Source organism: Ensifer sp. LBL, assembly GCF_050435225.1.
In the GTDB taxonomy this organism is placed as follows: Bacteria; Pseudomonadota; Alphaproteobacteria; order Rhizobiales; family Rhizobiaceae; genus Ensifer.
On sequence record NZ_JBNDJY010000003.1, the window covers coordinates 558999 to 615075 of the forward strand.

At 62.1% G+C, this 56077-nt stretch carries 54 protein-coding genes and 4 tRNA genes (2 of these 58 only partly in view); 29 read left to right on the forward strand and 29 right to left on the reverse strand.

Going from position 1 to position 56077, the window contains the following annotated elements; translation table 11 throughout:
• The 4 genes from OKW20_RS14330 to OKW20_RS14345 all read left to right on the forward strand — a co-directional run.
• Positions 1-273: the 3' portion of a hypothetical protein gene (locus OKW20_RS14330; RefSeq protein ID WP_429173458.1), read on the forward strand. Its footprint begins 276 nt before the window's first position; the window shows 273 of its 549 coding nt (coding positions 277-549); the start codon falls outside the window, past its left edge; it ends in the stop codon at positions 271-273.
• 4 nt (positions 274-277) lie between these two features.
• Positions 278-988, forward strand: coding sequence for an HAD family hydrolase (locus tag OKW20_RS14335; RefSeq protein ID WP_429173107.1), 711 nt, complete (start codon positions 278-280; stop codon positions 986-988).
• 104 nt (positions 989-1092) lie between these two features.
• Complete coding sequence (locus OKW20_RS14340; protein ID WP_043620365.1) at positions 1093-1353, forward strand: hypothetical protein; 261 nt, start codon at positions 1093-1095, stop codon at positions 1351-1353.
• A 71-nt stretch (positions 1354-1424) separates the two neighbouring features.
• Positions 1425-1509, forward strand: a tRNA-Leu gene (locus OKW20_RS14345).
• Between the two features lie 86 nt (positions 1510-1595).
• Here the strand turns inward: OKW20_RS14345 and OKW20_RS14350 are convergent.
• The 3 genes from OKW20_RS14350 to wrbA all read right to left on the reverse strand — a co-directional run bounded on the left by OKW20_RS14350 (position 1596) and on the right by wrbA (position 2967).
• Positions 1596-1814, reverse strand: coding sequence for a hypothetical protein (locus OKW20_RS14350; protein WP_034791089.1), 219 nt, complete (start codon positions 1812-1814; stop codon positions 1596-1598).
• 81 nt (positions 1815-1895) lie between these two features.
• Positions 1896-2138, reverse strand: coding sequence for a DUF2188 domain-containing protein (locus OKW20_RS14355; RefSeq protein ID WP_429173111.1), 243 nt, complete (start codon positions 2136-2138; stop codon positions 1896-1898).
• 229 nt (positions 2139-2367) lie between these two features.
• A complete protein-coding gene (wrbA, locus tag OKW20_RS14360) occupies positions 2368-2967 on the reverse strand; it encodes an NAD(P)H:quinone oxidoreductase (protein WP_205238952.1) in 600 nt (199 codons plus the stop codon).
• Between the two features lie 164 nt (positions 2968-3131).
• Between wrbA and OKW20_RS14365 the strand changes: the two genes are divergently transcribed.
• Positions 3132-3887, forward strand: coding sequence for a competence/damage-inducible protein A (locus tag OKW20_RS14365; RefSeq protein WP_043620358.1), 756 nt, complete (start codon positions 3132-3134; stop codon positions 3885-3887).
• 129 nt (positions 3888-4016) lie between these two features.
• Positions 4017-4514, forward strand: coding sequence for a xanthine phosphoribosyltransferase (gene gpt / locus OKW20_RS14370; RefSeq protein WP_043620356.1), 498 nt, complete (start codon positions 4017-4019; stop codon positions 4512-4514).
• Positions 4515-4583: 69 nt separating this feature from the next.
• On the opposite strand, the gene OKW20_RS14375 is transcribed toward gpt, so the two are convergent.
• A complete protein-coding gene (locus tag OKW20_RS14375) occupies positions 4584-6059 on the reverse strand; it encodes an NAD(P)H-hydrate dehydratase (RefSeq protein ID WP_429173114.1) in 1476 nt (491 codons plus the stop codon).
• Positions 6060-6403: 344 nt separating this feature from the next.
• On the opposite strand from OKW20_RS14375, the gene OKW20_RS14380 reads away from it, so the two are divergent.
• From OKW20_RS14380 to hspQ, 3 genes are all read left to right on the forward strand, one after another.
• Positions 6404-6742 (forward strand): P-II family nitrogen regulator, encoded by a 339-nt coding sequence (locus OKW20_RS14380; RefSeq protein WP_003528058.1) that lies wholly within the window; start codon positions 6404-6406, stop codon positions 6740-6742.
• Positions 6743-6807: 65 nt separating this feature from the next.
• A complete protein-coding gene (gene glnA, locus OKW20_RS14385; RefSeq protein ID WP_034791062.1) occupies positions 6808-8217 on the forward strand; it encodes a type I glutamate--ammonia ligase in 1410 nt (469 codons plus the stop codon).
• A 284-nt stretch (positions 8218-8501) separates the two neighbouring features.
• The gene (hspQ, locus tag OKW20_RS14390) at positions 8502-8831 is read left to right on the forward strand and encodes a heat shock protein HspQ (RefSeq protein ID WP_034791060.1); all 330 of its coding nucleotides are present in this window, start codon (positions 8502-8504) and stop codon (positions 8829-8831) included.
• 79 nt (positions 8832-8910) lie between these two features.
• Here hspQ and OKW20_RS14395 read toward each other — a convergent pair whose 3' ends face one another.
• Positions 8911-9540 (reverse strand): invasion associated locus B family protein, encoded by a 630-nt coding sequence (locus tag OKW20_RS14395; RefSeq protein WP_043620346.1) that lies wholly within the window; start codon positions 9538-9540, stop codon positions 8911-8913.
• A 272-nt stretch (positions 9541-9812) separates the two neighbouring features.
• On the opposite strand from OKW20_RS14395, the gene OKW20_RS14400 reads away from it, so the two are divergent.
• Together OKW20_RS14400 and OKW20_RS14405 are read left to right on the forward strand one after the other, a co-directional pair.
• A complete protein-coding gene (locus tag OKW20_RS14400) occupies positions 9813-11627 on the forward strand; it encodes an extracellular solute-binding protein (RefSeq protein ID WP_429173116.1) in 1815 nt (604 codons plus the stop codon).
• Between the two features lie 90 nt (positions 11628-11717).
• The gene (locus OKW20_RS14405) at positions 11718-12380 is read left to right on the forward strand and encodes a DsbA family oxidoreductase (RefSeq protein WP_429114446.1); all 663 of its coding nucleotides are present in this window, start codon (positions 11718-11720) and stop codon (positions 12378-12380) included.
• A gap of 78 nt (positions 12381-12458) precedes the next feature.
• Here the strand turns inward: OKW20_RS14405 and mfd are convergent, their stop codons facing one another.
• Entirely contained in the window at positions 12459-15962 is a 3504-nt protein-coding gene (mfd, locus tag OKW20_RS14410; protein WP_429173460.1) for a transcription-repair coupling factor, read from the reverse strand.
• A 7-nt stretch (positions 15963-15969) separates the two neighbouring features.
• On the reverse strand, positions 15970-16275 hold the full coding sequence (locus tag OKW20_RS14415) for a succinate dehydrogenase assembly factor 2 (protein WP_429173118.1): 306 nt from the start codon (positions 16273-16275) through the stop codon (positions 15970-15972).
• 154 nt (positions 16276-16429) lie between these two features.
• On the opposite strand from OKW20_RS14415, the gene recG reads away from it, so the two are divergent.
• Positions 16430-18535 carry an ATP-dependent DNA helicase RecG gene (gene recG, locus OKW20_RS14420; RefSeq protein WP_429173121.1) on the forward strand — a complete coding sequence of 702 codons (2106 nt, stop codon included), beginning with the start codon at positions 16430-16432 and terminating at the stop codon, positions 18533-18535.
• Between the two features lie 43 nt (positions 18536-18578).
• Here recG and OKW20_RS14425 read toward each other — a convergent pair whose 3' ends face one another.
• The 4 genes from OKW20_RS14425 to glmU all read right to left on the reverse strand — a co-directional run bounded on the left by OKW20_RS14425 (position 18579) and on the right by glmU (position 23223).
• Positions 18579-19268 (reverse strand): DUF502 domain-containing protein, encoded by a 690-nt coding sequence (locus tag OKW20_RS14425; RefSeq protein WP_429114452.1) that lies wholly within the window; start codon positions 19266-19268, stop codon positions 18579-18581.
• 18 nt (positions 19269-19286) lie between these two features.
• Positions 19287-19784, reverse strand: a complete 498-nt coding sequence (locus OKW20_RS14430) for a GNAT family N-acetyltransferase (RefSeq protein ID WP_043620505.1) — start codon at positions 19782-19784, stop codon at positions 19287-19289.
• Entirely contained in the window at positions 19784-21610 is a 1827-nt protein-coding gene (gene glmS / locus OKW20_RS14435) for a glutamine--fructose-6-phosphate transaminase (isomerizing) (protein WP_429173123.1), read from the reverse strand. Before glmS ends, OKW20_RS14430 begins: the two co-directional genes overlap by 1 nt.
• A gap of 242 nt (positions 21611-21852) precedes the next feature.
• Positions 21853-23223 (reverse strand): bifunctional UDP-N-acetylglucosamine diphosphorylase/glucosamine-1-phosphate N-acetyltransferase GlmU, encoded by a 1371-nt coding sequence (gene glmU, locus OKW20_RS14440; protein WP_429173125.1) that lies wholly within the window; start codon positions 23221-23223, stop codon positions 21853-21855.
• A 242-nt stretch (positions 23224-23465) separates the two neighbouring features.
• Between glmU and OKW20_RS14445 the strand changes: the two genes are divergently transcribed.
• A complete protein-coding gene (locus tag OKW20_RS14445) occupies positions 23466-25226 on the forward strand; it encodes a hypothetical protein (protein WP_429173128.1) in 1761 nt (586 codons plus the stop codon).
• Positions 25227-25239: 13 nt separating this feature from the next.
• Here the strand turns inward: OKW20_RS14445 and OKW20_RS14450 are convergent, their stop codons facing one another.
• Positions 25240-26886: a Na/Pi cotransporter family protein gene (locus OKW20_RS14450; protein WP_043620323.1), complete on the reverse strand. Its 1647-nt coding sequence runs from the start codon at positions 26884-26886 to the stop codon at positions 25240-25242.
• 350 nt (positions 26887-27236) lie between these two features.
• Here OKW20_RS14450 and OKW20_RS14455 point away from each other — a divergent pair, with 350 nt between their 5' ends.
• From OKW20_RS14455 to OKW20_RS14475, 5 genes are read left to right on the forward strand one after another with little or no spacing between them, the layout of a single operon-like run.
• On the forward strand, positions 27237-29126 hold the full coding sequence (locus tag OKW20_RS14455; RefSeq protein ID WP_429173130.1) for a SurA N-terminal domain-containing protein: 1890 nt from the start codon (positions 27237-27239) through the stop codon (positions 29124-29126).
• A 17-nt stretch (positions 29127-29143) separates the two neighbouring features.
• Positions 29144-30157 (forward strand): anthranilate phosphoribosyltransferase, encoded by a 1014-nt coding sequence (trpD, locus tag OKW20_RS14460; protein WP_429173133.1) that lies wholly within the window; start codon positions 29144-29146, stop codon positions 30155-30157.
• 14 nt (positions 30158-30171) lie between these two features.
• Positions 30172-30987: an indole-3-glycerol phosphate synthase TrpC gene (gene trpC / locus OKW20_RS14465; RefSeq protein WP_429173136.1), complete on the forward strand. Its 816-nt coding sequence runs from the start codon at positions 30172-30174 to the stop codon at positions 30985-30987.
• Positions 30987-31475, forward strand: coding sequence for a cyclic pyranopterin monophosphate synthase MoaC (gene moaC, locus OKW20_RS14470; RefSeq protein ID WP_429173139.1), 489 nt, complete (start codon positions 30987-30989; stop codon positions 31473-31475). The genes trpC and moaC overlap by 1 nt, the downstream gene beginning before the upstream one ends.
• 4 nt (positions 31476-31479) lie before the next feature.
• The gene (locus OKW20_RS14475; RefSeq protein ID WP_429173141.1) at positions 31480-32691 is read left to right on the forward strand and encodes a molybdopterin molybdotransferase MoeA; all 1212 of its coding nucleotides are present in this window, start codon (positions 31480-31482) and stop codon (positions 32689-32691) included.
• A gap of 165 nt (positions 32692-32856) precedes the next feature.
• Here the strand turns inward: OKW20_RS14475 and OKW20_RS14480 are convergent, their stop codons facing one another.
• The 8 genes from OKW20_RS14480 to pcsA all read right to left on the reverse strand — a co-directional run bounded on the left by OKW20_RS14480 (position 32857) and on the right by pcsA (position 41768).
• Positions 32857-34149 carry a hemolysin family protein gene (locus OKW20_RS14480; protein ID WP_043620310.1) on the reverse strand — a complete coding sequence of 431 codons (1293 nt, stop codon included), beginning with the start codon at positions 34147-34149 and terminating at the stop codon, positions 32857-32859.
• 166 nt (positions 34150-34315) lie between these two features.
• On the reverse strand, positions 34316-35095 hold the full coding sequence (locus tag OKW20_RS14485) for a FadR/GntR family transcriptional regulator (RefSeq protein WP_052201907.1): 780 nt from the start codon (positions 35093-35095) through the stop codon (positions 34316-34318).
• 219 nt (positions 35096-35314) lie between these two features.
• Positions 35315-36385, reverse strand: a complete 1071-nt coding sequence (locus tag OKW20_RS14490) for a BMP family ABC transporter substrate-binding protein (protein WP_043620503.1) — start codon at positions 36383-36385, stop codon at positions 35315-35317.
• Positions 36386-36434: 49 nt separating this feature from the next.
• Entirely contained in the window at positions 36435-37355 is a 921-nt protein-coding gene (locus OKW20_RS14495; protein WP_043620304.1) for an ABC transporter permease, read from the reverse strand.
• The gene (locus tag OKW20_RS14500) at positions 37355-38449 is read right to left on the reverse strand and encodes an ABC transporter permease (protein ID WP_060517054.1); all 1095 of its coding nucleotides are present in this window, start codon (positions 38447-38449) and stop codon (positions 37355-37357) included. Before OKW20_RS14500 ends, OKW20_RS14495 begins: the two co-directional genes overlap by 1 nt.
• Entirely contained in the window at positions 38439-40013 is a 1575-nt protein-coding gene (locus OKW20_RS14505) for an ABC transporter ATP-binding protein (RefSeq protein WP_429173145.1), read from the reverse strand. Before OKW20_RS14505 ends, OKW20_RS14500 begins: the two co-directional genes overlap by 11 nt.
• 48 nt (positions 40014-40061) lie before the next feature.
• The gene (locus OKW20_RS14510) at positions 40062-41033 is read right to left on the reverse strand and encodes a quinone oxidoreductase family protein (RefSeq protein ID WP_043620295.1); all 972 of its coding nucleotides are present in this window, start codon (positions 41031-41033) and stop codon (positions 40062-40064) included.
• Between the two features lie 9 nt (positions 41034-41042).
• Positions 41043-41768: a phosphatidylcholine synthase gene (gene pcsA / locus OKW20_RS14515; RefSeq protein ID WP_034790952.1), complete on the reverse strand. Its 726-nt coding sequence runs from the start codon at positions 41766-41768 to the stop codon at positions 41043-41045.
• Positions 41769-42041: 273 nt separating this feature from the next.
• Here pcsA and OKW20_RS14520 point away from each other — a divergent pair, with 273 nt between their 5' ends.
• A complete protein-coding gene (locus OKW20_RS14520; protein ID WP_043620292.1) occupies positions 42042-43253 on the forward strand; it encodes a UbiH/UbiF family hydroxylase in 1212 nt (403 codons plus the stop codon).
• Here the strand turns inward: OKW20_RS14520 and OKW20_RS14525 are convergent.
• Both OKW20_RS14525 and OKW20_RS14530 read right to left on the reverse strand, forming a co-directional pair.
• Positions 43221-44183 (reverse strand): AEC family transporter, encoded by a 963-nt coding sequence (locus OKW20_RS14525; protein WP_043620290.1) that lies wholly within the window; start codon positions 44181-44183, stop codon positions 43221-43223. The genes OKW20_RS14520 and OKW20_RS14525 overlap by 33 nt on opposite strands.
• A 116-nt stretch (positions 44184-44299) precedes the next feature.
• Positions 44300-45046, reverse strand: coding sequence for a cytochrome c biogenesis CcdA family protein (locus tag OKW20_RS14530; protein ID WP_043620288.1), 747 nt, complete (start codon positions 45044-45046; stop codon positions 44300-44302).
• 191 nt (positions 45047-45237) lie between these two features.
• Between OKW20_RS14530 and OKW20_RS14535 the strand changes: the two genes are divergently transcribed.
• The 3 genes from OKW20_RS14535 to OKW20_RS14545 all read left to right on the forward strand — a co-directional run bounded on the left by OKW20_RS14535 (position 45238) and on the right by OKW20_RS14545 (position 46210).
• Positions 45238-45313 (forward strand) — tRNA-Lys (locus OKW20_RS14535).
• 224 nt (positions 45314-45537) lie between these two features.
• A complete protein-coding gene (locus OKW20_RS14540; RefSeq protein ID WP_034790944.1) occupies positions 45538-45792 on the forward strand; it encodes a YMGG-like glycine zipper-containing protein in 255 nt (84 codons plus the stop codon).
• A gap of 154 nt (positions 45793-45946) precedes the next feature.
• Positions 45947-46210 (forward strand): hypothetical protein, encoded by a 264-nt coding sequence (locus tag OKW20_RS14545; protein WP_043623603.1) that lies wholly within the window; start codon positions 45947-45949, stop codon positions 46208-46210.
• Positions 46211-46326: 116 nt separating this feature from the next.
• On the opposite strand, the gene OKW20_RS14550 is transcribed toward OKW20_RS14545, so the two are convergent.
• On the reverse strand, positions 46327-46767 hold the full coding sequence (locus OKW20_RS14550) for a DUF2441 domain-containing protein (protein WP_043623606.1): 441 nt from the start codon (positions 46765-46767) through the stop codon (positions 46327-46329).
• A gap of 79 nt (positions 46768-46846) precedes the next feature.
• Positions 46847-47827, reverse strand: a complete 981-nt coding sequence (locus OKW20_RS14555) for a GlxA family transcriptional regulator (RefSeq protein ID WP_429114481.1) — start codon at positions 47825-47827, stop codon at positions 46847-46849.
• Positions 47828-48201: 374 nt separating this feature from the next.
• On the opposite strand from OKW20_RS14555, the gene OKW20_RS14560 reads away from it, so the two are divergent.
• The 3 genes from OKW20_RS14560 (at position 48202) to OKW20_RS14570 (ending at position 50444) form a co-directional block, all read left to right on the forward strand.
• Positions 48202-48705 (forward strand): hypothetical protein, encoded by a 504-nt coding sequence (locus tag OKW20_RS14560; protein WP_429114484.1) that lies wholly within the window; start codon positions 48202-48204, stop codon positions 48703-48705.
• A gap of 66 nt (positions 48706-48771) precedes the next feature.
• The gene (locus OKW20_RS14565; protein ID WP_429173149.1) at positions 48772-49521 is read left to right on the forward strand and encodes an FkbM family methyltransferase; all 750 of its coding nucleotides are present in this window, start codon (positions 48772-48774) and stop codon (positions 49519-49521) included.
• A 74-nt stretch (positions 49522-49595) separates the two neighbouring features.
• Positions 49596-50444, forward strand: coding sequence for a glycosyltransferase family 2 protein (locus OKW20_RS14570; protein ID WP_429173151.1), 849 nt, complete (start codon positions 49596-49598; stop codon positions 50442-50444).
• Positions 50445-50653: 209 nt separating this feature from the next.
• Here OKW20_RS14570 and OKW20_RS14575 read toward each other — a convergent pair.
• Both OKW20_RS14575 and OKW20_RS14580 read right to left on the reverse strand, forming a co-directional pair.
• A tRNA-Arg gene (locus OKW20_RS14575) sits at positions 50654-50730 on the reverse strand.
• 37 nt (positions 50731-50767) lie between these two features.
• Entirely contained in the window at positions 50768-51124 is a 357-nt protein-coding gene (locus tag OKW20_RS14580; RefSeq protein ID WP_429173154.1) for an ETC complex I subunit, read from the reverse strand.
• Positions 51125-51299: 175 nt separating this feature from the next.
• Between OKW20_RS14580 and OKW20_RS14585 the strand changes: the two genes are divergently transcribed.
• The 3 genes from OKW20_RS14585 (at position 51300) to OKW20_RS14595 (ending at position 53909) form a co-directional block, all read left to right on the forward strand.
• Positions 51300-51376 (forward strand) — tRNA-Pro (locus tag OKW20_RS14585).
• 231 nt (positions 51377-51607) lie between these two features.
• Entirely contained in the window at positions 51608-52789 is a 1182-nt protein-coding gene (locus OKW20_RS14590) for a GGDEF domain-containing protein (RefSeq protein ID WP_052202037.1), read from the forward strand.
• A gap of 502 nt (positions 52790-53291) precedes the next feature.
• Entirely contained in the window at positions 53292-53909 is a 618-nt protein-coding gene (locus OKW20_RS14595) for a DUF1062 domain-containing protein (protein WP_429173158.1), read from the forward strand.
• 61 nt (positions 53910-53970) lie between these two features.
• On the opposite strand, the gene OKW20_RS14600 is transcribed toward OKW20_RS14595, so the two are convergent.
• The 3 genes from OKW20_RS14600 to OKW20_RS14610 all read right to left on the reverse strand — a co-directional run bounded on the left by OKW20_RS14600 (position 53971) and on the right by OKW20_RS14610 (position 55851).
• On the reverse strand, positions 53971-54624 hold the full coding sequence (locus OKW20_RS14600) for an outer membrane protein (RefSeq protein ID WP_043623631.1): 654 nt from the start codon (positions 54622-54624) through the stop codon (positions 53971-53973).
• A 163-nt stretch (positions 54625-54787) separates the two neighbouring features.
• Positions 54788-55273 carry a DUF192 domain-containing protein gene (locus OKW20_RS14605; protein WP_429173160.1) on the reverse strand — a complete coding sequence of 162 codons (486 nt, stop codon included), beginning with the start codon at positions 55271-55273 and terminating at the stop codon, positions 54788-54790.
• A complete protein-coding gene (locus OKW20_RS14610; protein WP_043623636.1) occupies positions 55273-55851 on the reverse strand; it encodes a cold-shock protein in 579 nt (192 codons plus the stop codon). Before OKW20_RS14610 ends, OKW20_RS14605 begins: the two co-directional genes overlap by 1 nt.
• 196 nt (positions 55852-56047) lie before the next feature.
• On the opposite strand from OKW20_RS14610, the gene OKW20_RS14615 reads away from it, so the two are divergent.
• Positions 56048-56077, forward strand: the beginning of a protein-coding gene (locus tag OKW20_RS14615; RefSeq protein ID WP_043623639.1) for a VOC family protein. It continues 411 nt past the right edge of the window; 30 of the gene's 441 nt are visible here — the first part of the coding sequence; its start codon is at positions 56048-56050; the stop codon falls past the right edge of the window.

The window sequence follows — 56077 nt, forward strand, 5'->3', positions numbered from 1 at the left end:
TGGAAGGATTCGGTAACGAAGGGCCAACTCGAAAGCCACTTCACCGTCGACTTCGATATTCTCAACCCGAAGGGCGACGTGCTCGCGGGCCAGAAAGCGTTCGGTGATTTCACCTTCACCGGCCACCTCAGAAACCAGGAAATCTATTCGACGCTGACCATCGACGTCTCAGGTGCTCCCGCCGGCGACTATGTGCTGCGCTTCCACTTCAATGACGTCAACAGCGGCAAAAGCGCCAGCGTCGACCAACCCTTCAAGATTGCCGGACCGTAATACCATGCCCCACGCAGTAACGACCGTCGGCTTCGATGCCGACGATACACTCTGGCAGAACGAGCAGTTCTTCCGGCTGACGGAAGCGCGCTTCGCCGAGCTTCTGGGCGCCCACACGGACACCGAACACCTGTCGGAGCGGCTGCTTGCGGCGGAGAAGCGCAACCTCGGCCTCTACGGCTTCGGCATCAAGGGCTTCGTGCTCTCCATGGTCGAAACCGCCGTCGACGTCACCGATGGCAAGGTGCCCTCCTCGGTCATCGCCGAGATCCTCGCCGCCGGGCGCGACATGCTCGTGCACCCGGTTGAGCCGCTGCCGCATGTCAAGGAAACGCTCGAAGCACTTCACGGCCACTTTCGCCTTGTCATGATCACAAAGGGCGATCTCTTCGACCAGGAGCGCAAGCTCGCCGCCTCCGGCCTTGGCGACTATTTCGACGCCGTCGAGATCGTCAGCGACAAGACCGTCGCCACCTACGAGCGCATCTTCAAGCGTCACGGCGACGGGGCGCTGAATAGCATGATGGTCGGCAATTCGCTGAAGTCGGATATCGTGCCTGCACTCGGTGCCGGAAGCTGGGGGGTCTATGTCCCGCACGCGCTCACCTGGTCGTTCGAACACCACGATAAACCAGAGGACCATCCGCGGTTTCGCGAGATTGCGGATCTCGGCGGGTTGGGCTCGGTCCTTGAGCGCTTGACACCGAAGGCTTGACTGTCGTCCGCAAGCGCCAAGTCGATCGCAATTATAAGTTGATGCGTATCGATGATACACGAATCAGCTTATCGTCCACATGGTGGCTTAGATGAGGGGAACCAATGTTGGCGCTTGTTTTCGGTGCAGCGATTGCGATGGTGATGGTGGGCAGGCTCATTGGATGGCTGCTGCGGAAGGTTTCGGCTTTGAGCGTCTTTTCCTCGCGCCTCGCGGGTTTGGCGGTTCTGTTGTTTGTCGCACCCGCCATCTACTCGTTCAATTCGGGCTGGCCGTTTGTCGACTCGTTTATCGTCTACGGCCTTGGGGCAATGATTGCCGCGGGCGTATTCTACTTCATGAAGACGAGAGAACAGCGCGCCTAAGCGCGTTGTCCACCCCGTACCCCCCCGATCACCCTTGACTGTTTGACCTGAGTGTTTGATCTAGGGATCATGCGGGCGTGGCGAAACTGGTAGACGCAAGAGACTTAAAATCTCTCGGCCTTGGCTGTGCGGGTTCGATCCCCGCCGCCCGCACCAGGCAATCGGTTTTTTAAAGATTCAATAGGCGACCCGCACCCGGCTCTCGCTGGAGAGTGAGACGTTGCGCCGGTGAGACTGGCCGCTCAGTTGTTGTAGTAGTAACAATCGCATTCCGCCTGGTAGGCGTCGTCGTGCCATACGCGAACGGCGAGTTTCGTTGCGCATCCCTGGTTTTCCAGCCTGAGGCCGAGAAGCGAGACCGCTGCCGCCTTGGAATTGGGGGCGTCCACCTCGATTGCCGATCCGACCTGGTGGACACCCTGCCGCGGGGTCCAGGTGAAGATCTGAACGCTGTAGTGCATCGAATATCCTCCGTGGGAGAGATGGTGTGCACGCAATACTAAACGCTATGTGTTCGCAATGAGCCGGTCGCCTTGACCGTTTCAGCCGTCTTCGACGGTCGCTTCAGGCCGATCGCCGCCATCCGTGTGTTCGAAGTGCCAGTGGCCCTGTTCGTCCTGGAAGCTGATCTCCTCGTCGTCGCCGCCGACCTGCTGTTCGGCGGCGGCGGCCTTGGCGGCGGCAAGCGCCGTTTCGCGGTTGGGAAAGGGTTCCGAATAGGCGTCGGCGGCCTTGTAGGCCCATCCGCCGTCATGAGGAACGATGGTGTAAGTAATCCGCGCCATGCTTCCCTCCCAATAATCCGAAAGACGCTCCCGTCTTCGGCGGGCCGTTGCCGCACAGCCCCGCATTCCTCCTCGTCAAAGGCATACTCAATGCCGAACGCCGCGGATATTAGCACAAGTGTGGTACGAATTGCCACATTCGCGAATCACCCGGAAAGGCTAGCCGCCAAACAGAAAGGCGGCCCCTTGCGGCGCCGCCTAAACTCTTGAAACAATTGCGTCGAGATGATCAGGCCGAAAGCTTGGCGGCGATCTTGGCGACGTGTGCGCCCTGGAAGCGGGCAGCCTGGAGCTCGACCTCGGACGGCTGGCGCGAGCCGTCGGCATCGGTGATCGTCGAGGCGCCATAGGGCGAGCCGCCCTTGATCTCGTCGAGGCCCATCTGACCCTGGAAGGCATAGGGAAGACCAGCAACGACCATGCCGTGGTGCATCAGCGTCGGGATGAAGCCGAGGATGGTGGATTCCTGACCGCCATGCTGGGTGGCCGAGGACGTGAAGACCGAACCGACCTTGCCGACCAGCTTGCCAGACGCCCACAGGCTGCCGGTCTGATCGATGAAGTTGCGCATCTGCGAGGCAACCGTGCCAAAGCGCGTGCCGGCGCCGAAGATGATCGCGTCGTATTGGGCAAGCTCTTCGACATGGGCGACCGGCGCGGCCTGGTCGAGCTTGAAGTGAGAGGCCTTGGCGACCTCGGCCGGCACCAGCTCCGGAACGCGCTTGACGTCGACTTCGGCACCCGCAGACTTGGCACCTTCGGCCACGGCGTAAGCCATGGTTTCGATATGTCCGTATGCCGAATAATAGAGAACGAGAACCTTGGCCATAATTGCTCCTTTGGATACAAGCGATCCCACTTGATCACTGCTGCGCGGAAGATTTATCAAAATGCAGCCGCATGCCAGGAGCCGTCCGGGAAACAGACTGTTCTCGCAATGTGAACAATAATAATTCACTGTTAAATGACTGACTAAACAAACAGGATCACCCGATGAGCAGCATAAAAGTCGTCACTGCCGCCATGGTCGCCATCGGCGACGAACTTCTGTCGGGGCGTACCAAGGACAAGAACATCGGCCACCTCGCCGACATGATGACCATGGTCGGCATCGACCTCAAGGAAGTGCGGATCGTCGCCGACGACGAGGTGGCGATCGTCGAGGCGATCAATGCAGTGCGCAGCCGCTACGATTACGTCTTTACGTCCGGCGGCATCGGCCCGACTCATGATGACATCACCGCCGACGCCGTGTCGCGCGCCTTCGGCGTCGAATGCATCTACGAGCCGGAGGCGATGGCGCTGCTCGGCGCCATGTACGAGCGCCGCAACATGGAGTTTACCGACGCGCGCAAACGCATGGCGCGCATGCCGCTCGGCGCACGTCATATCCCGAACCCGGTATCGACGGCGCCGGGTTTCGCCATTGGCAACGTGCATGTGATGGCCGGCGTGCCACAGGTCTTCCAGGCTATGCTCGACGCTCTGCTGCCCGGTCTCAACGTCGGTTCGCCCCTCCTCTCGCGCACCGTGCGCTCGCCCTTCGGCGAAGGCGACATCGGCAGCCCGCTGACCGAAGTGCAGAAGAACCATCCGGAAACGAGCATCGGCTCCTACCCGAAATTCGACGGCAAGACCTTCTCGACGGATATCGTCGTGCGCGCCCGCGATCCGGAAGCCCTTGCGGCAGCGGAAGCGGATGTCCAGGCGATGATCCAGGCAATCGCCGACGCGCGGGCAAAGGGATAGCGCGAAGCCCTTGCACTCAAGGCCTCAATGCCGTTATTGCATGTCGGCAAATCAGGATGACGCGTTCCCGCCTGCCCGATCTGCCGGACGCTTCGCCTTACCTTCGTTCAGACAAGCCGGAGCCCACCCATGTCGCTGCCCGATAAAGCCTTTCCCGTTTCCTGGGACCAGTTCCACCGCGATTGCCGCGCGCTTGCGTGGCGGCTCGCCGACAATGGCCAGGAATGGCGCGCCATGGTTTGCATCACGCGCGGCGGCCTGGTTCCGGCGGCGATCATCTGCCGCGAGCTCAACATCCGCATGATCGAAACCGTCTGTGTGGCCTCCTATCACGACTACGATTCTCAAGGACAGATGAAGGTGCTGAAGGGCATCGCCCCCGAAATTGCCGAGGGCGGCGGTGAAGGCGTGCTGATCGTCGACGACCTGACCGACACCGGCAAGACTGCCGCGGAAGTCCGCGCCATGCTACCGAAGGCGCATTTCGCCGCCGTCTACGCCAAGCCGAAGGGCCGGCCGCTGGTCGATACCTTCGTTACCGAGGTCAGCCAGGACACCTGGATCTATTTCCCCTGGGACATGGGCTTCACCTATCAGGAGCCGATCGCCAAGGGCACGCGCGGCTAATAGCCCGTATGTTCCTTCCGGACCCGGTGCCCCTTGTCGGGAGGCGACTTTCGGTCCGTGAGTTTTCGATCAGCTGATCGGCGGTATCGTGCCGATCAGCGTTTCGGCAGTCAAGCCAGGCCCTGCCTTGGCGCCGGCTGCGCCATGGCGCCAGACTGCGGCTGCGGCTGCCTCGAAAGCCGGCATTCCCTTCGCCAGATGCGCGCCGACGATGCCGGCAAGAACGTCCCCCGATCCGGCGGTTGCCAGCCACGGCGGCGCGTTGTTGTTGACGACCGCCCGTCCGTCCGGCGCGGCAACGACGGTGTCGGCGCCCTTGTAGACGATCACCGCGTAACTCGCCCGCGCCGCAGCCTGCGCCTTCTCGATCTTCGAAAGCCCGTCGTCACCGGCAATATCAGGAAAGAGACGGGCGAACTCGCCGTCGTGCGGCGTCATGACCATCTGGCCCCCGCCTTTCGCCAGTGCCGCGAAAAGTTCGCCGGGATTTGCCTGGAACGAGGTGATGCCATCGGCGTCGAGCACCAGGGCGCGATCGCAGAGCGCAAGCGCAAAGTCCCTCGCCTTCTTGCCGATGCCGAAGCCTGGCCCAAGCACGAAGCTTCCCAGGCGCTGGTCCTGCAGCCATTTGGTAAGCTCCCGCTTGCCGTCGATCTCTTTGACCATCACTGCCGTCAGATGCGACGCATTGATGTCGAGTGCTGCGTTGCCGGAGGCGACGGTGACAAGGCCGGCGCCGGCCGCAAGGCCCGCCGCGGCCGACAGGCGCGCCGCGCCCGTCGCCTGGCGGTCACCTGAGAAAACCACCAGATGCCCGCGCTTGAACTTATGCGTCGAGGCTGCCAGGTCGCCGCCCCAGCCCGCCCAAAGGAACGGCGCATTGAGGCGCAGCGAACCTGCACCGGCGCGCAGGATGCGCGCGGGAATGCCGATGTCGAACACCTCGAGCGTGCCGCAGAGGGACCGCCCGGGCAAAAGCCAGTGACCGGGCTTTGGCGCCATGAACGTGACGGTGTGGCGGGCGGCAAAGGCGGCGCCCCGAACCTCGCCCGTGCGGCCGTCGATGCCGCTCGGCAGATCGACCGCAACGACCGGAACGCCACTGGCATTGACCCGTTCGATAAGGTGAATGACGTCGTCCGGGAGGTCGCGAGACAAGCCCGCCCCGAAGAGCGCATCGATGACGACATCGCCGGCCTGCGGTTCGTAGGCAAAAAGTGGTGCGACGGGATCGCTCCAGTTTGCCCGGGCGCGCGCAGCATCGCCTTGAAGCTTGGCGGGATCGCCCAGCACGAACACCGCGACATCCGCCCCGCTTTCGGCAAGGCCGCGGGCGGCAACGTAACCATCGCCACCATTGTTGCCGGGGCCGCAGAGCACGACGAAGCGGTGCGCTTCCGGAAAATACCGCAGGGCCGCAGCGCTCACCGCCAGTCCAGCGTTGCGCATCAGCGTAAAGCTATCGATGCCGGATTGGGCCGCCGCCTGGTCGATTGCCGTCATTTCGGCGGGCGTGATCAACAGGTGCTGAAGGTCGGAGCGCATGCCCCAGACTTATCCATGCCCGCGCGCGTGAAGCAAGGCCTCAGCCTTAACACCATGATTGCCTTAAAATAATGCATTTGCACATAATTGTTGCTCAAATAACAAGCTTCACGTCTGCCATGATGTGGGGACTCTGCAAGAAGCGGGCATCTTTCGATCGGAAATCATAAAAAATAGGCAGATCGCACCCCGCGTAAGGCATGGAAATCCTGTAATCGGCGCGCCGGCAGCAGATTTTTTGTCGTTCTGACAGATTTTCGCAGAAAAACTGGCATGCAACGTGCATATTCAGGGCGAGCGGGCATGATCCTGCTATCAAGGGAGAAGCGGAGAGACATTTTCTCATGAAAAAGATCGAAGCGATCATTAAGCCCTTCAAGCTCGACGAAGTGAAGGAAGCCCTTCAGGAAGTCGGCCTGCAGGGTATCACCGTCACGGAAGCCAAGGGCTTCGGGCGGCAGAAGGGTCACACGGAGCTGTATCGCGGCGCCGAATACGTGGTGGACTTCCTGCCGAAGGTAAAGGTCGAAGTGGTGCTGGCGGATGAAAACGCGGAGGCCGTCATCGAGGCGATCCGCAACGCCGCGCAAACCGGCCGCATTGGTGACGGAAAGATTTTCGTTTCCAATGTGGAAGAAGTCATCCGTATTCGCACGGGCGAAACCGGCCTCGACGCCATCTGACATCACGGGCCGTTCGGCCCGGTTCTTTTCAAATCCTCGTCATCTCACACAGGGAATAACGGCAAATGACGACTGCAAGCGATATTCTGAAGCAAATCAAGGACAACGACGTCAAGTTCGTCGACCTGCGCTTTACCGATCCCAAGGGTAAGCTGCAGCACGTAACGATGGATGTGGTCTGCGTCGACGAAGACATGTTCGCCGATGGCGTCATGTTCGACGGCTCCTCGATTGGCGGCTGGAAGGCCATCAACGAGTCCGACATGGTGCTGATGCCCGATCCGGAAACAGCGCATATGGACCCGTTCTTCGCGCAGTCGACGATGGTCATCATCTGCGACATTCTCGATCCGGTTTCGGGCGAATCCTACAACCGCGATCCGCGCGGTACGGCCAAGAAGGCCGAAGCCTACCTCAAGGCATCCGGCATCGGCGACACCGTGTTCGTTGGCCCGGAAGCAGAATTCTTCGTCTTCGACGACGTCAAGTACAAGGCCGACCCCTACAACACCGGCTTCAAACTCGACTCCTCGGAACTGCCGTCCAACGACGACACCGACTACGAGACCGGCAACCTCGGCCACCGTCCGCGTGTCAAGGGCGGCTATTTCCCGGTTCCGCCGATCGACAGCTGCCAGGACATGCGCTCCGAAATGCTGACGGTCCTGTCCGAGATGGGCGTGACGGTTGAGAAGCACCACCACGAAGTGGCGGCCGCCCAGCACGAGCTCGGCGTCAAGTTCGACGCGCTGGTTCGCAATGCCGACAAGATGCAGATCTACAAGTACGTCGTGCACCAGGTCGCCAATGCCTATGGCAAGACGGCAACCTTCATGCCGAAGCCGATCTTCGGCGACAACGGTTCGGGCATGCACGTGCACCTGTCGATCTGGAAGGACGGCAAGCCGACTTTTGCCGGCGACGAATATGCCGGCCTGTCGGAAAGCTGCCTCTACTTCATCGGCGGCATCATCAAGCATGCCAAGTCGCTGAACGCCTTCACCAACCCGTCGACGAACTCCTACAAGCGCCTCGTCCCGGGCTATGAGGCTCCGGTTCTGCTCGCCTACTCGGCGCGCAACCGCTCCGCTTCGTGCCGCATTCCGTTCGGCACCAACCCGAAGGCCAAGCGCGTCGAAGTCCGCTTCCCGGATCCGACCGCCAACCCCTACCTCGCCTTCGCAGCCATGCTGATGGCCGGCCTCGACGGCATCAAGAACAAGCTGCACCCGGGCAAGGCGATGGACAAGGATCTCTATGATCTGCCGCCGAAGGAACTGAAGAAGATCCCGACCGTCTGCGGCTCGCTGCGCGAAGCGCTGGAAAGCCTCGACAAGGACCGCAAGTACCTGACGGCTGGCGGCGTGTTCGACGACGACCAGATCGATTCCTTCATCGAACTGAAGATGCAGGAAGTCATGCGCTTCGAAATGACCCCGCATCCGGTCGAGTACGACATGTACTACTCGGTCTAAGACCGTGCGACCGGCGGCATCGACCACCGGTTCAAGCCGTGCTTTGGGCCGGCGGCTCCCTAGATGGAGCCGCCGGCCTTTTCGTTGGAGCGCACGGATTGCAAGCGCTCCCGCGCAGGGAGCGGCACGAAACCGTCGAATTGTGTGATATTATGTTGCCAACAACTTTTGCGCGTCCGCAGGACACGCATGGCGAGATCGATCAACGGAGGGCAGAAGGGAAGTCCCTATTGATGTTTTGGGTTCGCCAACCCAGATAATCTCCTGAAAGGATGTGTTGCGTCATGAAACAGAGAAACGCCAAATTCGAGATCGGACAGGTGGTTCGCCATCGGGTTTTCCCGTTCCGCGGCGTCATTTTCGACGTCGACCCGGAATACGCCAACACCGAGGAGTGGTGGAACGCCATTCCGCAGGAGATCCGCCCAAGCAAGGATCAGCCCTTCTATCACCTGTTCGCCGAGAACGACGACAGCGAGTATGTCGCCTACGTCTCCGAGCAGAACCTGGAATTCGACGACAGCGACCGGCCGATGCGCCACGCGCAAGTCGATGCCCTGTTCGACAAGGATGGCGTCGGTCACTACAGGCCCAAGGCGACGTTCCGCCACTGAGGCCGCTTCGCTCTCGAACAAATGAAAACGCCCGGACCGCGAGGTCCGGGCGTTCCTTTATGCGTTTGCGGAGGACCGCTTAGTTCTGCTTGGCAGCCTTCTGGGCTTCTTCAAGCTTCTTGCGTGCGTCCTCGGCCTTCTTCTGCATTTCTTCCTGCAGCAGGCGCTGACGCTCTTCGAGCTGCGACTGCTCGATCGGCTCGCCGTCGTAGACACCGGTGAAGCCCGTGAGGGCCATCTTGATCGGGTTCGGAGCGCGCTGGAAGTTGACCGAGGTGAAGACGACCTCATTGCCCTTCTTCAGGCTGGCGATCAGCTGGTCGGAAAGCGGCGCTTCGGCAACGCACTTGTCGGGCATGCAGATGGCGTAGTCGAGCTTGACCGGCTTGCCACCGTCGATCTGCATCTGAACGCCGGTCGGGATGAGGCGCGCCGACGGTACCGAAACCTGCATGATCTTGCGGTTGACCTTGCCGGAAACGGTGATGAGGCCGACAGCGGTCACGAGCTGGCCGTTGTTGGCGGTCAGCAGGTTCTGAACGATGCAGACATCGTTGTCTTCCTGCTTGGTGCAAACCTTGAACCAGCCCTGCGGCGGCTTGCCGCCAGCCTGCTGTGCAGACGCAACGCTCGGAACGCCCGCAGCAGCTACAGTGAGCGCCAGCGCTGCCATGCCCGAACGTTTTGCAATATTCGACTTGAACATCATTGTGATTCCGTCTCCTGAAATCCGGTAACGGAACAGTTGTTCCGCAGGTGAGTATCGTCAGCCGCCGTTGTCCTGTTGGCCAAATAAGGCAAATGCATGACCCCGTTTCCGGAAACACCTGTTACATTGGCTCGCTTCGATTATCCAGTGTTTCCTGTCATTTTTTGACTTCATACTGGGCGGAATTTGGACCGCGGATCGGTTGGATTCATCCGTCGGCATTGGTAACGTTCGGGGAATCGGCCTGTTGATACCCCTCACGGGAGGTGACCTTGCGTGCAATTCTTTCTGGTCTGGCGCTGATCCTGACCACCACTTCATTCGGCACTGCTGCGGCAGCCGCTCCTGTGCATGCGATTGCCATGCACGGAGAGCCGGCGCTGCCTGCCGATTTCAAGAACTTTCCCTACGTCAATCCGGACGTAAAAAAGGGTGGAAAGATCTCCTACGGCGTCGTCGGCAGCTTCGACAGCCTGAATCCCTTCATCCTGAAGAGCATGCGCACGACCGCGCGCGGCATGTGGGATCCGGAATACGGCAACCTCGTCTACGAATCGCTGATGCAGCGCTCACGCGACGAGGCCTTCACCATGTACGGCCTGCTCGCCGAAACCGTGGAGTGGGATGACGACCGGACCTTCATCCAGTTCAATCTCAACCCGAAGGCCCGCTGGGCCGACGGGCAGCCGGTGACCGCCGAGGACGTGATCTTCACCTTCGAGCTGCTGCGCGACAAGGGACGTGTCCCCTTCAGCAACCGCATGGCCAAGGTGGCGAAACTCGAGAAAGTCGGCGAGCGCAGCGTGCGCTTCACCTTCACCGAGGATGCCGACCGTGAGCTGCCGCTGCTGCTCGGCCTGTCGCCAGTGCTGCCGAAACATGCCATCGACCTCGCAACCTTCGACCAGACAACGCTGAAGCCGCCGCTCGGCTCCGGCCCTTATCGCGTGGCCGAAGTGAAGCCGGGCGAGCGCATCGTCTACGAGCGAAACCCGGACTATTGGGCGAAGGACCTGCCCTCGAAAGTCGGCCAGGACAATTACGACGAAATCTCTGTTGAGTATTTCCTCCAGGAAAACTCGCTGTTCGAAGCCTTCAAGAAGGGCGAGATCGACATCTATCCCGAAGGCAGCGCCACCAAATGGGCGCGCGGCTACGATTTCCCGGCCGTTCGCTCCGGCGACGTCGTCAAGGAAACCTTCACGCCGAAGACGCCGTCGGGCATGCTCGGCATCGTCTTCAATACCCGCCGGCCGATGTTCGACAACCTGAAGCTCCGTCAGGGTCTGGCGCTGGTGTTCGACTTCGAGTGGGTCAACAAGAACCTCTTCGACAGCGCCTACACGCGCACCCAGAGCTACTGGCAGAACTCGACGCTGAGCTTTCTCGGCGCACCGGCCGACGACCGAGAACTCGGCCTGATCGGCGACGCCCGCGATCGAATCAACCCGGCGATCCTCGACGGCACCTACCGCCTGCCGGTGACCGACGCGTCCGGCCGCGATCGTAACGTGCTGCGTGTCGCCGTCTCATTGATGCGCGAGGCCGGCTATCAGATCAAGGACGGCAAGATGGTCGATCCGCAGGGCAAGCCGCTTGCCTTCGAGATCATGAGCCAGAATGCCGGCCAGGAAAAAATTGCGCTCGCCTATCAGCGGTTTCTCGCCCCTCTCGGCATCCAGGCGACTGTGCGCACTGTCGACGATTCGCAGTACCAGCAGCGCAGCCAGTCCTTCGACTACGACGTGATCATCAAATCCTTTCCCTCGACGCTGTCACCCGGCATCGAGCAGGCCGGGCGCTGGACCTCGCAGGCGCGCGACCGGCAAGGCAGCGACAACTTTGCCGGCGTCGCCGACAAGGACGTCGATCGGATGGTCAACAACATCCTGCAGGCCCGCACGAGCGAAGATTTCACCGCGGCCGTGCGCGCGCATGACCGGTTGCTCGTCAACAACTCCTACCTGGTGCCGCTCTACCACCTCGACGCCCAGTGGGTAGCGCGGCGCAAGCATATCGGCCGGCCGGACGTGATGCCGCTCTACGGCTACCAGCTTCCGACCTGGTGGGATCAAGACGCGCAATAGAGGGTCGGTTCCCTTTTGGTAACGCATTGAAAGCCGGGTCAAACCGGCTTATCTCGCCGTCATACCGGAAAAAGGAAAGGCACCCACACCATGCAAACCGTCAGCATCGATATCGTCTCGGACGTCGTTTGTCCCTGGTGTTATCTCGGCAAGGCCCGGCTCGACCAGGCGATTGCCAACGTTCCGGACGTGCTTGTCACGGTCAACTGGCGCCCCTACCAGCTCAATCCCGACCTGCCGCCCGAGGGGATCGATCACAAGCGGCATCTTGCCGAGAAGCTCGGCGGCCAGGCGGCCGTCGACCGCGCTCACGACACGCTGCGCGAACTCGGCAATGCCGACGGCATCGCGTTCGATTTCGATGCGGTGAAGATCAGCCCGAACACGCTTGACGCTCATCGGCTAGTCCGCTGGGCCGCAACCAACGGCGAGAAAGCGCAGTCGGCCGTCGTCGGCCTGCTGTTCAAGGCCAATTTCGAAGAAGGCCGCAATGTCGGCGACCACGCGGTGCTTCTCGATATCGCCGAGCAGGCCGGCCTCGACCGCCCCGTCATTGCAGCGCTGCTTGGTTCCGATGCCGACAAGGACGCGGTCAAGGAAGAAGTCGGCATGGCCCGCGAAATGGGCGTGACCGGCGTCCCCTGCTTCATCCTCGAAGGACAATATGCGGTGATGGGCGCGCAATCGGTCGACGTCTTGACCAACGCGGTGCGTGAAATCGCCGAGATGAAGGCGAGCGGCGAGCCGAACTGATCGCGCGGCGATCCGAAACAAATCTGCTTCGACAGACCTTGACCGTACTGCCGCACTGCGCGGCAGTACGGTTTTTTGTTACTTCGCCAGGCCGGCGAGCTGAGTCATCACCATTGCTGCACCCGACAGGCGCTTTTCCGGTGTTGCCAGTTCGCGCTGGAAGAAGATGCTCTGGTCGGGCCGGATCTTCGAAAGCGTGCCCTGCTTGGCGATGTAGCCGACGAGTGCCGCCGGGTTCGGGAATTCCTTGTTGCGGAACTGCACGACGACGCCCTTCGGCCCGGCATCGAGCTTTTCGACATTTGCCGTGCGGCAGAGCGACTTGATGTAGACGATCTTCAAGAGGTGCTGGACCTCGATCGGCAGCGGGCCGAAGCGGTCGATCATCTCGGCGCCGAAGCCGTCGATCTCCTTAAGGTCCGTCAGTTCGCCGAGGCGGCGATAGAGACCAAGCCTCAGATGCAGGTCCGGCACGTAGTGTTCCGGGATCATGACCGGCGTTCCGACCGAAATCTGCGGCGACCAGCCGGTGTCGTGGATCTCTTCCTCACCCTTGAGTTCGGCGACCGCTTCCTCGAGCATCTGCTGGTAAAGTTCGAAGCCGACTTCCTTGATATGGCCCGACTGTTCTTCGCCCAGCAGGTTTCCGGCGCCGCGGATATCGAGGTCGTGGCTCGCCAGCTGGAAGCCGGCGCCAAGCGTATCCAGCGATTGCAACACCTTCAGCCGGCGCTCTGCCATGCCCGTCAGCGTCTTGTTGACCGGCAGCGTGAACAGCGCGAAGGCGCGCACCTTCGAGCGACCGACGCGGCCGCGAAGCTGGTAGAGCTGGGCAAGACCGAACATGTCGGCGCGGTGTACGATCAGCGTGTTGGCCGTCGGCACGTCGAGACCGGATTCGACGATCGTGGTCGACAGAAGCACATCGTAACGCCCGTCATAGAAGGCGTTCATGATGTCTTCGAGTTCCGTTGCCGGCATCTGGCCGTGGGCAACCGCCACCTTAAGTTCCGGAACGTCCGACTTCAGGAAATCGTGGATTTCCGAGAGATCACTCAGCCGCGGGCAGACATAGAAGCTCTGGCCGCCGCGATAGTGCTCGCGCATCAGCGTTTCGCGGATCACCAGCGCGTCGAAGGGCGAGATGAAGGTACGCACCGCCATGCGGTCGACCGGCGGCGTCGTGATCAGCGACAGTTCGCGGACACCCGTCAGCGCCAGTTGCAGCGTGCGCGGGATCGGCGTTGCCGAAAGCGTCAAGACGTGGACGTCCGACTTCAGTTCCTTCAGCCGCTCCTTGTGCTTGACGCCGAAGTGCTGCTCTTCGTCGATGATCAAGAGGCCGAGATTGGCAAAGTTGACCGACGTGCCGAGCAGCGCGTGGGTGCCGACGACGACATCGGTCTTGCCATCGGCCACTTCCTTCTTCGTCAGCGCCAGTTCCTTGGACCCGACGAGACGGGATGCCTGTTGGATGCGGATCGGCAGGCCGCGGAAGCGTTCGGAAAAGGTCTTGAAATGCTGGCGGGCAAGCAGCGTGGTCGGCACGACGACCGCGACCTGCACGCCGTTCATGGCGGCGATGAAGGCAGCACGAAGCGCCACTTCGGTCTTACCGAAGCCGACGTCGCCGCAAACGAGCCGGTCCATCGGACGGCCGCTGCCGAGGTCTTCACGCACTGCCTCGATCGAGTTCAGCTGGTCTTCGGTCTCGTCATAGGGGAAGCGGGCGGCAAACTCGTCATAGACGCCGTCCTGCGCGGCCAGCACCGGCGCGCGGCGTGTATGACGTTCGGCAGCGATGCGGATCAGGCCGCCGGCCATATCGAGCAGCCGCTTCTTGAGCTTGGCCTTGCGCGCCTGCCAGGCAACGCCGCCGAGCTTGTCGAGGATCGCATCGGTACCTTCCGAGCCGTAGCGCGACAGAAGTTCGATGTTTTCGACCGGCAGGAACAGTTTTGCATCGTCGGCATAGACGAGCTCGAGGCAATCATGGGGCGCGCCGACCGCCTCGATGGTGCGCAGACCGACGAAACGGCCGATGCCGTGTTCGGCGTGCACCACATAGCTGCCCTCGTCGAGGCCGGCGACTTCGGCGATGAAGTCTGCGCCGCGTTTGCGCCGCTTGGAGCGGCGGACCATGCGGTCGCCCAGGATGTCCTGTTCGCCGATGATGACGAGATCACCCGTCTCGAATCCGGACTCGATGCTGAGCACTGTCGCGGCCGCCTCGCCCGGCTTCAGCGACTTGACCTCGGCGAGCGCCTTGATCGGCTTGACGTTGCCGAGACCGTGTTCGGCAAGCACCTGGAGCAGGCGGTCGAGCGAGCCTTCGCTCCAGCCTGATATCACCACCTTGGCGCCCTTCGAGCGCCGCTCGGCGATGTATTTGACCGCCTGATCGAAGACGTTGACGCGTTCGCTTTCGGCTTCGCCCTCGCCCGCCGACTTCGCCCAGCGCATGCCTTGGCGCGCATCGACCGAGATGACCTGGCGGGCCTCGCCCTCGTGCTCGTTGAAGGGCGAGAGGCGAATGGCATCGCGTGAGCTCAGGCCGGCGTTGAAGCCCTGCGCGCTCAGATAAAGCAGTTCCGGCGGAACGGGCTTGTAGGGCGTGCCCTGGGTGGCCTGCGTCTTGCCCGGAGACGCCGAGGCCAGTCGGGCGTCGTAATAGTCGAGAATGAGCTTCGAGCGCTCGGCCGCGGCCTCGCGCGCCAGATGATCGGTGACGATACGGAAGCCGTCGAGATAGTCGAAGACCGTCTCCAGCCCGTCATAGAACAGCGGCAGCCAATGCTCCATGCCGGCGTAACGCCGGCCTTCGGAGACAGCCTGGTAAAGCGCGTCGTCGCGGGTCGTCGCGCCGAACAGCGATAGGTAGTGCTTGCGGAAGTGGCTGATCGTTTCGGGCGTCAGCGACACCTCGCTCATAGGATTGAGATCGAGGGAGCGGACCTGACCGGTGGTGCGCTGGCTTGCCGGATCGAAGGAGCGGATGGTTTCGAGCGTATCGCCGAAGAAATCGAGGCGTAGCGGCTCGCCGCTCCCCGGCACGAAGACGTCGAGGATGCCGCCGCGCACCGCGTATTCACCGACCTCACGCACGGTCGCGACACGCTCGAAGCCGTTGCGCTCCAGCCGCATCGCGATGTCGTCCATGCGCACCTGATTGCCCGGACGAGCCGAGAACGCCAGGCTCTGGATCACGTCCTGCGGCGAGATCTTCTGGAGGGCGGCGTTGACCGTCACCAGCACGATCGCCGCATGCGGCTTCTTCTTGTGCGCAATCAAGGCGCTCAGCGCCGCCAGCCGCCGTGCCGAGGTGTCGGCGCTCGGCGAGACACGGTCATAGGGAAGGCAGTCCCAACCGGGAAGCGTCAGCACCGGAATGTCGGGCGCGACGAATGAGAGGACCTGTTCCAGATCGGCGATCCGCTGGCCGTCCGAAAGAATGTAGGCGACCGGCTGGCCGGCACGGGCCAACTCGGCAAGGATCAGCGCCTCGGCACCGGAAGGGACCGGCCCGATCGTGATCTCTCGCTGTGCTTCGACAATCTTCTTCGGATCAAGGCCAGCCAGCATCATCGGTCTATTTCATCTCTTCGGGAAGCTTGTCGAAATCCGGACGATAGGCAGCGATGCGCTGAAATATCTGCGTCTGATAGCGAGCCGGCACCGGCTGTTCGCCGATGATCCACTTGACGAGATCGTTGTCTTCCTCGCCCATGATCGTCTCGAGTTCGTCGAGCTGTGCTTCAGAAAGCGTCGAGAGCTCGGCTTCGGCAAACTGCCCGAGGATCAGATCCATCTCGCGAATGCCGCGATGCCAGGCGCGAAACAGGATCCGCCGTCGACGCGGATCGAGATCGGCGCTGGTGCGAGAGATTCCGGTCATGGGAAATTCCTTCCTGCCGCCCGCGATGACGCCCGCACACTCGGACGAACGCGCAAGGCTTTGGGGTACGGTTTGTCGTCAACGGCTCTATAAACTCTGAATAGCCGATTGTCAGCCTTGCCAAAGCCCGAATTATCGTCGCAATTTCATCGCCATGCGCCCCACCCTGCTCGATCCGCTCTTCTCTCCGCTCGACACGCTTCCAGGCATCGGCCCGAAGATCGGCGAACTCTATGCCCGTTTGCTCGGTCGCGAGACGATCGAGGACTGCCGGGTGGTTGACCTTGTTTTTCACGCGCCGCATTCGCTGATCGACCGGCGCCAGCAGCCGGGCATCGCCCACGCGCCGCAAGGAGTGATCGTCACCATCACCGGTCGGGTCGATCGCCACCAGCCGCCGCCGCGCGGCAAGCCCAACCTGCCCTATCGCGTCTTCCTGCATGACGAGACCGGGGAACTGGCGCTCACCTATTTCCGCGTCAAGGGCAACTGGCTGGAAAAATCGCTGCCGGTCGACGAGACGGTCATCGTCAGTGGCAAGGTCGATTGGTTCAACGGCCGCCCGTCCATGGTTCACCCGGATTATGCGGTTCGGGCCAGCGAGGCGGAAAACCTGCCGCTGGTCGAGCCGGTCTACGGGCTGACGGCAGGACTTTCACCACGGATATTGCGTAAGTCGATCGAGACAGCCGTCGCCCGCGTCCCGGAAATGCCGGAATGGATGGACGATGCGCTGCTGACGAAGCAGGGTTTCGGCACCGCGGCCGAGAGTTTTCGCGCGCTGCACGATCCGCGCGACGCGACCGACCTCGATCCGCAGGCACCCGCCCGCCGCCGCCTTGCCTATGACGAGTTTCTCGCCGGGCAATTGTCCCTGGCTCTCGTTCGCCAGCGCCTGCGCAAGGTCGCCGGAGTACCGGTTCACGCGACCGGCGTGCTTTCTCGTCCGGTCATCGACGCCCTTCCCTTTTCCTTGACGAACAGCCAGTCGACGGCAATCGCCGACATCCTGAAGGACATGGCCGGGACTGACCGCATGCTCCGGCTGCTGCAGGGCGATGTCGGCTCCGGCAAGACGATGGTGGCGCTGATGGCCATGCTGGCAGCCGTCGAATCCGGCGGACAGGCGGTGCTGATGGCGCCGACGGAAATCCTCGCCCGCCAGCACCATGCGACGCTTGCCAGAATGGCCGCCCCTGCCGGCATCGCCATCGACGTTTTGACCGGCCGCACAAAGGGCAAGGAACGCGACGCCATTGTCGAACGGATCGCCTCCGGTGAGACCCGGATGGTGATCGGCACGCACGCGCTTTTCCAGGATACGGTGAGCTACAAGGAGCTGACGCTTGCCGTCGTCGACGAACAGCATCGCTTCGGCGTTCACCAGCGCCTGCGACTGACCGCCAAGGGCATCTCGCCGCATATGCTGGTCATGACCGCGACACCGATCCCGCGCACCCTCGTGCTTGCCGCGTTCGGCGACATGGATGTGTCTAAGCTCACCGAAAAGCCCGCCGGACGAAAGCCGATCCAGACCGTGACGATCCCAACGGAACGCGTGGACGACATCGTCGATCGGCTCGACGCCGCATTACGCGAGGGGAAGAAGGCCTACTGGATCTGCCCACTCGTGGAAGAGTCCGAAGCCGTCGACGTGATGTCGGCAGAAGAACGATACGAGAGCCTTGCTAAGCGCTTCGGCAACAATGTCGGCCTGGTGCACGGCCGCATGAACGGCGCGGAAAAGGACGCCGTCATGCTCGCCTTCAAGAACGGCGAGATCCGCCTGCTGGTTGCGACCACCGTCGTCGAAGTCGGCGTGGACGTGCCGGACGCGACGATCATGGTGATCGAACATGCCGAACGCTTCGGACTTGCCCAGCTTCACCAGCTGCGCGGCCGCGTCGGCCGTGGCGGCGAGGCATCCACTTGCATCCTGCTCTACAAGGGGCCGCTCGGCGAAACCGGCCGTGCCCGGCTCTCGATCCTGCGCGACAGCGAGGACGGCTTCCTCATCGCCGAGGAGGACCTGAAGCTGCGCGGTGAAGGCGAGTTGCTCGGAACCCGCCAGTCAGGCACGCCCGGTTTCCGCATCGCCAGCCTCGAAGCCCACGGCGATCTGCTCGAAATCGCGCGCAAGGACGCCGCCTACGTGATCGAGCGCGACCCGGACCTCACCTCGGAGCGCGGCGAAGCGCTCCGCACGCTGCTCTATCTCTATCGCCGCGACGAAGCCATCCGCTTCCTGCGCGCCGGCTAAAGCATCCTTTGTGCGTTCATTGGAACGCACGGCGCACTAGGCCTTAGACAGTCTCTTGCTGGGTGATTTTCAAGGGGGCGTTGGCGAGCGGCTTCTGGTCGGGGGTCACGAGGCCACCCGAGATCAGGAGCTTGGCCGCGTCCTCCGCGCTCATGTCGAGCGGGATGATCTTGTCGCGCGGGATGAACAGCAGGAAACCCGCCGTCGGGATCGGGGTCGGCGGCAGGAAGACGGCCACCATGTCCATGCCGCGTTCCTTGAATTTCGAGGCGATCTCGCCCTTCACATCCGTTGCGATGAACACCAGCGACCAGATGCCCGGGCTCGGATACTCGATCAGCCCGGCCTTCTTGAAAGAGGAGGACTGCTCCTGCAGCACCGTCTGGAAGATCTGCTTGGTGGACTTGTAGATCGTGCGGACCAGCGGGGTGCGATTGACGAGCGACTCGGCGAGATTGACGATCGACCGACCGACGAGATTTGCGGTCATGAAGCCGACGAAGGTGATCACGAAAATGGCGACGAGCAGGCCGAAGCCGGGAATGGCAACGGGCGAATAGGTATCCGGATTGTAGAAGTTCGGCAGATAGGGCTTAACCCAGCCGTCGGCCCAATCGATGAAGGTGCGCACGAGCCAGACGGTGATCGCCACCGGCGCACAGATGATCAAGCCGGTCAGAAAGTAATTGCGCAGCCGCGTCGCGATATAGCCGCGTTTGGAATGTTCCGTCATGCTTCTTCCGTCTCAACCTCACTCGACGCCGAAGGCCGGATGATAGGCGACCGTGCCGGCCGCCATCGCGCCGGAAAGAGCCAGCGCCATGAAATATTGCGGCGCACAACCGGGGAATACAAGAGCCGATTCGTTGCGGAAGCCGAACTTTTGATAGAGGGCCGGATCGCCGACGACGACGCAGCCCGAGGCGCCTTCCGCCCGCAGCCATTCGAGGCCCTCGAGGATCAGTTGCCTGCCGATGCCCTGAGCCTGAACGTCCGGCTTGACCGAGACCGGACCGAGCCCGAACCAGCCGCTTTCCGCCGGGTCGAGCGTTACCGGCGAAAAGGCGATGTGCCCGACGATTTCCTCGTTCATTTCGGCGACCAGCGAGACGGTCAGCGCGCCGGCCTCGCGCAACCGCTCGATGATGAGGGGCTCGCTCTGGTCGCTGTGCGGATGCCCTTCGAAGGCGGCCGCGGTGACGTCGCGGATCGCCTTCTCATCTCCCGGGCGCTCATGCCGGACATAGATCATTCGACGGTCACCGATTTGGCGAGGTTGCGGGGCTGGTCGACGTCGGTGCCCATGAACACCGCGGTGTGATAGGCAAGCAGCTGGATCGGCAGAGAGAAGATCATCGGCGCGATGACTTCGTCGACATCAGGCAGCACGATCGTCGCCATGGTCTCGAGCTTGGAAGCGGCAGCACCCTTCTCATCGGTGATGAGAATGATCCGGCCGCCGCGGGCCGCCACTTCCTGCATGTTGGAAACGGTCTTCTCGTAGAACCGGTCGTGCGGGGCGATGACGATGACCGGCATGTTCTCGTCGATCAGCGCGATCGGCCCATGCTTCAGTTCGCCGGCGGCATAACCTTCCGCATGGATATAGGAGATCTCCTTGAGCTTGAGCGCGCCCTCCATCGCCAGCGGAAAGCTGGTGCCGCGGCCAAGGTAGAGCACATCGCGGCACTTCGACAGCTCGCGCGACAGAAGCTCGATCTTCGGCTGAACGGCGTTCAGCACCTGGCCCATGATGCGCGGCATTTCGGCGAGATAGCGAACCAGGACCTGCTCTTCCTCGGCACTCACCGTGCCGCGGGCGCGGCCGGCGCCGATCGCGAGCGAAGCCAGCACGGCGAGCTGGCAGGTGAAGGCCTTGGTCGAGGCAACGCCAATTTCCGGGCCGGCAAGGATCGGGAAGACCGCGTCGGATTCACGGGCGATCGTTGATTCGCGGGTGTTGACCACGGCGCCAATCTTCAGGCCGAGCTCCTTGCAGTAGCGCAGCGACGCCAGTGTATCGGCGGTTTCGCCGGATTGCGAGATGAACAGCGCAGCCGCATCAGAAGACAACGGGATCTCGCGGTAGCGGAACTCGGACGCAACGTCGATTTCCACCGGCAAGCGGGCGTAACGCTCGAACCAGTACTTGCCGACGAGACCGGCGAGATAGGCGGTGCCGCAGGCGGAAATCGCAAGGCTCGGAACCTTGGCGAAATCGATCGTGCCCGGCAGCGCCTTGATGCGGTTGCCGGCAAAGTCGATGTAGTGGCTGAGCGCGTGCGCGATCACCTCCGGCTGCTCATAGATCTCCTTCTCCATGAAGTGCCGGTGGTTGCCCTTGTCGATCATGTAGGCGGCCGCTGTCGAGAGCTGCTTCGGCCGGTCGACGACGTTGCCGTCGAGATCGAAGATATGCACGCCATTCGCGCCGATCACGGCCCAGTCGCCATCGATCAGATAGGTGATCTCGTTGGTAAAGGGCGCAAGCGCGATCGCGTCGGAGCCGAGGAACATCTCGCCGCGACCGTGACCGATCGCAAGCGGCGGGCCGTTGCGCGCCGCCATGATCGTCGACGGGTCGTCCTGGAACAGCACCGCCAGCGCATAGGCGCCGGTGACGCGCTTCAGCATCGCGTGCATGGCCTCGCGCCGGCCAAGTCCGTCGCGCCGGAACTTGGAGAGCAGATGCGCGACGACCTCGGTGTCGGTGTCCGTCTCGAACTTGGCGCCGCCGGCGATCAGCTCGTCCTTCAACGCGGCAAAGTTTTCGATAATGCCGTTGTGCACGACGGCGACGCCGTCGGTGAAGTGCGGATGCGCGTTGCGTTCGGTCGGCGCGCCATGGGTTGCCCAGCGGGTGTGGGCAATGCCGATCGTGCCGGCAAGCGGCTCTTCGCGCAGCCTGATCTCCAGATTGACGAGCTTGCCTTCGGCGCGCCGGCGCTCCAGCTTGCCGCCAATGACGGTGGCGACACCGGCGGAATCATAGCCGCGGTACTCCAAGCGCTTCAGCGCATCGACCAGTCGTTCCGATACCGGCTGGTTGCCAACGATGCCTACAATACCGCACATAGTCGTCTCCGAATTCGTCCCCGCGCCGTGATCGGCGCCCCTGTTCAACGAGGGCGAAAAATGCCGCCCGGCGCGCTGCCTTGGTAAAGCATTTGCGGATCGAGGCAATCCGCCCCGATTTCACTTTCGATTTCAATGTTTAACGCCGCCGCATGTTCCCGCGAATCCAACCCGATCCAAGGGGCGTGCGACAATCCGAAGTGCTCGGCGCCCGCACGCGTCAGCGCACGGGCATCATAGGCCTAGCCGCCAGCCTTCGCCGCCTTCTTGGCCGCCTTCACCGCCTGGTAGCGCTCACGCAGCAGCCTTGCCCGGCCGGGCTTGATTTCCTGGCGCGCGCGGCCGAAAGCGACGGCGTCGGCCGGCACGTCTTCAGTGATCACACTGCCGGAAGCAACCAGCGCGCCGTCACCGATCGTCACCGGCGCAACCAGCGACGAATTCGAGCCGATGAAGGCATTTTCGCCGATCCGCGTCTCGTGCTTGTTCACGCCATCATAGTTGCAGGTGATCGTGCCAGCGCCAATGTTGGTACCCGCGCCGACGAAGGCATCGCCGATATAGGTCAGGTGATTGACCTTGGCGCCGGCGCCGATCTCCGCCTTCTTGACCTCGCAGAAATTGCCGACCTTGGACTTTTCACCGAGATCGGCCCCCGGGCGCAGGCGTGCATAAGGGCCGACCGTCGCACCGGCGCGCACCGTCGCACCCTCGACATGCGAAAAGGCGTGAATGATCGCGCCGCTTTCGACGCGCACGCCCGGACCGAAGACGACATTCGGCTCGACCAGGACATCCTGCTCCAGCACGGTATCCCAGGCGAGAAACACGGTTTCCGGCGCGATCATAGAGACGCCCGACAGCATCAGCTCGTGACGACGACGCTGCTGCCACAGACGCTCGATGAAGGCGAGTTCGGCGCGGGTGTTGCAGCCGGTCAGCTCCTCTTCGGGGGCCTCGACGGCAATCGCCTGCCCGCCGATCTCGCGAACGATCTCCACGAGGTCGGTCAGGTAGAACTCGCCCTTGACGTTGGCGTTGCCGATACGGCCGAGAAGGTCGAGCGCCTTGCGACCGTCGATCGCCATCAGGCCGCCGTTGCAATAGGTGATGCGGCGCTCTTCTTCCGTTGCGTCCTTGTGCTCGCGAATGGCGAGCAGTGCGCCGTCCTTGACGATCAGGCGGCCGTAGCCCGACGGATCTGCCGCCTCGAAGCCGATCACCACGACCTCGTTGCCGGCTGCAAGTCCCTCGCGGGCGGCCCTAAGCGGCTCCGGCTTGATCAGTGGCGTATCGCCGAAGACGACGAGAATGTCGTCGTAACCCTTTGCGATGGCGTCGCGGGCCGCAAGCACCGCGTGACCGGTGCCGAGCCGTTCCTTCTGCAGATAGGAGGAAACCGACACGCCGCCGATGTCGGCGGCGGCCGAGACCGCGTCGGCGTCGCGGCCGACGACGAGAGCGATATCGGAGATGGAAGCACTTGCGAGCGCCTCGACGACGTGGGCGATCATCGGCCGGCCGGCCACCGGATGCAGCACCTTCGACATGGACGATTTCATCCGCGTGCTTTCACCCGCAGCCAAAACGATGGCCAGGCACGTCCGTTCCATATATCTCTCCTTGGTCTCTTCCAGGCTAACGCCCTCTGCACAATTCCTAGATCGGAATCGGCTCAAGTACAAAATCGCCGTTCGATTCGGCGCGGTGCTAGCAGCAACATATTGCGAGAAGCATAATTCTCACAATCACGTCGCATTAACCGGCTTAAAACCGGATGATGGCATAAGAAGGCGCGGAGCCTGTGTCAGCAAAACCGTGCGGGTGCATCGCTCCTTCGGGAGATCAAGCCGCAATGCACAGCCGCACTGACATCGACACACCGGCAAAGCCTACCGGCGCGGTTGTCCTTCTCGCCCGATCTCCGCTTCTGCTGCTGGCCCTTGTGCTTGGCGTACTCGCGGTTCTGTTGAGCTTCACGATCCCGCAGCCGATCGGCCCGATGTTCTGGGACCACTATCTCTATCTCGATGCTGCCAACCGCATCCGCGACGGCCAGATCCCGTCGGTCGATTTCTTCACCCCCGTCGGCGCCCTCGGCTACTATCTCTTCACCGGCCTGCAGGGCATCTTTCCGAACGGCCAGCCGCTGCTCCTGGCAAGCTGGTGCCTGCTTCTCGCCACAGGACCGCTGATCGCGCTGGTGGTCGTCGATGTCCAGAAGCGTTCGACGGCACTTGCCTATGCGATCCTGCTGCCGTTCCTGGTGTTTTCGGTGTTGCCGTTCAACACCGGCGACTTCTACCCCTACCCCGGCTCCGACGGTTTCGGCATCTACAACCGCCAAGTCTGCCAGCTTCTCTATGTGCTTGCAGCCGCACTCGTCCATGTGCGTGATCGCCGGCTGCTCGTCGCAACGGTCGCCGGTGCCATGGCGGCACTCTTCTTCGTCAAGATCACCGGCGCGGTTGCCGGCACGCTCATGTGCCTCATGGCCTTTGCTGCAGGACGCCTGCCGTTCCGCTCGGCTATTGCAGCCGGGCTAGTGGTCTTTGCTGTCCTCGCCATCGTCGAAGTCGCCTTCGGCGGCGTCTCCGCCTATCTTGCCGATATCCTGGCGCTGCTTTCCGTCAATGACGGCAGCTTGCTGCCGCGCCTGCTGCAGGCCGCCTCCCTCAATGCCGGCCTTTTGATCCCGGTCGGACTGCTTTGCATGGTGCTTTTCGGAAGCCACCTTTCGTCCTTCACCCAGTCGCTGCGCCAACTTGGAAGAAGCCCGTCAATGACGGCGATTGGCAGGACGTTCGACCAGCCGTTTTTCTGGCTGACTGCCTTCGTTGTTGCCGGCATCGTCTTTGAAAGCCAGAACACCGGCAGTCAGGCGTTCATTTTCCTGTTGCCACTGCTCCTCAAGCTCGCGATCGACGAGGTCGCGACTGCCAAAACAAGGCCCGCCGCAATCGCCGTCGCCATTCTCGCCTTGGCGGCAGCCTTGCCGCCGGCCACGGCCGTCGCGCAAAAGAGCGCCCGCGCCTGGATCGGAGCCGTCAACAACGTGCCGCTGGAAAGCCGCAACCTCAAAACCATGGGCGCCGTCAATGTGCGGCCCATCCTGGCACTGCGCGCCGAGCGCCTGCGCACCCTCTACGCGACAGAGCGCCCCACTTTCGACGCCTTCGCCAAGGCCGGTGAGTTGCCGTCGTTCCTGCTCTACAGCGATTTCGATTTTCAGGCGGGATGGCTGATGAATGTCGACGACGCGGTCGACGCGCTCAGGGCCTACGAAGATTCAAACCGCGTGCGCTTCGAAACGATCTTCAACGTCGACTTCACCAATCCCTTTACGTGGCTGATGGACCGCAGTGCGCCACTGCATGTCGCGATCGGCGCAGATCCCTTCCGCGCCATTCCGCCGCCGGATGAAGATGTTCGCGCCGCCATCGCTGCTGTCGACATAGCGCTGGTACCGACCTGCCCGGTGACCAACGTCAACCAGACGCTGCTGTCGCTCTATCTGCCGAGCCTCGAGACGGGACACAGCCGGATCACGCTGACACGCTGCTACGACGCCTTTGTCCGCAACGGCCTGAAGCCTGCGGCCAACGTCGGCGGCTGACGGACGCCGATGACTAAGCGCCCGGCCGCAAGCGGCTCTCGCTGAGCAGCCCGTTTTCCTCAAGGATCGGATAGGCGACGGAAGCGATATGCGCGTTGACGCGCTTCAGATCCCTGAGCATGTCGAGATGCAGGGAGCTCGTCTGCAGGCTCTGGACCAGCCCGTCGCGTAACCGCTCGATATGGCGCTCGGCGGAGCGTTTTTCCATGTGGCGCACGTTGACCTTCACCTCGATGAGCTGCTTGGCGAGATCGGCGTTGCGGGTGACGAATATGGTCTGCGCGACACGCAGATTGTCGATCGTCAGATTGAAGAGGCTCTTCAGCTCCTGATAGCCCTCCTCCGAGAACTTCAGGCCGTTGCTCACCTTCTTCGCGATCTGCTCGCACAGCCCCTTCTCGATGATGTCGCCCATGTGTTCGAGATTGATGGCGTAGTCGATGATGACGATCGAGCGGCGGCCGTCGTCGGCGCTGAGGCCATCGCGGCCCAATCGCGACAGGAAGATCTTCACCTCCTGCTGCAGCTGATCGACCTGTTTTTCGAACTTGCCGATATCGCGGATGTCCGAAAGATCGTTGTTGTTGAAGGCGTTCGCGGCGCGCATCAGCATCGCCTCGACCAGATCGCCGACACGCAAGACCTCGCGAGTGGCACCCGAAAGCGCCATGACAGGCGTATTCAGCGTGCCCTCGTCGAGATAGCGCGGGCCGGTCTCCTCAGCCTCTCCGTCCGGAATGAACCGCGCCATCAGCTGCGACAGCAATCCGGCGAAGGGCCAGGCAAGAATGGCGACAGCAAGGTTGAAGGCCAGGTGAATGTCGACCGGCAGGTTCTGGCGCGGCAGCGGCAGGCTCTGCAGAAACTCCACGCTCATGCCCGTCAGCGGCAGCGCGATCAGGCAGCCAATGGCGCGAACGACGAGGTTGGCGATGGTGACGCGGCGCGCCGACGGCGCGGAACCGAGCGTCGCCATGACAGGCGGAACGGCGCCACCAAGGTTGGCGCCAAGCACGAGCGCCACGGTCAGCCCGACGCTGAGGATCCCTGTCGTTGAGAGCGACAGCACCAGCATCACCACAGCAAGGCTGGACGACGACGCAAAGGCAAGTCCCGCGGAAATGAGCAGTGCCACCGGCCAGGCGCTGTCGAGCATCGACAGGAACGCCCCAAGGGCCGGACTGTCGCGCATCGGCTCCGTCGCCGCGCCCAAGAGATGCAATGACAGAAGCATGAGGCCGATGCCGACGAAGGCCGCGCCCAGGCCCTGGCGGGCGTTCGACCGGCTGGCGCGGTGCAAGACCACGCCGATGAGAATGACGAGCGGCGACAGCCACTCGATGCCGGTCGCCACGATCCAGGCGGTCATGGCAGTGCCGAGATTGGCGCCAAGCAGGACGATCTGTGCCATGCGCGAACGGATAAGCCCCTTCTCCACGAAGGATGCCGTCATCAGTGCCGTCGCCGTGGAACTCTGCAGCGCAAGCGTTGCGACAAGTCCGGTCACGAAGGAACGGAGAGAGCCGTCGGTTCCCTGAGCGAGGCCGGCGCGCAACCGCGCCCCGAAGGCACGGGTCACCCCGTCCTTGACCAGGGACAGGCCGAAGAGGAGCAGCGCCACTGCTCCAAACAGGTTTACCATCACGATTGTCGACTGCATGGAATCTTTCCCGCGGAAGCTCCAAAGAATCGCTCCGCCCCTGCAACAGAACCACAGAACAGCGGCATGTTCGAGCCAATGTGACAGATATTTTTCGGTTGCCGGCTAATGAATCCGACATCAACTTCAGCGTTCGCGCCGGCCCGTGCGGCGCGCGCGTTTCGCAGGATCTTCGCTTCCCATGATCGTGTCGCGGCATGCGCCGGAAAAACAGGTGCACCACCGGGATCAACGATCCCGTGAGCGCGCGCAATTTGCGGCAAACAACCCTTCATTTCCTGTTTCGTTTGTTTTAAGGAACGATTTCGTTTGGCCGATGGCCACCGCATTGCAACGAGGTTTCTGCCCCCATGCTCGAATTTCTGAGAAGCGCCGCCCAGACCTGGGTCGTCAAAGGCCTGCTAATCGTTCTCGTTCTGTCGTTCATGGTGTGGGGCGGCTCGTCGCTGACGATGACCAACCAGTCGGACGCGGTGGTCGTCGTCGGTGACGTCAAGGTCAAACCCCCGGAATTCCGGCTCGCCTACGAGACCATGCTGGCACAAGCCTCCCGCCAGCTCGGCACGCGGCTGACGCCGCAGCAGGCGCGCGCTTTCGGCATCGAGCAGCGGGTCTACTCGCAGATCGTCGCCGGCGCGGCTCTCGACCAGCTCGCCAACGACATGAATCTCGGCCTATCGCAGGATCGGCTCGCAAAGCTCATCGCCGACGATCCGGCATTCCACAGCGTCAACGGCCAGTTCGACCGAATGACGTTCACGAGCGTGCTGCGCAATGCGGGCCTGCGCGAACAGGATTACATCAACAGCCAGAGCCAGACCGCGATCCGCTCGCAGATCGTCGATGCGCTGTCGGATGGCTATGTCGCTCCGAAGGTTCTCACCGACGCAATCGGCGCCTACCGGCACGAGAAGCGCACGATCGATTACCTGCTGCTCTCGAATGCCAACATCGATCCCGTCAAGGTGCCCGGCGACGACGTGCTTTCTCCCTGGTACGACAGCCGCAAGGCGAACTACCGTGCGCCGGAATATCGCAAGATCACCTACGTGAAGCTCGAGCCGACCGACGTCGCCGATCCGACCGTTGTGACCGACGACGAGATCCGCGCCGAATACGAACGCCGCAAGGAAAGCTTCCGCAGCGCTGCCGCGCGGACCATCGAACAGCTCTCCTTCACCTCGCGTGAAGCCGCTGACGCCGCGTCGGCAAAGCTTGCCGCCGGCACCAGCTTCGACGATATCGTCAAGGCCGAAGGCAAGTCGTCCGCCGACGTACTTCTCGGCGAATTCACCAAGGATCGCGTTCCCGACGCCAAGATCGGCGAAGCCGCTTTCGCGCTGCAGGCCGACGGCGTGACCCCGGTTGTCGACGGTGCCTTCGGTCCCGTCATCCTGCGCGTAACGAACATCCGCCCGGAAACCGTCCGCAGCCTCGACGAAGTGAAGGAAGAATTGCGCAAGGACATCGCCCTGTCCACGGCGGGCGAGGAAGTCATGCGCCTGCACGACAAGATCGAAGACGAGCGCGCTTCCGGCGCGCCGATCAAGGAAGTCGCCGACCAGCTCAAGCTGAAGTTCGTAACCGTCGATGCGGTGGACGCGACCGGCAAGGACAAGAACGGCGATGACGTCGTCGGCCTGCCGGAACAGGCAGCTCTTCTCCAGGAAGTCTTCAAGGCCGACGTCGGCGCCGAAACCCTGCCGGTGAATGTCGGCCGCGAAGGTTACGTCTGGTTCGACCTCGATGAAGTTATCCCGGCGCGCGATCGCACGATGGACGAAGCCCGCGACGAAATCGGCGCCGACTGGATGGCCGAGCAGCAGCGTGCAGCCCTGGCCAAGAAGGCCGGTGAACTGAAGCAGCGCGTCGAACAGGGCGCAAAGCTCGCCGACGTCGCGACCGAACTCGGCCTCGTCGTCGAGACCAAGGCCGGCCTGACGCGCGCAACCGCGGACGTCGCTCTCAGCCCGGCTGCCGTCGCCGCCGCCTTCTCCGGCGCGAACGGCTTTGTCACCAATGCTCCCGGCATCGGCGGCGAAGGTCAGATCCTTCTGCAGGTCACCTCGGTCGACACCGCCGGCCCGGCAGACGTGCTGCAGGACGACAGCCGCCAGATCGAGGCCCTCGCCCGCGTTAGCGGCGAGGACATCCTGGACCAGATGGTCGCCACGCTGCAGGCCGCCTACGGCGTTTCGATCAACCAGACGCTCGCTGAAACCGCCATTGCGCAACGATAGGCCCAAGGAAACCATCGATGAGTGATCTGAAGCCATTCGTCGCCAAGGTCGCCGCCCGCGAGGCGTTGAACCGCGAAGACGCACGTGCCGCCTTCGAAATCATCATGTCGGGTGCCGCAACGCCGTCGCAGATCGGCGGTTTCCTGATGGCATTGCGGGTGCGTGGCGAAACCGTCGATGAAATCGTCGGCGCGGTGGGTGCGATGCGGGCCCGCATGCTGCCGGTCGATGCCCCGGCGGACGCAGTCGATATCGTTGGCACCGGCGGCGACGGCGCCGGCACCTACAACATCTCGACGCTTGCCTCGCTGATCGTCGCGGGCGCGGGCGTGCCTGTCGCCAAGCACGGCAACCGCGCGCTGAGCTCGAAGTCGGGCACGGCCGACGCGCTCTCCTGCCTCGGCGTCAAGCTCGACATCGGTCCGGAAGCGATCTCGAAATGCATCCGCGAGGCCGGTGTCGGCTTCATGTTCGCCCAGCAGCACCATTCCGCCATGCGCCATGTAGGCCCGACGCGGGTGGAGCTTGGAACGCGCACGATCTTCAACCTGCTCGGTCCGCTCTCCAACCCCGCAGGCGTCAAGCGCCAGCTCGTCGGCGTCTACGCGCCGCAGTGGGTGCAGCCGCTCGCCGAAGTGCTGCGCGATCTCGGCTCGGAGAATGTCTGGGTCGTTCACGGCGACGGCCTCGACGAGATCACCACGACAGGCACGACCGAGGTCGCCGAACTCAAGGACGGCAAGATTTCGACCTTCACGCTGACGCCGGCGGATTTCGGGTTTCAGACGGTGACAATCGATGCGCTCAAGGGCGGCGACGGTGCGCACAATGCAGTCGCGCTCCAGGCGGTGCTCGACGGTGCCGAGAACCCCTATCGGGACATTTCCCTTGCCAATGCGGCCGCATCGCTGATGATAGCCGGACGGGCAAAGGATCTCACCGAAGGCATGGCGCTCGCGCGCCAGTCGCTTTCAAGCGGCGGCGCGAAGACCGCGCTGCAGCGCCTGATCAGCGTTTCAAACGCGGCCTGAGGAAGGATCGGCACATGACGGATATCCTGCGCAAGATCGAAGCCTACAAGCGCGACGAGATCGCGGCCGCCAAGTCGCACGTCGCGCTCGACGAGCTCAAGGCGCGCATCGCTGACCAGTCCGCCCCGCGCGGCTTCCATGCGGCGGTCGCCGCGCGCAAAGCCGCCGGCACGTTTGGGCTGATCGCCGAAATCAAGAAGGCAAGCCCGTCGAAGGGGTTGATCCGCCCGGATTTCGATCCGCCTGCGCTCGCCAAGGCCTATGAGGCCGGTGGCGCGGCCTGCCTGTCGGTGCTGACGGACGCCCCGAGCTTTCAGGGCGCGCCTGCCTTTCTTGAAGCGGCGCGCGCGGCTTGCGCCCTGCCGGCGCTGCGCAAGGACTTCATGTTCGACACCTACCAGGTGTTCGAGGCACGTGCCTGGGGCGCCGACTGCATCCTTCTGATCATGGCTTCGCTCAGCGACGACGACGCCCGCCGCCTTGAAGAAGCTTCCTTCGAACTCGGCATGGACGTGCTGATCGAAGTGCACGATGCCGAGGAGATGGAACGGGCGCTGAAGCTTGCCTCGCCGCTCGTTGGCATCAACAACCGCAACCTCAGGACCTTCGAGGTCGATCTCGCTGTTTCCGAGCAGCTTGCGGGCATGGTGCCTGCCGACCGTCTGCTCGTCGGCGAAAGCGGCATCTTCACGCATGCGGATTGCCAGCGGCTGGAAAAGAGCGGCATCACGACCTTCCTCGTCGGCGAGAGCCTGATGCGCAAGAGTGACGTCGAATCAGCAACACGCGCACTTCTGACGGGCGCTGCGACCACGCTGGCGGCCGAGTGATGAGCAAGCCGACGCTCACGCATATCGGTGGCAGCGGCGAAGCGAACATGGTGGATGTCGGCGACAAGACCGAAACGGTGCGCATCGCCGTCGCCGAGGGCCATGTGCGGATGAAGGCGGAAACGCTGACGCTCATTCTCGAAGGCGACGCCAAGAAGGGCGACGTCATCGGCACGGCGCGGCTTGCCGGCATCATGGCCGCCAAGCAGACCGCCAACCTCATTCCGCTCTGCCATCCGCTGATGCTGACCAAGGTCACCGTCGACATCACGCCGGATCCGACGCTCCCTGGCCTTCGGGTCGAGGCGCTTGCCAAGCTGACGGGGCGCACCGGCGTCGAAATGGAAGCACTGACGGCTGTCAGCGTCGCCTGCCTCACCATCTACGACATGGCGAAAGCCGCGGATCGCGAGATGGAAATCGGCGGCATCCGGCTGGTCAGCAAGTCCGGCGGACGATCCGGCGACTACCGACGCGAAGGGAACTGAGGCCATGGCGTTGCTGTCCGTCGAAGACGCGCTCGAGCGAATCCTCCACGGCGCCACGCCACCGCAATTGACAGAACTCGTCAGCCTTCATGACGGGCTTGCCCGCGTGCTGTCTCAGGATATTCCGGCGCGCGTCACCCACCCGGCCTTCGACAATTCGGCGATGGACGGCTACGCCGTGCGCCACCGGGACATCGAGATCATCGGCTCCGAACTGACCGTTATCGGCCAATCGGCGGCAGGCCACGGCTTCAAGGGCGAGATGAAAGCGGGCGAAGCCGTGCGCATCTTCACCGGTGCGCCAGTGCCATCGGGCGCCGATACGGTGATCATCCAGGAAGATACCGAGCGGTTGCCGGGCAACCGAATCCGCACCACATTCGTGCCCGGCAAGGGGCGACACATCCGAACCGCAGGCCAGGACTTTATCGCCGGCGAAGCGGGACTTTCGGCGGGCGACGTGCTCGATGCCGGGCGCTTGACGCTCGCTGCCGGGATGAACCATGCGAGCCTGCCGGTCTTCAAACGCCCGCGGATCGCGATCCTCGCCACGGGCGACGAGCTGGTGGCTCCGGGCAGCAAGCCGGGCGACGATCAGATCATCGCCTCCAACAGCTTCGGAGTCGCGGCGATTGCCCGCGATAACGGCGCTGAGGTCATCGATCTCGGCATCGTCCGCGACGATCGGGACGCGATCAGTGCGGAGATCGGCCGCGCGCAGGACGCCGATGTCGACGTGATCGTCACGCTCGGCGGCGCTTCGGTCGGCGACCATGACCTGGTGCAGTCGACGCTGATTGCCTGCGGCATGACGCTCGACTTCTGGCGCATCGCCATGCGGCCGGGAAAGCCGCTCATGGTGGGACAGCTCGGAAAGGCCACGGTGCTCGGCCTGCCGGGCAATCCTGTCTCCAGCCTCGTCTGTGCCCTGCTCTTCCTAGAGCCGCTGACCCGTAAGCTCGCCCGCTTGCCATCGCGCGACCGATTGACGACCGCGCAGCTCGCAAGCCCGCTTCCGGGCAACGATGTCAGGCAGGACTATGTGCGCGCGCGCCTTACAAGGGACAGCGACGGCGCATTGCTCGCCCATGCCTTCTCACGGCAGGACTCGTCAATGATGAAGGTTTTCGCACAGTCCGATTGCCTGATTGTACGACCGCCGCACGCGGCCGAGGCGCCCGCGGGCACGTCCTGCGACATCCTCAAGCTTCGCTGAACAAACCAAGCGCGAGCCACCTAGGCACGCAAAAGCAAAAGGCCGGGTAGAACCCGGCCTTTGTTTCCGTTCGATCTCGGCGATGATCACGTGGCTTCGTCATAGAGCGCCGCCATGTCAGCGTGCCGCTGTCACCGCTTTTGCAGCATCAGGCCGGGGTGCGAATCAATTGACCGTCTCGTCCGAGCGGCTGACCAGGATCTTGTCGATACGGCGTGCGTCCATGTCGACCACTTCGAAGCGGTAGCCATGGGCAATCGCGACGTCGCCCTCTTCCGGCGTCTTGCGCAGTTGCTGGACGAGGAAGCCGGCAATGGTCTCGAAATTACCGTCGGCGTCGATGCCTTCGATGCCGATCGTCAGGTGGATTTCGTCGATCGGCGTGCGGCCGTCGACAAGGTAGCTTCCGTCTTCGCGCTGGCGGATCAGGGCATGCTCGATGTCGTCGTAGTTCGACGGCAAGACGCCAACGATCGCTTCGAGAATATCGGCGATGGTGATGATGCCCTCGGTGCTTCCGTACTCGTCGACGATCATTGCCATGTTGATGCTCGACGACTTAAAGGCTTCCAGTGCCTTCAGGCACGACGCCGTCTCAGGCAATGTGTGGATTTCCTTGATGTACCTGCGGACATCGAACGGCCCGGAGGTCGGAGCGTTTAGAATTTCCTTTGCCAGAACCGCGCCGAGAACGTCGCCGCTTGGACCGTCAACCACCGGGTAGCGGGAATGGCCGAACTGATCGATCTTGCGGCCAACCGTTTCGAGGCTGTCGTTGACGTCGATGAAGCTCACCTCAGTGCGGTGGGTCATAATCGACTTCACGTTGCGGTCGCCGAGGCGGATGATTCGCCGAAGCATCTCGTGCTCCGACTTTTCGATGGCGCCGCTTTCGACGCCTTCGGCCATGATCGCGTGCACTTCCTCTTCCGTCACATGATCCGGATCGTCGGGACGGATGCCGAGAAGACGCATGGCAAGCGATGCTGCCGTCTCGAAGAGGTAGACGACCGGCGCAGCGATCCGCGACAACAAGTGCATCGGGCGCGCGACGAACATCGCCAGCGCCTCGGAATTTTTCAGCGCCAGCTGCTTCGGGATAAGTTCGCCGATAACCACCGACAGGAAGGTGATGAGGGTAACGACGAGCACCAGGGCGACAGTGTTGCCGTAAGGATTGATCCAGGCGATCTCATCGAGCAGCGGCGCAAACTTCGCAGCGATGGTCGCGCCGCCGTAGGCACCGGCCAAGGTGCCGACGAGCGTGATGCCGACCTGAACCGTGGAAAGAAACTTGCCGGGGTCTTCAGCAAGGCGCAGCGCCACCTCGGCGCGGGCATTTCCCTGTTTTGCCATCTGGCGAAGCATGGGCTTGCTTGCCGAGACGATTGCCATTTCCGAGAGAGCAAAAAATGCATTGATCAAAAGCAGGACGAAAATGACAAAAAACTCGGACATGGTCTCCAGGTCACCGTTGACGAAAGTCGCTCCGCAAGGAGCGAGCCCTCACCAAATAAGGCCAGCGCGCGATCCGAGCAAGCACAAGCAATGAAATCGCTGCAATCTTCTGAACATTGGAAGGGGCGAGCGCTGTTTTGTTGAACAATCTCGACCGGTGGCAGCATCAACTACGGCTGTGCAGGGCGCTGCGAACGCGCTCGCGTCCGATCTTGATCACGTTTTCCATCGCAAGCCGCGCGCCGAGCTCGTCACGCCGGCCGATTTCCTCGACGATCCGGATATGGTTGCGGGCGACTTCGTCTATGCCGCCCTTTTCGGCGACCGGGGAGCTCAGCTTGAAGACGCCGACCAGCGCCGCCTCGATCAGCCCGCCGACCGTGCGCATGAATGGGTTGCCGGAGGCCTCGGCGACAGCAAGGTGGAATTTCAGGTCAGCGCCGGCGAGGCTCTCGGCGCTATGGCCCTCCTCGCCCATCGCAACCGCGAGCCGCATCATGCGGCTGATTTCGGCTTCGGACGCATTTCGCGCCGCGAGCGCGGCGGCATGCGGCTCGAAGGCCAGGCGCACTTCGCTGAGATGATAGAGGAACTCTTCGTCGACACCGCACTCGAAATGCCAAGTCAGGATATCGTTGTCGAACAGGTTCCAGTCGTTGCGCGGCGTCACGCGGGTGCCGATTCGCGCCCGCGGCACGACGAGCCCCTTGGCGGCGAGCGTCTTCATCGCTTCACGCAGAACGGTTCGCGACACCTTGAAACGGGCCGCGAGTTCCGGGTCACCCGGAAGAATGGAGCCGACAGGAAATTCGCCGGATATGATAGCCTTGCCGAGTTGATCGACAACATGTGCGTGGCTGGTTCGCTTGCGCGAGCCGGACACAACGGTTTCCAGCACACTCCTGTTCAATCCATCTCCTCCAGGCACTCCCCTGCCTGACTTCATACGGCGCGCTGCGCCACAACGCCTTCGTGCGAAGCACGGAGGTCACCCCTAAACCTGTGCAAATGAATGTAGTTTGAACGGTCGATTCCGGAAAGCCCCAGGGCGGGCGCAAAACCGTAAACCGCGCACCGCCGAACGGACAAGCAACCCTTGCGCGATCTCCAAACGACAAACCCCGCCGAAATGGCGGGGTTTGCATTGTGTTTCGTAGGCGCTTGCTTACTTCGGCAGCTGGTCGTCGACACCTTCGACGTAGAAGTTCATGCCGAGCAGCGTGCCGTCGTCCGACGATGCGCCGGCTGCCAGCCACTCGCTACCGTCCTGCTTCTTCAGCGGGCCGGTGAAGGGCTTCAGCTCGCCCGACTCGATCTTGGCTTGGGTGTCCTCGGCGAGCTTCTTCACGTCGTCAGGCATGTTGGTGTAGGGCGCCATCGTCAGAATGCCGTCCTTCAGGCCGTCCCAGCTCGAGGTCGTTTCCCACTTGCCGTCGAGGAAGGCCTGGGTGCGCTTGATGTAGTAGGCGCCCCAGGTATCGACGATCGCCGTCAGCTGCGTTTCCGGGCCGGCCTTGATCATGTCGGACGCCTGACCGAAGGCCTTGATGCCACGCTCGGCGGCAACCTGCATCGGAGCCGTCGTATCAGTGTGCTGCGTCAGGATATCAACGCCCTGGTCGACCAATGCCTTGGCAGCGTCGGCTTCCTTGCCTGGGTCGAACCAGGTGTTGGCCCATACGACCTTGATCTTGAAGTCCGGGTTGACCGAGCGCGCGCCGATGACGAAGGAGTTGATGCCCATCACCACTTCCGGGATCGGGAAGGAAGCGATGTAGCCGGCGACGCCCTTCTGCGACATCTTGGCAGCGATCACGCCCTGGATGTAGCGGCCTTCATAGAAGCGGCTGTTGTAGGTCGCGACGTTCGGCGCAGTCTTGTAGCCGGTCGCATGCTCGAACTTCACGTCCGGGAACTTCTGGGCGATCTTGATCGTCGCATCCATGAAGCCGAAGGACGTCGTGAAGATCAGGCCGCAGCCCGAGCGTGCGAGACGCTCAATCGCGCGCTCGGCATCCGGGCCTTCCGGTACGCTTTCCAGATACTGCGTCTCGATCTTGTCGCCGAGCGCCTTTTCCAGCTCCTGGCGGCCGATGTCGTGCGCCTGGGTCCAGCCGCCGTCGGTCTTTGCACCGACATAGACGAAGCAGACCTTGGCCTTTTCCTGGGCGCTTGCGCCGGTGGCAAAGCCGAGCGCGGCCGCGGAGCTTGCGAGAACGAGCAGTAGTTTTTTCATTTTCTTGACCTCTGTCGGTTTGAGAAACGTCAGTATGAAATGCGTGAAATCATCGATCCGGCACAAACGGTTTGCCGAGCGAAGCCGGCGTGTTGATCAGGGTCATGCGCCGGTTATGCGAAATGAGAATGAGGACGACGATCGTCGCGACATAGGGCAGCGACGAAAGGAGCTGCGAGGGAATGCCCAGACCGAAGGCCTGCGCGTGCAACTGGCTGATCGAAACCGCGCCGAAGAGATAGCCTCCGGCCACCAGCCGCCACGGACGCCAGGACGAAAAGACCACCAGCGCCAACGCGATCCAGCCGCGACCGGCCGACATGTTCTCCACCCATTGCGGCGTATAGACGAGCGACAGCTGCGCGCCGGCAAGCCCGGCACAGGCGCCGCCGAACATGACGGCGAGATAGCGGGTGCGAATGACGTTGACGCCAAGCGCGTGCGCTGAGGCGTGACTGTCGCCGACGGCGCGAAGCTTGAGGCCGGCGCGGCTCTTGAACAGGAACCAGTGCACGCCTGCGACGATCGCGATCGAAAGATAGAAGATGATGTCCTGCCGGAAGAGCAGCGGCCCGATGTAGGGGATATCGGCGAGAAGCGGGATCGCGATCGGCTGAAGCTTGACCCCCTGCATGCCGAGGAAACTCTCGCCCATCATGCCGGAGACGCCGATGCCGAGCAGGGTCAAGGCCAGGCCCGTCGCCACCTGGTTTGCCACCAGGCTCAGCGTGAGGAAGGCAAAGAGCTGCGAGAACAGCGCGCCGCAGGCGATGCCTGCAAGCATTCCCAGATAGGGCGAACCGGTGATCTGGGTGATTGCGAAGGCGGAGACCGCCCCCATGATCATCATGCCCTCGACGCCGAGGTTCAGCACGCCGGACCGTTCGGTCACCAGTTCGCCGATTGCAGCCAACACCAGGGGGGTTGCGGCCGTGATGACGCTCAAAAGGATCGCTTCGACGATACCCATCAGCGGCTCCCCTCGCTGTTAGTCGCGGTCAACCGGTCGAAGACCAGCTTGATGCGATAATGGATGAGCGTGTCGCAGGAGAGCACGAAGAAGAGAAGCAGGCCCTGGAAGACGCGCGTGACTTTTTCGGACACACCGATCGACAGCTGCGCCGCCTCACCACCGAGATAGGTAAGCGCCAGCACCAGGCCAGCGGCGACGATGCCGAGCGGATTGAGGCGGCCGAGGAACGCAACGATGATGGCGGTGAAGCCGTAGCCGGGCGAGATGACCGGGCGCAACTGCTGGATCGCGCCGCTGACCTCGGAAATGCCGGCCAGGCCGGCAAAGGCGCCGGAAAGCAGCATCGAGAACCAGATCATCTTGCGCGAGGAGAAACCGGCAAAGCGCCCTGCCCGCTCCGATTGGCCAAGCACGGAAATCTCGAAGCCCTTCAGCGTGTAGCGCATCATGAACCAGACGAGGATCGCCGCTATGATGGCGAAGGCGAAGCCCCAGTGGGTACGGCCGGAGGCTAGCATTTCCGGCAGGATCGCATCGACGGCAAAGGTGCGCGTCTCCGGGAAGTTCATGCCGCCCGGATTGCGCCAAGGTCCTCGCACCAGCCAGTCGAGAAAGAGCTGGGCGACATAGACCAGCATCAGGCTCGTCAGGATCTCGTTGGTGTTCATATGCGCCTTGAGGAAGGCGGGGATGGCGGCAAACAGCGCGCCGCCGAGCATGCCCATCAGCATCATCAGCGGCAGCACCAGCGGCGACTGCCAGTCGTAGAAGACCACCGGCAGGATCGAGCCGGCAATCGCGCCCATGATGAACTGGCCCTCGGCGCCGATGTTCCAGTTGTTGGAGCGGAAGCAGACCGATAGCCCGACGGCAATCAGGATCAGCGGGGCGGCCTTGATCGCCAGTTCGTGCAGCGACCAGACCTCGCTCAGCGGCTCGACGAAGAAGCTGTAGAGCGCCATGACAGGATTCTTGCCGAGCAGCGCGAACATGATGCCGCCGAAGACGATCGTCAGCAGGAAGGCGATGAACGGCGACAGGATCGAAAACAGCGTCGAGACCTTGGCGCGCTTTTCCAGTTCAATGCGCATGTGCGGCCTCCGTGCCTTCCGTCTTGCCGTACATGCCGCCCATCAGCAGGCCGATCTTTTCACGCGAAAGCTCCTTGGCCGGATAGGGATCGGAGAGCTTTCCGTCGCTGATGACGGCGATCTCCGTCGCCACTTCGAAGATCTCATCGAGATCCTGGCTGATGACGAGCACGGCAGATCCGGACTTGGCGAGATCGACGAGCGCCTGGCGGATGCGGCTGGCAGCACCCGCATCGACGCCCCAGGTGGGCTGGTTGACGACGAGCACGCTCGGCTGGCGGTCGAGTTCACGCCCGACGATGAACTTCTGCAGGTTACCGCCGGAAAGCGAGCCGGCCGGCGGATCCTCGCCACTCTTGCGCACGTCCATCGCCTCGGAGATGCGCTTCGTGGCGCTCGTCACCGCATCGCGCCGGATGATCTTGAGGAAGCCGCCGCCGAGGAACGCCTTGGCGTCCGAACGACTGCGGGCAAGCACGAGATTGTCGGAAAGCGGCAGCGCCGATACCGCCGCGTGGCCATGGCGTTCCTCGGGAACGAAGCCCGCGCCCATCAGCCGGCGGGCGTTGATGTTACGGTTGCCGACCGGCTTCTGGCGGATCTGCACCGCATTGTCGTCGGCAACCGGATATTCGCCCGAGAGCGCGTCAAAGAGTTCGCCCTGGCCGTTGCCGGCAACACCGGCGACCGCCAGCACCTCGCCGGCATGCACCTTGAGACAGATGTTCTTCAGCGAAACGGCGAAAGGCGTGCGCGCCGGCACGCTCAAGTGCCGCGCTTCCAGCTGCACCTGGCCCTTGGCGCTGGTGCCTTCGGCCGTCACGGCCGCGACGTCGCCGCCCACCATCATGCGCGCCAGCGACGAGGGGGTCTCCGTCTTCGGATCGCAGGCGCCGGTCACCTTGCCGTGGCGCAGCACCGTTGCGCGGTCGCAGATGCGCTGCACCTCTTCCAGCCGGTGGCTGATATAGAGAACAGAACGGCCTTCGGCCTTCAGCTTGTAGAGTGTTTCGAACAGGCGATCGGCTTCCTGCGGCGTCAGCACCGAGGTCGGCTCGTCGAGGATGATGAGGCGCGGGTTCTGCAGGAGCGCGCGCACGATCTCGATGCGCTGGCGCTCGCCGACCGAGAGATCCGCCACATGCGCCTTGGGGTCGAGCGGCAGGCCATAGGCATGCGACAGGCGCGACGCCTCTTCCGCCACCCTCGCCAGCGAGATGTTCGCATCCATGGAAAGCGCGATATTCTCTGCGACCGTCAGCGCCTCGAACAGCGAAAAGTGCTGGAAAACCATGCCGATGCCGAGCTTGCGCGCTGCCGCGGGATTGGCAATGCGCACGCTCTGGCCCTGCCAGAGGATCTCGCCGGCCGTCGGCGCCAATACGCCGAACAGCATCTTGACCAGGGTCGATTTTCCGGCGCCGTTTTCGCCGAGAAGGGCGTGGATTTCGCCCGGTTCAATCTGCAGATTGATCCCATTGCAGGCCGCGAAGCTGCCAAACAATTTCGTCAGGTTGCTCACAGCCAATAGATGACCGTTCGCCGCTACTCCCTCAACAGGCACGCTGCCCTCTTTCCCCTCTGTTGATCCGCGTCCGCCTTAAGGCTTCGATCACGGAATCAGCAGTGTTGTTCCACTTGTTTTTCTTGTCTCGAGATCCGTATGCGCTCGCCCCGCATCGGCGAGCGGATAAGTCTGATTTATATTGATACGCACTTTGTTGCTTCGCACAATATCAAACAGGGAATTTGCACACGCTTCCAGCGCAGGCCGCGTGGCAACATAACCAAAGAGTGTCGGACGCGTCGCAAAAAGCGAGCCCTTTTGAGCCAGGATGCCGATGCTGAAGGCATCCACCGGACCGGACGAATTGCCGAAGCTGACCCAGAGGCCGCGCGGCTTGATGCAATCCAGCGACGCCGGATAGGTGTCGCGCCCGACGGAATCGTAGACGACATCGACGCCGCGGCCGTCGGTCAATTCCTTGACCCGAGCGACGAAATTGTCGGTGCGGTAGTTGATCACGTGGTCGTAGCCATGCGCCAGCGCCAGATCAATCTTGTCCTGCGAGCCCGCGGTACCGATGACCGTCGCGCCAAGCGCCTTCGCCCACTGGCCGGCGATGAGCCCGACGCCACCGGCTGCGGCATGAAAGAGGATCGTCGTGCCCGGCCCGACCTGATAGGTCTGATTGAGCAGATATTGCGCCGTCATGCCTTTCAGCATCATCGCAGCCGCGGTCTCGAGGCTGATGCCTTCAGGCACCTTCACCAATTGCGCGGCATCGACATTGCGTTCGCTCGCATAGGCGCCATCGGCCGAGGCATAGGCGACGCGATCGCCGACGGAGAACAGGCTGACGCCGTCGCCAACCGCAGTGACGATGCCGGCACCTTCCTTGCCCGGCACGAACGGCAAGGCCGACTTGTAGAGGCCGGTGCGGAAGTAGACGTCGATGAAATTGAGTCCGACCGCCACTTGGCGGATCTGCACCTCACCCGGCCCCGGCGGCGAGAGTGTCACGCCTTCGAGCTTCAGGACCTCCGGTCCTCCGAGTTCGCGTACCACAATCGCCTGTGCCATTGCCTGCTCCTATTTCCGGCCGAGACTTGGGAAAATCTGCAGCACGAAGCCAATCACGTAGAGATAGATGCCTGTGACGACGAAACCGGTGACGACCCATGCCGGTGTCGCAAAATGCAGGAGCAGCGCATAGATGCCGAGCGCCGACCACAGAAGGAAGATGCCGAGGTTTAGCGGTCGCAGGCGCTGGACGCGGACCGGATGAAGGAAGTTGATCGGCAGGAAGGTCAGGACCACCGACACGAAGACGACGATCGACGCCGTCAACTCGCTCGCCTGGATGACGAACAGCGTGAAGACGACCATGTTCCAGACGACGGGGAAGCCGGAGAAGAAGTATTCGTCCGTCTTCATGCCCATGTCGGCATAGTAGATCGCACTCGAAACCACGATCGCGCCTGCCGCGACGAACGACCAGGGCTCGCCGATCATGCCGCTCTGGTAGAGTGCAAAGGCCGGCAACAGCACATAGGTCACGTAGTCGATGACATTGTCGAGCGTGTCGCCCGACCAGTTGGGCAGCACTTCCTTGACGCGCACCTTGCGGGCGATCGGCCCGTCGATGCCATCGACGAGCAGCGCCAGCCCCAGCCACCAGAACATGTCGACGAAACGGTGCTCGGCCGCAGCCACGACACCCAGGAAGGCGAGAAACGATCCCGATGCGGTCAAGATATGCACGGAGAAGGCGCGAATCTCGGCGTAGGGAACTCGTCTGTAGTTAAAGAACTTCATCTGCGGACGCCGCCCACCCCTGCTGTTTTCCCCGTGCGGGCCTTGACCCGCCTCGACCGCTGTGCGGCGCGTTGCCCGTAATATGCACCCTTTGCAACGCATCGCCACTAAAATTCAAGTATTACGGCCTCCCCTCGCCCCATTGTCCTGTGGACACCTGCAAATTGCTTCTGCGCTGATTCTACCCATTTATTTCGCATGCGCCGACGACTAGAGGTATGATCGAGGCTGGGCCAAGACGCCTCACAGCTTGCGCGAAAGGGCTTTTGCATCATGGACCACTTCGACATCGCCATTATCGGTGCGGGCCTTGCCGGATCGCTCGCGGCCATCGCGCTTGCGGATGCTGGCTACCGCGTGGCCTTGATCGGACCGGAGCCGGCGGTTGCCGACGGACGCACGACGGCGCTGATGGACCAATCGATCGAATATCTGAAGAAACTCAATCTTTGGGAAAAGGTCGAGCCGCTGACCGCGCCGCTTTCGACCATGCGCATCCTCGACGGCACCAACCGGTTGCTGCGCGCCCCGCCAGTCAATTTCCGCGCTTCCGAAGTCGGGCTCAACGCCTTCGGCTACAATATTCCGAATGCCCCTTTCATTGATATTCTCCGCCACCGCGCCGAAGAGAGCCCGACGCTGACGCGCATCACCACGTCGGCGATCGGCTTTGAACTTTCGGACACGGTCGCAACGATCGAGCTTGCAAACGGCAGCCAATGCAGCGCGCATCTGCTCGTCGGCGCCGATGGTCGCCGCTCGCCGGTGCGCGAAGCGGCGAAGATCTCCGTCAGCACCTGGTCCTATCCGCAGACGGCGGTCGTGTTGAACTTCGCACACGAGCTGCCGCACCAGAACATCTCGACCGAATTCCACACCGAAAGTGGTCCCTTCACGCAAGTGCCCCTGCCCGGCAACCGCTCCAGCCTTGTCTGGGTGCGCAAGCCCGAAGATGCCGCGCAAACGCTGACGCTCGATCTTGCGGCGCTCTCCCGCGCCGTCGAAGACCGGATGCAATCGATCCTCGGCAAGGCAACGGTCGAAGGCGCGCCGCAATCCTTCCCGCTTTCGGGCATGACCGCCCAGCGCTTCGGCAAGGGCCGCGTCGTGCTTCTTGGCGAAGCAGCGCACGCCTTCCCGCCGATCGGCGCGCAAGGGCTCAATCTCAGCCTTCGCGATGTAATGACGCTCGTCGATATCATCGGTGCATCCGGCGGCGAGCCGCTTGCCGGCGATATCGGTGACCGCTTCGACAGCCGCCGCCGGCCGGATATCATCAGCCGTACGGCGAGCGTGGATCTCCTCAACCGCTCGCTACTTTCCGGATTCCTGCCGGTGCAGGCGCTGCGCGCGCTGGGGCTGCATGTGCTTTCCGCCGTCGGGCCCCTGCGCAGCCTGCTGATGCGCGAAGGCGTCCACCCCGGCAGCGCGCTCAATGCCTTCAAGGAAGGCTTAAGGGAAAAGATCGGGCGGAAGAGCGCCTGAACGGATCAGGTAAAGCAGGCCGGTCACCGTTGCGACCGACAGCGTCGTGGTGATGAGGATGGTGGCCGAGGCTCGCTCCTGCCACACACCATACTGATGGCCGATAACGAAGACGTTCGTCGCCGTCGGAAGGGCCGCGAGCAGTACCGCCGTCTGCACCCAGACCGGATCATAATTCCCCGTCAGGCTCATCGCCGTGAACATGACGAGCGGATGCAAGAGCAGCTTCGCCGGGACGATGTAGCCGATCTCGACGGGAATGCGCTTGATTGGGCGCAGCGCCAGCGTCACGCCCATGGCAAAGAGCGCGCAGGGCGCCGCACACTGAGCGAGATAGTCGATCAATCTTTGCACTGGCACCGGCGGCTGTACCGCGAAGAAGGCGGCGACCACGCCCGCAAGTGTGGCGAGAATAAATGGGTGCAGGATGATCTTGCGTGCAACACTGGCTGCAAGCACCAGCGGCTTTTCCTGCCGGCCGCCTGATATCGCCATCATCGCCGGTGCGACCGCGAAATGCGCGGCATTCTCGAAGCTGAAGATCAGCGCAACCGGCACGGCAGCGGCATCGCCCAAGGCGAGAAGCGCAAGGCCGGGCCCCATATAGCCGATATTGCCGTAAGCTGCGCCAAAACCCTGGATCGTCGCTTCGGCAATGGAGTTGCGCCTTACATAGACGCCGATGAGAAAAATCAGCGAGAAGACGATGTAGGTCGCGCCGACCGTGGTCAGGATGAAGTCGGCGCGCGCCAGCTGTTCGATCGGCGTGCGCGAGACGAGCTTGAAGAACAGCGCCGGCAGAGCGAGGTAGATGATGAAGGTGTTCAGCCAACCCATCGCCTCGCCCGGATGGTGGACGAAGCGCGCCGTCAGATAACCGAGGAAGATCAGGCCGAAGAACGGCAGCACCAGGCCCGCGATTTCCGTCATCTTGTCCCCCGCATTCTTCACCTTCCCGCGCCGACGCCCGCACGCCTAGCGCATCAACCGCCCTGACGATTAGGCCGGTCCGGCCGTAAAGTGATTCTAAAATACGAGGGTATGCCCTAGCCGATTTTCATCAGGATCGGGAAGGTCGTCTGGAACCAGATGGCGACGGAACTGATGAAGCCGAAGAGAAAAGCAAGGCCTGCCAGCACCAGGAGGCCGCCCATGAGTTTCTCGACCAGACCGAGATGGCGGCGGAAGCGGAAGAGGAAGCGCATGAAGGAGCCGGAAAACGCAGCAGCGATCCAGAACGGCACGGCAAGCCCCAGCGAATAGATCGCCAGCAGCATCGCACCGTCGGACACGGTGTCACGTGCGGCAGCGACGCCAAGGATCGTGCCGAGGACCGGGCCGATGCAGGGCGTCCAGCCGAAGGCAAAGGCCAGACCCATGATGTAGGCGCCCGAGAGCGTCGCCGGCTTGCCGCCGCCCTGGAAACGGGCTTCGCGCGCGAGCAGCCCGATCTTGAACACGCCAAGGAAATGCAGGCCCATGATGATGATGATCACGCCGCCGATGCGCGACAGCAGGTCCATATGCTGCCGAAGCACCATGCCGATCGACGAGGCCCCCGCCCCGAGCGCCACGAAGACAGTGGCAAAACCGAGCGTGAACAACAGCGCTGCCGGCAAGACAGCGCGTCTCGTGCTACCGATGGTCGCCGCATCGCCGCTGCGGAACTGATCGACCGAGACGCCGGCCATATAGCAGAGATAGGGCGGTACGAGCGGCAGAACGCAGGGAGAAAGGAACGAAAGGGCGCCGGCAAGTACGGCGGTCCAGATGGAAATATCGGCGATCGACAACGGCAAGAACTCCGGCACGCGGCATTTGGGCCATTCCTTAGCCGCAGGATCATGATGATACCAATCACCTTTTGGCGATCATTGCGCCATGCACCGTTTCTTCACAAAACCCGCAATTTTTCGGTTGACCGGGGGGAAACACGCGTGCATATGTCCGCCCACTTCCGCCGGGCTTCACCGCCGCGGCCAGGGAGCGCGTAGCTCAGCCGGTAGAGCAACTGACTTTTAATCAGTAGGTCCAGGGTTCGAATCCCTGCGCGCTCACCACGAAAACCCCAATGAAATTGGTTATTTGTCAGCGTTTTCCGACGCCGATTCTCATCGCCATGTGCGCGTATTAGCCCCAATATTTGGTGCGCGCCGCGCCCCATCTTTCGCCTGTTGCATTCCGTGCTATCGACAATTCGTCGCGTTGAGTAGATGCTGAGGCTCTCGCTGAGGATGCAAAGCGGTGAACTGCCCAGTTTGGTATCGAGCAAAGGGGTGAAGGCATGAGAAAGCTTGTCATTGCGGTTTTGATGATTGGTACGCTTGCTTCCTGCACGCAGACCGAGAAAGGTACGGCGATCGGCGCCGGCACCGGTGCGATCATCGGCGGGGCGGTCAGCGACAGCTGGGGCGGCGCGGCAATCGGCGCGGTCGCAGGGGGCGTTATCGGCAACCTGATCGGACGCTCCCAGGAGCGCCAGGGCTATTGCATCTATCGCGACCGCTACGGCCGCCGCTACGAGGCCCGCTGCCGGTAACGGCAGGACCATTCACCAAGGTAACAGGCGCGTTCCGGTCCAAACCTTCGTGGAGACGATCGGATGTGCCTGTGTGCCCGGCTGAAGCTGCGAGCAGCATAGTCGAGGCCGAACATAGCAGGACGTCCTCAAGCAAGCGTGTTACACTTCGGAAATGACTGACGAAGAACAGAACTACGAGTTTTCGGAATTTTCCGGCCAATTCAGTGACGACGGCGTCGTCGTGGAATTGCGGATCTACCGGGAGGCAGGCACGAATCGCGACTGGACCCTCGAGGTCATCGACGAGGAGGGCTTCTCGACGACATGGGAGGAACCCTTCCCGACCGACAGGGAAGCTTTCGAAGAGTTTATCGCCACGGTGCAGCGCGACGGCATCCAGGCCTTTACCGATGAGCCACCACAAACGGTTCATTAGCGTCTAGCGGCCCCGCCACTGCACCCGGCCGGCTCAGCCCACCGACGCCTGGCCGGCAAACCGCGTCACACGCCATGCATAACGAACGTCAATGATGCGGTCGGAAGGCGAATGGGTCAAAAGACCCGAACAACCCGGATCGACGACGCCGTGTTCGCGATCCCCCTCGCCCCGGCCTTCCAATAATCGCGCGCCTGACGGCGGTAGGAATCCAACAAGGACATGCTCTGGTTCTCATCCAGCACGCTCAGCGCACCGGTATGTGGCGACGCACCGAGTTCAACAATCTCCACCTCGTGAAGCACTTGTAGAAAGTGAGGATCGTAGGCCGCCTGATATCGCATGGCGTCATCATAGGTCGGACACATGAAGCAGGCATTCAGCCGCGAGGGAGCTTTGGGAGCGTAGGCCTCACGGGCCTGCTCGAAGAGCAGTTCCCCGGCCAACCGCCAGCCGTCGCCAAATTGATCTGGCCGGTAGCACCTGATCATGCGCCCGAAATTGCCAGGCTCGACAATGCTGCCTTCTCTCAAGCGGATTGGCGACCAGTGAAACATGCGGATCCCCCTCTTTCTCGTTGCACGACGAGAACGATGCGGCCCTAAATTATCAATGGCCTCTAACGGGATGCGCTGCCTAGGCCTCCGCTCCTCTGCGGGCCAGTCGCATCTTCAGCGGACTCATTCCATACTCGCGGCTATAGGCGCGCGAAAAGGCGGACAGGCTGTCGAAACCGCATCGAAGGGCAATCTCTCGGATCGGAGTAGCAGAGTCTCGCACCAGTCGATGGGCGAACTGAAGACGCAGGCGAAGGTAATAGGCGCCGGGACTCGTCGATAATCCTCGCGCAAACAGCAACTCCAGCTTGCGCTGCGAGATCGACAGTCGTTTCGTCAGTGCCGCGATCGTCAAGGGACGCTCCAGCGTGCGCTCCATCAGGCGGATAGCCTCGGCGAGCTTCGGGTCGCGCGTCTCGATCCGCCCGAGCGAAACATAGGGCTGAACGTCGGCTGCACTATGCGTCTGGTCGTAGACAAAGATGCTGGCGACATCGAGCGCCAGGGCAGACCCCAGCCGCTGCGTGATCCAGTGCAGCATCATGTCGAAGGTCGGCGAAGCACCGCCCGAGGTCCAGAACTTGCCATCGATGACGAAGCGGTCGCCAAGCACCGCCAGCTCTGGAAACGTCTGGCTGAAATCCTCCAGTTCCTCCCAATGCGCCGTCGCCTTGCGGCCGTTGAGCAGACCACTGCGGCCGAGCAGCCAGCAGCCTGATTCGATGCCGGCGACGATATCGAAGTGCCGTGAGCACTCCTGCAGCCCGCCGATGAATTTCTTACCGGCGTGACGATCAAGGTTGAAGCCACCAATCACCAGCAGCGCGTCGCCGGCAAGCGGCGGGTGCAGCATCCCCTCGACCGCGATCGGCACACCGCAGGTCAAGACCACCGGCTTGCCATCGGCCGAAAGCAGCCGCCAGCGAAACACCTCGCGGCCCGAGATGCGGTTTGCAGCGCGCATCGGGTCCAAGACGGAGGCTAGCGACATGATCGACGACTCCGGCAGGATGACGACGGAAACTTCGATCACAGATTGTAGGCGACCATCGGAAGGCATGCGGGAAATGTCAAATTTCAAGCGGGAAATGTCAATTCCAATACTGCCTTTCGGGCATTATCAGACCGTATCGATCTCCCTACGCGCGGCGCTGCAGCCCCGCGCAGAGACGTTCCCCTTTCCGCCTTTTGCCGGAACGGGCCGGTCGGAAACCATCCGCCGGCCCGTTTTTTTATGTGACTTGCGGCTTCGTAGCGGCACTGCCGTAACGTCCAGCGCCTCGGCAAGCCGACCAAGGCGCCCATTGTTCGTGAGGAATCGGCGATGAGGCTGCTCGGTGACGGACTTCGACGCTTGCCAGAACCGCGTTTCAATCGCTTGCGCTAACAAAACATATAAGCCATTAAGCATGTCCGAAACTGAGGGAGACTATGATGCTGGGCGCGATGAAGAACTTCGTAAAAGCGACAAAGCTCATCGGCCGCATTCCAAAGATCGAGCAGAAACTCGACCTGCTTCTGTGGGAGACTCCGGATATCCCGCGCGACTTCTTCCCGAAGTTCGTCGAAAGCGCGAGGCAGATGGGTTGGTTGGAAAGTGCAAAACAGCACAAGCCGATGACCGCCGACGGTGAACCATGCCCCTGGTACACCTACCCGATGCTGCATTTTCTCACGCGCCACCAGGATACCACCTTCGACGTTGTCGTCATCGACGGCCGCGATCGTGTGAATTGCGCCAAGGCGACGATGAACCTGAAGCAGAGGCCCTCCGCAATCATTTGGGACAACAGTGAGCGCGAGCGGTATCAGGAGGGATACGACCTGCTGATCAACAACGGCTATCGCCGTCTCGACTTCGACGGCTTCGGACCGGTCAACGGCCGTCCGTGGCGGACGTCCGTGTTCTACATGCCGGACAACTGCCTGAAAATCTGAGCACCAGCACTACGTTAACCTGGCCAGACATTTCGTCTGGAGAAAATTGTAATTGCCGAGGGGACTATGACCAAGGGAAAGCTGTTCAATCGGGTGCTTCGCTCAGCCGCCTCGATGCTGACGCGACAAGGTTTCCACGTTTCCGAGGAACGTTACTCTACTGCGTACCTGAAGCGCTACGGCTTCGATATCAACACATTCATCGATGTCGGCGTCTATCAGGGCAGCCCGGTGTTCTACGAACTGTTCAAGGACAAGAAGTTCGTCCTGATCGATCCCCAGCCGGATACGATGGAGAAGGCCGCAGACAGCGTAAAGGGCCTGAACTTCGACTACATTCAATCGGGCGCAGGCTCTGCCAAGGGCGTAGCAACGCTTTCCCTGGAAGGCCCCTCCTCGAGCTTGATGAAACGCAGGGACTGGAAGCGGCAGCCGGAAAAGACGGTCGAGATACAGATTTCGCCGCTGGACGAACTTCTGGAAAGCAAGGGCTACAAAGGTCCATTCGGATTGAAGGTGGACACCGAAGGCTTTGACCTCGATGTTCTCAAGGGAGCAGAAAAAACGCTTCGTGAAACGCAATTCGTCTTCACAGAGGCGAGCCTTCGTCGCCGATTTGAAGGTAGCTATCGGTTTTCGGAACTTGTCGCGTACATGGCAGAGCAAGGCTTCGAAGTCGCCGATGTCATCCCCCATCGTTCGCACAATCGCCTCGTCGACGTCCTCTTCGTGCGCTCGGACAGCTCATATCTGGAACCCAATGCCGTTCCCGTGCGCATGGTCGGCTCGTCCGCCAAAGCGCACAAGCAGAATTAGTCTTCATCCGGAAACATGCCGGCGATGGCGGGGCCGCCACCGAACAGCACAGGTCGCAACAGGAACAGGCATCAATGCGCGTAACACTTGCGATATGTTGCTACAACGCCGAAGAGACGATCGAGCGGACGCTCTTGTCTGCCAGACAACTCGACTGGGATGATCTGGAGATCCTGGTCTGCGACGATGTCTCTACCGATCGCTCCGCTGCCATCGTCCAATCCGTCAGCCAGCAGGATCCGCGGGTAAGGCTGGTAAGTCACGATATCAACAAGGGGAACGCTGGCGCGCGCAACACGCTCGCGCGCGAAGCGACCGGCGAAATCCTGGCGTTCCTCGATTCGGACGACGAAAACGCTCCCGAACGGCTAAGGGTTCAGGTCGCAAAGCTGCTTGCGGCGGAGGAACGGCATACGGCGCCTATCTCGGTCTATTGCACGAGGCGCGTGATCTCCAACGGCAAGACGAGGAGCCTCAGCGCCATGGGCACCGCGCAGCCGGTGGGTGGCGATGCGGTCGCGCTCCATCTCCTCTGCGACGATCCCCTCCTCGGCGACGGAAGGGTCGGCACCTGCACTATGCTCACCCGCGTTTCGACCTTGCGCAAGTTCGCCTTCGACGAGAATTTCCGCAGGGCCGTCGATCGCGAATGGGCCATTCGCTTTGCCTTGGGAGGCGGGTTGATCGTTGGCTGCGAAGAAAGCCTGGTCACGCAACACCTCAGCCTCACGGACGCAAAGCGGGCGCGACAGAACGATGCACGGCGTCAGGTCGTGCAGAAATTCCGGTCCTACTTGCAGGAGAAGCGCTCGTATCTTTATGCGCTGACGATCCATCGGCCGGGCCGCATGTACACCAAGGGCCATAGGCTCTTGTTCAAGCCCGTTACGGCGCTTCTTTCCTACTTCCGGAAACGAGCTTAGCGTTTAGGCGTGAATCGGCGGGCCTATCCGCCGCATGCTGGCGTACCGGAGATCTGCTCCTCATGGCGGATGAAAAAATAGCTGAGAAGACAAGCCGGCGATGACGCTGTCTCGCAGATCATCACGTAATGCGTTCTGTAAACGGTAGCGAGAGACCGTAAACGTCGTTCTTTAGCCGACCGACGCACCAGCTAAGCGTTTGAAATTATTGGCGACCCCTGCAGGATTCGAACCTGCGACAACCTGCTTAGAAGGCAGGTGCTCTATCCAACTGAGCTAAGGGGCCGTCCCGGGCTTTGCCCGTCGAATGCGGCTGAAGGACCTTAGTGGGTCCAGGGCTGCATCCGGTTGAAACGGAAGTTGTCCGGATAGGACACGCTCTTGCGGGTCGCTTCCTTCGGCGCGATCACGCGGTATTCGATGCCGTTGCGCTCGGCGTATGCGATTGCCTGCTCGGCGTTTTCGAACGTCAGTCGCAGCTGCTGCTTCATGTCGCCGGAGCTGGTGTAGCCCATGATCGGGTCGATGGTGCGCGGCTTTTCCTGATCGAACTCCAGCACCCACAGATTCGTCTTGGCTTTGCCAGACTGCATGGCGGTCTTTGCTGGACGATAGATCTTTGCGGACATGGCTTCGAACGGCTCCATACTTTCGCTGGCAACGTTCACGGGCGCCAGCATTCCGTCTTCCCATAACGCAGAATGATTTAAAACGGAATGACTTTTGGCCGGATAAATTTGGCTTTCCGGTAGGAGATAAGCGAAGTTGTGCGTTTGTCCCAATCGTAGATGTGGCTTTGGGAAACTTTGCTGTTGCAGCCCTGCTACGAAGCGTGTATCTCCGGCGCCGTTGGCACGGAGTGTAGCGCAGTCTGGTAGCGCATCTGGTTTGGGACCAGAGGGTCGGGAGTTCGAATCTCTCCACTCCGACCATTCATCGAGACGGAAGCGTCACTTTCCCCTTTTTCAATCTGTTCGTGATCTGCAGGCTAAACATCGCCGTAAGATCGCTTGATTGCGTTGGCAATCGATCGAGTTGTCCCGAATTGGGACAAGAATGCCTATTTGTCATACGAATTTAGGAATCGCTCAATCCATTGTGGATAGAGCGGACCGGCGCGCTTTCCAGCCCTGCCCGCCTCCCAAGCCCGCCCGAGCGATCCAATGACTGCCCAACTCGACCTTGCCACCGTTCTGTTGCTTCACAAGTCGTCGTTCCTGATCGGCGCCTTCTGCTTCCTCTATGCGCGTTGGCAATCGCCGCGGGACCAAGGGCTTGGCATTCTGGCGAGCGGTTTCCTCTTCCTGGCGCTCGCCTCGACGCTTGCGGGCTATGGCGAGCAAAAACTGCTGCCGCCCACTCTGTGGCGGCTTTCCAGCTTCACGCTCGGGATCGGCGGATACGCCCTGTTCTGGATCGGCGTGCGGCGCCTCAGCGGCGGCCGGCGCCGGCTGGCGGACTGGCTGGCGCTTTTTGTGCCGCTTGCCGGAGCGCTCGTCGGCCTCGCCACGCATTTCCACATGGTCAACGTCGTCAGGGCTAGCGTCTTCAACGCCGCCGCCTTTCTTTTCCTCGCCGCTTCGGCTGCTGCCGTCATCGCCGACCGCTCGAAAGAGCCGCTGCCGGCGCGCGCCATGCTGGCGGCCGCCATGGCCGTCGGCGCCAGCCTTTGTCTTGCGGTGGTCATTGGCCTCCTCAAGCCCGGCATCGTGCCGATCACGACGACCTACGCCTTCTTTCTCTCGATCATCTGCCACTTCGCCATCGCGCTCTTCGCGCTCGTGCTCGTCAAGGAGCGGGCGGAAGCGGAGTTGCGCCGATCTGCGGATACCGATGCGCTGACCGGCGTCGGTAACCGGCGATGGTTTCTGGCGCAACTGCCTCAGGCGAGCTGGCAGGGCGATTGCCTGATCGTGATGGACCTCGACCATTTCAAGCGCATCAATGACCGCTACGGCCACCATACGGGCGATCAGGTGCTCGTCGCCTTCGCCGATCTGGTCCGGAAAAATCTGCGTAGAGGCGACAGCTTCGCGCGTCTCGGGGGTGAGGAATTCGGGCTCTATCTCCCGCGGACAAGCGAGACACAGGCATTTGCAATTGCCGAGAGGCTACGCCGCGCCGTGGAGGAACTGCGGGTCGCAAGCAGCGGACAAACCGTTGCGGTCAGCATCAGCATCGGGCTTGCTACCGCCAGCGGCGCGGAGCGTTCCTGGGAGGCATTGTTCAACAGGGCGGATGCCGCGCTCTATGCGGCCAAGCGAGACGGGCGCAACCGTGTCGCGTCCGATGCGGAACCTGCGGTTTCGGAACCGCCTGCTGTGAGCCTTCACCGCGCCAGCTAATCAGGCGGGGCTTCGACGCAAGCCACCTTCAAAAAAGAGAAGCGGATCCAAGCATTTCCGATCCGCTTCAGATTGGAGGTATAAGGCTTATTTTAGCGCAATACGCCGAATTCGCTTGTGGCCAAATTTTGCCTAGCGCGCCACCTTGGCGCGAACCTGTGTCTTTGTTGCACTTTTCGGCATGCGTGCAAGCGTGTAGGACGCACAAGCAGCCACCATCGCGCTGTCTCTCCTGGAGTTTCGCTTTGCCTTTGTAAAATCCGGTCTCGCTAGTTTCACCCCGTACGCCCGATAGCGCTCCCGCTGTCGGATTGAATTTTCATGCGTTCGTTGAGGTGGCGGTTCGAGACCGGAATGGCATTGCCGATCTCAAGCCCGACGTACCTTCGTCAGGCGGAACCATCACGCCCAACAACTGCCAGACCGCGTCCCCGGAACGGGTACTCAAACCGTCGTCTCGATGGACTTCCAATTGGAAGAACCAGACGACATGTCTCATACATTGACGGTCCAGTGGACCATCGAACCCCAAACCGCACCCCGCCCCTGGCTTGCCTGCAGCCGCTGCGGCGGACAACGCCCCTTCGTCTGCAGCGGCAAGGCGCGGCTGAACGCCAACGGACGGCGGCTCGACGCCTGGCTGATCTATCGCTGCGCCGTTTGCGAAGACACCTGGAACCGCCCGATCTTCGAACGGCGGACTGTCACAAGCGTCGCGCCGGACGCGCTCGCAGCGCTACAAAGCAACGATCCTGCCTGGATCCGCCAGGTGGCGTTCGACATCGAGGGTCTTCGCCAATGCACGGACCGGATTGAGGATCTGGCCGATTCCAACGTGGAACGGCGCGTGTTGAGCGGGACCGTAGATAGCGCACGGCTTGAGATCGTCGTTGTCGCGCACCACGCGAGCAGCCTGCGCGTCGACCGCCTGCTATCGGTGGAACTCGCGCTCTCACGCGCAAGGTTGACCAAGCTCGAAACCGCGGGGCGAATCACCCTTCTGCCCGAATCGCGAAAGGCCCTGCAACGCCCAATCAGAGACGGCAGCCGCATCGTCCTCGATCTCACGGCGGAAGATGACCGGGCCGAGATTGCCCGGCGTGCCCGCGGGGGCCCGTAGTCGAAAGGCATGATGGAGCGCCCGGCACCGCCCCGGCGCTCCATGAGGCCAATGGTTGCTGTCAGAACTTTACGCCCACACCGACGGTGAACTGGTGCTGGTCGAGATCGACATTGACGCCGCCGAAGTCCTTGTCGCCATAGTCGTTGTAGCGGTACTCGGCGCGGCCAAAGACGCTGTCGGTGAACGAATAGTCGACACCGGCACCGATCGTCCAACCGTTGAAGGTTTCCTTTTCCTTCGATGCGCCGGGCACATCGACGAAGCCGCGGGTCACCGCCCAGCCGCCGGCGCCATAGAGCAGCGCCTTGTCGTTCAACAGATAGCCGACGCGGCCGCGTATTGCGCCAGAAACGTCGGTACCGACTTCGGTCGAGGTTCCGCCGACATCGAACGTCTTGTCGTTCCAATTGTAGTTGACGTCACCCTCGATGCCGTAAACCCAGTCGCCCTGCTGAAAGTTGAAACCGGCAAAGGCGCCGAGTAACCCACCATTGAAATCTTCCGAAGCGCTGCCGCCAGGCGCACTGAAATCTCCGTTGAGCCATCCGCCGCCGCCCTGTAGGCCGACATAGCCGCCGGTCCAGACGAATCCCGGCGTTGGCTGCACGACCGGTGCCGGCGGCTGGCTCAGATCGGCCGCCAGATCCGCTGCCATCGCGGTTTGCGCAACGGCGCAGGTCGCTACGATTGCAACAAGCACACTCCGGAACATCACGGATGCCTCCTGTTGTCGCCAGAAGAATATTAGTAACTCGTTAAGACGCAGTCTGCCCGAAAGGCTTCACGATCTCAACCATGAAACCCGTGGGGTTCAGAGACATAATTTAGGAACGGATCGGGGAAGGACAAGGACGGCCGCGACGTGGCCCCGGCGCCTACGGCTGCGAAGGCGGAATTCGGGCGCCTTCCAGCCGGTCTCCGGGCCGGATGTTCAGCCGCTTGACCGCGCCGGCATTGAGTTCAAGCACGAAAGCAACCGGTTCCTTCGAATCGATGATTGCTTCGGAAAAAGGCACGGCGCCTTCATGGATCGTGCGAACGACGCCCTTGTTGTCGATGAACAGCATGTCGAGCGACAGATGGGTGTTCTTCATCCACATCATCACGCGGCGTGTCTCGCCAAAATCGAACAGCATGCCGTGATCCGGCGCCATGGATGTGCGAAACATCAGGCCCTGCTCTCGCTGGGCCGGATCGACGGCGAGTTCGACCGTCAGCTCGTGCACCGCCTTGTCGGCATTGACCAGGCGCATCTTGTCCTTGGTGAACTGGACGTCGGCAAACGACGAAACCGTCAGTGCAAGCAACAAAAAAAGCGCCAGGAAGGCGCTTTTTCCGAAAAAGTCTCGAACCGCGACCATCAGTGCGACCGGCTCGTCGGCGACGGGCCGTCGGGATGGATCTCTGCGGCCATCAGGCCCTTTTCGCCATCGCCGAACCGGACGAGCACGACCTGGCCCGGCCGCAGCTCGGTCAGACCGAAACGCCTGAGCGTTTCCATGTGCACGAAGATGTCTTCCGTTCCCTCGCCGCGGGTCAGGAAGCCAAAACCCTTGGTGCGGTTGAACCATTTGACGAGGACGCGCTCAAGCCCGCTCGTCGGCGTCACCTGGACGTGGGTGCGGACCGGCGGCAGTTGCGACGGATGTACCGCCGTCGACTGGTCCATCGAGAGGATACGGAACGCCTGATAACCGCGGTCCCGCTTCTGAATAAGCGCAACGACCCGCGCGCCCTCGAGAACCGTCTGGTAGCCGTCGCGGCGCAGGCAGGTCACGTGCACCAGCACATCCTGCATACCGTTGTCCGGAACGATGAAACCAAACCCCTTGGCGACGTCGAACCACTTTATCACGCCGGTGATTTCGATGAGGTCGAGAGCGTCGCTGCCAAAGTCGTCACCATGCATGACGTCTTTTGAAGATGTCCTATCCGCCATTCTCTCCCAGCCCCTCGTTTACGCGCGACTACCGATACGGTTAACTGATTCTTATTGACCAGAATAACATCGTCCCGCCGCGGATACGCAAGACCCTCGGCATATTTTGGCCGAGAACTAATATGGGGACGCAGCCTTGCCTCTGGCTTGCTGACGGACCACTATACGCCATCTTCTGCAAAACAGGGACATTGCAATGCGCTATCTGCACACGATGGTTCGCGTC

Bases quoted from the DNA above. Each gene is read 5' to 3' on its own strand.
- OKW20_RS14475 (WP_429173141.1), top strand. From the start codon at position 31,480: ATGGCGTTGCTGTCCGTCGAAGACGCGCTCGAGCGAATCCTCCACGGC.
- trpD (WP_429173133.1), top strand. From the start codon at position 29,144: ATGAGTGATCTGAAGCCATTCGTCGCCAAGGTCGCCGCCCGCGAGGCG.
- trpC (WP_429173136.1), top strand. From the start codon at position 30,172: ATGACGGATATCCTGCGCAAGATCGAAGCCTACAAGCGCGACGAGATC.
- glmS (WP_429173123.1), bottom strand. From the start codon at position 21,610: ATGTGCGGTATTGTAGGCATCGTTGGCAACCAGCCGGTATCGGAACGA.
- OKW20_RS14525 (WP_043620290.1), bottom strand. From the start codon at position 44,183: ATGACGGAAATCGCGGGCCTGGTGCTGCCGTTCTTCGGCCTGATCTTC.
- OKW20_RS14590 (WP_052202037.1), top strand. From the start codon at position 51,608: ATGACTGCCCAACTCGACCTTGCCACCGTTCTGTTGCTTCACAAGTCG.
- OKW20_RS14510 (WP_043620295.1), bottom strand. From the start codon at position 41,033: ATGGCACAGGCGATTGTGGTACGCGAACTCGGAGGACCGGAGGTCCTG.
- OKW20_RS14480 (WP_043620310.1), bottom strand. From the start codon at position 34,149: ATGTCCGAGTTTTTTGTCATTTTCGTCCTGCTTTTGATCAATGCATTT.
- OKW20_RS14350 (WP_034791089.1), bottom strand. From the start codon at position 1,814: ATGCACTACAGCGTTCAGATCTTCACCTGGACCCCGCGGCAGGGTGTC.
- OKW20_RS14540 (WP_034790944.1), top strand. From the start codon at position 45,538: ATGAGAAAGCTTGTCATTGCGGTTTTGATGATTGGTACGCTTGCTTCC.
- OKW20_RS14565 (WP_429173149.1), top strand. From the start codon at position 48,772: ATGACCAAGGGAAAGCTGTTCAATCGGGTGCTTCGCTCAGCCGCCTCG.
- OKW20_RS14560 (WP_429114484.1), top strand. From the start codon at position 48,202: ATGCTGGGCGCGATGAAGAACTTCGTAAAAGCGACAAAGCTCATCGGC.
- OKW20_RS14600 (WP_043623631.1), bottom strand. From the start codon at position 54,624: ATGTTCCGGAGTGTGCTTGTTGCAATCGTAGCGACCTGCGCCGTTGCG.
- OKW20_RS14445 (WP_429173128.1), top strand. From the start codon at position 23,466: ATGCACAGCCGCACTGACATCGACACACCGGCAAAGCCTACCGGCGCG.
- OKW20_RS14380 (WP_003528058.1), top strand. From the start codon at position 6,404: ATGAAAAAGATCGAAGCGATCATTAAGCCCTTCAAGCTCGACGAAGTG.
- pcsA (WP_034790952.1), bottom strand. From the start codon at position 41,768: ATGAAGTTCTTTAACTACAGACGAGTTCCCTACGCCGAGATTCGCGCC.
- OKW20_RS14375 (WP_429173114.1), bottom strand. From the start codon at position 6,059: ATGCGCTCCGACCTTCAGCACCTGTTGATCACGCCCGCCGAAATGACG.
- OKW20_RS14555 (WP_429114481.1), bottom strand. From the start codon at position 47,827: ATGCCTTCCGATGGTCGCCTACAATCTGTGATCGAAGTTTCCGTCGTC.
- hspQ (WP_034791060.1), top strand. From the start codon at position 8,502: ATGAAACAGAGAAACGCCAAATTCGAGATCGGACAGGTGGTTCGCCAT.
- OKW20_RS14425 (WP_429114452.1), bottom strand. From the start codon at position 19,268: ATGACGGAACATTCCAAACGCGGCTATATCGCGACGCGGCTGCGCAAT.
- recG (WP_429173121.1), top strand. From the start codon at position 16,430: ATGCGCCCCACCCTGCTCGATCCGCTCTTCTCTCCGCTCGACACGCTT.
- OKW20_RS14490 (WP_043620503.1), bottom strand. From the start codon at position 36,385: ATGAAAAAACTACTGCTCGTTCTCGCAAGCTCCGCGGCCGCGCTCGGC.
- OKW20_RS14415 (WP_429173118.1), bottom strand. From the start codon at position 16,275: ATGACCGGAATCTCTCGCACCAGCGCCGATCTCGATCCGCGTCGACGG.
- mfd (WP_429173460.1), bottom strand. From the start codon at position 15,962: ATGCTGGCTGGCCTTGATCCGAAGAAGATTGTCGAAGCACAGCGAGAG.
- OKW20_RS14335 (WP_429173107.1), top strand. From the start codon at position 278: ATGCCCCACGCAGTAACGACCGTCGGCTTCGATGCCGACGATACACTC.
- glnA (WP_034791062.1), top strand. From the start codon at position 6,808: ATGACGACTGCAAGCGATATTCTGAAGCAAATCAAGGACAACGACGTC.
- OKW20_RS14405 (WP_429114446.1), top strand. From the start codon at position 11,718: ATGCAAACCGTCAGCATCGATATCGTCTCGGACGTCGTTTGTCCCTGG.
- OKW20_RS14570 (WP_429173151.1), top strand. From the start codon at position 49,596: ATGCGCGTAACACTTGCGATATGTTGCTACAACGCCGAAGAGACGATC.
- OKW20_RS14520 (WP_043620292.1), top strand. From the start codon at position 42,042: ATGGACCACTTCGACATCGCCATTATCGGTGCGGGCCTTGCCGGATCG.
- wrbA (WP_205238952.1), bottom strand. From the start codon at position 2,967: ATGGCCAAGGTTCTCGTTCTCTATTATTCGGCATACGGACATATCGAA.
- OKW20_RS14605 (WP_429173160.1), bottom strand. From the start codon at position 55,273: ATGGTCGCGGTTCGAGACTTTTTCGGAAAAAGCGCCTTCCTGGCGCTT.
- OKW20_RS14545 (WP_043623603.1), top strand. From the start codon at position 45,947: ATGACTGACGAAGAACAGAACTACGAGTTTTCGGAATTTTCCGGCCAA.
- OKW20_RS14395 (WP_043620346.1), bottom strand. From the start codon at position 9,540: ATGATGTTCAAGTCGAATATTGCAAAACGTTCGGGCATGGCAGCGCTG.
- OKW20_RS14365 (WP_043620358.1), top strand. From the start codon at position 3,132: ATGAGCAGCATAAAAGTCGTCACTGCCGCCATGGTCGCCATCGGCGAC.
- OKW20_RS14455 (WP_429173130.1), top strand. From the start codon at position 27,237: ATGCTCGAATTTCTGAGAAGCGCCGCCCAGACCTGGGTCGTCAAAGGC.
- OKW20_RS14500 (WP_060517054.1), bottom strand. From the start codon at position 38,449: ATGCGCATTGAACTGGAAAAGCGCGCCAAGGTCTCGACGCTGTTTTCG.
- OKW20_RS14610 (WP_043623636.1), bottom strand. From the start codon at position 55,851: ATGGCGGATAGGACATCTTCAAAAGACGTCATGCATGGTGACGACTTT.
- OKW20_RS14450 (WP_043620323.1), bottom strand. From the start codon at position 26,886: ATGCAGTCGACAATCGTGATGGTAAACCTGTTTGGAGCAGTGGCGCTG.
- moaC (WP_429173139.1), top strand. From the start codon at position 30,987: ATGAGCAAGCCGACGCTCACGCATATCGGTGGCAGCGGCGAAGCGAAC.
- OKW20_RS14355 (WP_429173111.1), bottom strand. From the start codon at position 2,138: ATGGCGCGGATTACTTACACCATCGTTCCTCATGACGGCGGATGGGCC.
- OKW20_RS14550 (WP_043623606.1), bottom strand. From the start codon at position 46,767: ATGTTTCACTGGTCGCCAATCCGCTTGAGAGAAGGCAGCATTGTCGAG.
- glmU (WP_429173125.1), bottom strand. From the start codon at position 23,223: ATGGAACGGACGTGCCTGGCCATCGTTTTGGCTGCGGGTGAAAGCACG.
- OKW20_RS14580 (WP_429173154.1), bottom strand. From the start codon at position 51,124: ATGCTGGCGCCCGTGAACGTTGCCAGCGAAAGTATGGAGCCGTTCGAA.
- OKW20_RS14495 (WP_043620304.1), bottom strand. From the start codon at position 37,355: ATGGGTATCGTCGAAGCGATCCTTTTGAGCGTCATCACGGCCGCAACC.
- gpt (WP_043620356.1), top strand. From the start codon at position 4,017: ATGTCGCTGCCCGATAAAGCCTTTCCCGTTTCCTGGGACCAGTTCCAC.
- OKW20_RS14340 (WP_043620365.1), top strand. From the start codon at position 1,093: ATGTTGGCGCTTGTTTTCGGTGCAGCGATTGCGATGGTGATGGTGGGC.
- OKW20_RS14485 (WP_052201907.1), bottom strand. From the start codon at position 35,095: ATGAAGTCAGGCAGGGGAGTGCCTGGAGGAGATGGATTGAACAGGAGT.